The organism is Patescibacteria group bacterium, assembly GCA_041660565.1.
Taxonomy (GTDB): domain Bacteria; phylum Patescibacteriota; class UBA1384; order CAJBMM01; family CAJBMM01; genus JBAZWC01.
In genome coordinates, this window is sequence record JBAZWC010000001.1 from 173,015 (window position 1) to 230,685 (window position 57,671).

Consider the following 57,671-nt stretch of genomic DNA (forward strand, 5'->3'; position numbering starts at 1 on the left):
CCGTAGGTCTACGAGCCGGAGGCCGGCTTCCAGCCACCCTCTCCTCACCGAGGAGAGGGAACAAAGAACAGTTGACCAATCTCTTGCACAGTTGTGGGCTGTTACCGTGTATCTAGATATGTCATTTGATGATTTATGCTACAATTAATATGATATGTTAATATACCTACTTTTGTTTTCAATATTAGGCATCGCCATATTATCTTTGATATGGCTTTATTCATATGAGTCAATGCAAAAAACAGAAAAAAGTAATCGTCATACTCAGTGGAAGTCGGTTCGCCAACATGTAGTATTAACCATTGATGTGCCAAAGTTGAATGATAAAACGCCGCTGGCCGCCGAGCAGATGTTTGCCGCGTTACATGGCATTTATCAAAATAAAGCAGAATTTCAGGATCATCTCAGCTTCGAGATCATGGCAAAGGGGACTAGCATCCGATTTTTCGTCTATACCCCACAGCACTTGGTAGATTTTATTGAAAGCCAAATTTATGCTCAATATCCAACCGTTGAAATTTCTCAGGTAGAGGATTACACCGGGTCTTTTGACAATCAAAATCAGCATTTCGTTAGTTGCGAATTGGAAATGACAAAACCGGACGTATATCCAATAAAGACATTTCTAAATTTTAACGTAGATCCGTTAGCGGGAATTACCTCGGCATTGTCTAATTTGTCTGACTCGGAACAAATTTGGACACAGTTGGTCATTAAACCGGTGGGGGATAGTTGGCAGGCTAGGGGAGATGCTTTAATCGAATCGATCAAAAAAGGGATACCAAAAATCTCGATTCGAAAAAGTTTGACCACGTCTTTGGCGAGCATTGCTACCTCAACAGTTAAAGAGGTGCAATCACCCGGATCGTCATTACCAAAAGAGAAAAAGGATGACAAAGGCGATTCGGTAAAATTAAACGGTTCAACCGAAAGCGCACTCAAAGGCGTGGCGGAAAAAATCACCAAATTAGGATTTTCGACACAAATAAGAATGATTGCAATATCCGACGATTTATACAACGCTCAAGCCAAGGTAAATGGGGTAGTGGGTGCATTCAAGCAGTTTAACACTACTAATCTAAATGGGTTTGTGCCCGGGCAGTTAATGGCAGATGATCACGAGATGTTGACCAAATACTGTGAACGAGAACTGTCTACAAAAGCGCCAGTGTTAAACATTGAAGAAATTGCGTCTCTTTATCACTTTCCCAGCATTACGGTAGAAACGCCGCATATTGTGTGGACTACCGCTAAAAAAGGTGAGCCCCCGGCAAATCTACCGCTGGTAGGTGTGGTCCCGGCAGATCAAATTACCAAATTAGGCAAAACTAATTTTCGCAATGTGGAAAATGAATTTGGCATTAAAATTGGGGACCGGCGCCGCCATGCCTATGTTATCGGTAAATCCGGCACCGGCAAAAGTACATTGCTTGAAAATATGATTGTAGATGATATTCGCGAGGGCAGGGGAGTGATATTGGTTGATCCTCACGGTGAGGCGGTGGAGCATATTATGGCTAGCATTCCAGAGGAGCGTATTGATGATGTGGTGCTATTTGATCCTTCAGACCGCGCGCATCCGATAGGCTTTAACCTATTAGAAGCGGTTGACGAAGACTTAAAGGGCATTGTGGCGTCCGGATTTGTTGGCATCTTTAAAAAGATTTTCGGTAATTCATGGGGGCCGCGTTTGGAGCACATTTTGCGTAACTCGGTTTTGGCGCTGCTCGATTATCCGGAATCAACCATGCTTGGCATCGTAAAAATGCTAACCGACAAAAAGTATCGAGAAAAAGTAGTGGCCGAAGTAAAAGACCCTGTAATCAAAGATTTCTGGGAGAACGAATTTGCAGGATGGGATCAAAAGTTTGCGTCCGAGGCAGCGTCTCCAATCCTAAACAAGGTAGGACAGTTTATTGCTACTTCGACAATCCGCAATATCGTTGGGCAGCCTAAATCTACCTTTGACGTACGTAAGATTATGGATGAAGGTAAAATCCTATTGATCAATCTATCACGAGGTAAGATAGGTGAGGATAACTCGTCGCTGTTGGGAGCTATGATGATCACTAAGATTCAGCTAGCTGCAATGAGCCGAGCTGATGTACCCGAAGACCAGCGCACCGACTGTTATTTGTATGTGGATGAGTTTCAAAACTTTGCTACCGAATCTTTTGCCACTATTTTGTCCGAAGCGCGTAAGTATCACCTAGATTTAATAATGGCCAACCAGTATATCGCTCAAATGCAAGAAGAGGTAAGAGATGCGGTGTTTGGTAATGTTGGGACCATTATTGCGTTCAGAGTGGGGGCGTCTGACGCCAAAGATCTGGCCCAAGAGTTTACCCCGGCGTTTATAGAGACCGATTTGGTAAACCAAGACATTCATAAAATTTACATTAAGTTGTCAATTGATGGCATTACCGGTCAGGCATTTTCGGCTAACGCCTTGCCGCCATACCGCCCAACGCAGAGTTTTGCCGAGGAAATTGTTAAACGATCACGCGAAAAATATACCATTCCGCGCTCAGAAGCAGAGGGAGTAACAGACCACGAAGGAAATCCGGTGCCAACTAAAGAAGAAGTGGCGGAAAGCCGTCTGCTACACGAGGGTGCGATTGAGCTGCCTCCAATTAAAATTAAATCTGAAAATATTATTGACGGGTTGTACTACAAGCAGATGGACGCAAAAGGGGGAGTGACGTGGTGGGAAGGGTACTCGTTAGATGAGGTGATGTCTGAAGAAGAGAAGAAGCGCCAAAAGTTTCTAACCAAAAAGATAGAGAAGATAAAGTCAGCTACAACATTGTCCGACACAAAAGAATAGAATGTTCCTATATTTTCGAATTTAGTGCTTAGTGCTTCGAATTTCCATTCCCAGCAGGGGAATGGCTTGGGGGAGAGGGTGCAAATTTGAAATACCACTACGATTGGCTATCAAAGTCGGACGAATGTGACCAAAAGCCGGATTAGCGGATTAATAGAAAATGTCATAAAAATGACTAATAATTGTCATTTTGGTGAGCATAAATAACGACTGCAATTTAAGATCAATTTACGCTCGTTTAGAGTTTAGTACTCCCCTGGAGCATAATTTGTACAGGGAAGTGGTCTAATTTAAGCTCAAATGGCCCCTTAAAGCCCTACATTAGCTTATTATATGTAAGTGAACTATTTGATCATCTAAGGTATAAAATGAGCGTAAACTGGGGTCAGATATGCTATGAATGGTGAATCTTAGGGCGACGTATTGAGTATTTGTACGAGTAATAATGACGATCAATGACTGCCAGGCATGATCAAGCGTGCATAAGTGTCGCATAAGAATCATTGTACGACACAACGTGACTTGAAGCACGATGTACGAAATTATAAATTCAAAACAAAATCAAATTAAATAAGTTCGAAATTTTTTAAAAAAATCAATTTTCTTATTACGCCCCGCCCTATCTCTGGGTAGTCTTTGTATCCTATTTTAAAATTAAAAATTTATAATTTAAAATTTATTTTTACCTCTCCCCCGTTACCACTCCCCCACTCGTATTTAAGATAAAGAAATTGCCGGCCAAGAGCATGCGCTCGAGGCCGGCGAGAGGGCTAGTCTGGCATCGTCAGTTGCCGAACGATGAATCCTGCAGCAAAGACGATGATCAGCGACAAAACCAGTGTCAGATCACTGATGTAGTGACCGATCACCGCTCCCACGGTAAAGGCAACTAGTACTATCACGAACAGGGCGGTAGGAGACATCGCTAAGGCAATTCCCCCATCCCCCTGATCCTCGCCACGATCTTGGTCCACACATCACCTCCCCCGTGATTAAATAGAACATCAGATTCGGTTCATCACTTCGGCGTCGTATGCACCGGATTGTCCTCATCGCGCGCCGTCATGCCGAGCCACCCGGCAACCGCCCCTACAACAAACAGTAACGTCGCCGGTCCGTACTTACTATGGCAAACGCACATGGCGCAGTTGATCCACGCCCCAACGCAGCCGATGCCAAACAACAGTCGCCAGTCACGAGCACGTATCGCGTCAACCTCACGCTTCAGTGGGTTCATATCACCTCCCTGTGATCGAGGTGAACAGTAGGAACGCGCCAGCGAGAAGGAATGCCGCTATGACGACGCAGATGGCGATCGTCGCCACGATCCATTTGGACAGGTCGCCAACGATTGCAAGGCCGGGGTCACTGCTCGAGCTTTGCATTGCGATCACCTTTCCACGTCCACATCGGTTCGTGGAGAACTGCTTGCTCCGGGTTAACCGGCACCCGGAATGGCGACTCCCCTGCCCGTACAATCGGGGCGGGGAGAAACATCACGATCATTACAGACATGACGCATAGCATCCGACAATCCCCTTTCGCACGTCAGGTTGTTGGACAATAGCTATATTATACGCCAAAAGATGGACAATGTCCATCTTCGAAAGAAAATCGGCGGTTACGCTTCTGCGCTCCGCCGACTTTATGGAATGAGGTGTGTCATGCTCCTGGATTCATGGTAACTACAACGAAGTCCCCTCTACTCGCGTTTGGAATGTCGTCCATCAATCGCGTACTTCGATAGGCAGCTACGGACTTGACGTGAAATGACGAAAGCCCGACGCTAGAGGTGTAACTGGTGTCACGAGTCCCGTCGTCGCGGATTAAGCTAATTTTGCTGGTGATCTGCCCATCTACTATGCAAGCCACTACCCACGTGTCAGATGGATTGCGTTTTGGGTGTATGACGAAGTATATCTCACCCGCGACTTGGCCAGGGCTCATCGCACCGTTAATCGGCATCAACGGAGTACAACTCCCGTCCATCACATCTTGAGGTAAAAGCTCCCCAGCAGTCAAGCTCTCGCGGAAGCTTTTGTAAAACGCTGCAGTGCCGACGAATTTCCCGCCAACATCTGGTCCGACGTGATCTGACCGGGTATCAATGTGGTATCCGAGCTTGTCGTCGGTGCTATAACTCAGTTCAGCCGGACTCCAACCACCCATGGTAGGGCCCTTAACCACTAGACCGTCGCCCGGTACGCCGAGCTTTATCTCCTGATCGGGCAATGATTCCCCGAGCAAGATGGGAAGCGTACGGTCTGGCTGATTTTGCACCGGTTCGGCCTGCTGGGGTTGGGCTACCTGAGTTGTTGGTTCGGCCTGAGACGGGGTTGGTGCTGTTGCCATGCTACTTGCCCCGCTGTACGAGCCTTCATTGCGTCGCACAACGGTAGTAATAATACCTAGCACTACAATGATCCCGACGACCACGCAGATCAGATTCACTGTGGTCTTCACTTCGTCTTGCATGGCTTGATCCCTCCATTGAGTTTGTGCGATCATCGGTCAAGCGACGTGTTAAAGTGCAACAGTACGCCAGTGGTTGATGGATTTATTATACACAAAAAAATGGACAATGTCCTTCTTCGAAATTACAAATTTCGCGCTATCCCCTATTCGTATGGTTACTCAAGATGAGTAAGATCGTTTAGGGTGATAATTTTCCAGCTACCGTCTGTTCTATTTTCTACAACGGTAATACCGGTATTGCCTAGTACAATTCCCATAGCAAAACAACGATAAATATCTGTAGATAATATTTCTCCAAAGACCATCTCAGCTAGAAGAGTACGTAAGAAATTAGCGTGAGTAACTACAATAATTGTATCGTCTGACATATCAGAAAGCTGATGGATAAATTTTTTAGCGCGGGTTCGGCTGTCAGCTAGATTTTCTTCATCGCTATGATGCCATGTCTCATCTTTAAAATTTTGCCAGCGCAGTTCGTCAAGCGCAATTACTTCTGGGTCATCATTTGATCTGCCTAAATATACACTCGGACTCTTTATTTCATGAATATCGTCGTGGATGTGTAATTCAGAAGTGATAGTTTTTTGTATAATCTCCGCGGTCTGTGAGGCGCGCGGGTAAGGGCTTGTTAGTATCCGATCCACTTGGATTAATTTTAGCCGGTTTGCCACTAGTTGTGCTTGCTCACGTCCTGTTTGAGTAAGTGATGCACTAGGGCCGAGTCGTATTTTCTGCTGGTTACTTTCTGATTCACCATGACGCACAAAATACACTTTCATAAAAGTCCTTAGTGTTTTTGAGATCGGTTTTGCCAAACTACCAACAATGGCGTGGCGTTAAAGATTGACGAATATGTTCCCACGGTAATACCAATTAGTAGTGCTAGTACAAATCCCTTTGTACTTTCGCCACCAAGCAAGAATAGCGCCAATAACACAATTAGCACGGTTAACGAGGTGTTTAATGATCGAGCTAGGGTTTGAGAAATTGAAACGTTAGCAACATGCTCAAAGTTACCACCCGGAGTTAACCGCAAATTCTCTCTAATTCGATCAAATACCACAATGGTATCGTGAACAGAGAAGCCCATAATGGTTAGCAAAGCGGTGACGGTTAGACTATCCAACTCAACAAAGTCATAATATCGTCCTAGAATTGCAAACATTCCTATTACAAATATTAAATCATGAAGCAAAGCCACCACGGCACAGATGCCAAATCGCCAAGAGTTTGCCGGCTTTGGTACTTTACGAAACGCCCAGGCAATGTAAAGAATGATAGCCAACGAGGCGATAATCACCCGCCATACCGCTTTGTTGGTTTGATCTTTGCCGATAGTTGGTCCGACCGAGGTATAAGACTTCTCAACGGTGTCTGGAATTGATTTGTTGATGGCGTCGGTAATTTGAGAATGCTGTTCGTCTGATAGCGCGTCGGTCTTAAGGATAAACCCGTTGTTGCCGGTGGTGGTGACAGATAAATTCTTCAAGTCAATTTTTGATACCGCTTGCTTTACTGCGTCTGCCGTAACCGCAGATTTGGCGGTGTATTCGATGCTGGTGCCGCTTTTGAAATCAATTCCTACTTTTACGCCATATACCGACATAAAGATAATGCCGGGAATTATGAGCACAGCCGACAGGCCAAACCATAGCCATTTATATTTCAGTACTTGAATAGTTTTAGACATGGATTAACCTTTTGAAGCGTGATATGGCTAATAATTTTAAGATTACTTGGGTTATGGTGATGGCGGTGAACAAGCTGACCAATACGCCAATCGCCAGGGTTAGGGCAAATCCTCTAATTAGCCCGGCTGTTCCCACATACAACACCAATGCGGTGATCAAAGTGGAGCTGTTGCTGTCTCTAATGCTGGTCCAGGCGCGCTTAAAACCATCGTCAATTGCTTGTAGCAGCTCTTTACCCGATCGAATTTCTTCACGCATACGTTCAAATATCAGAATATTTGCATCCACCGCCATACCGATCGACAAAATAAATCCAGCTACACCCGAAAGCGTTACCGTAACCGGCAGTAGCTTATAGATGGCAATGTTGATGAGAGTGTAAATAACCAACGCAACAATGGCAATAACGCCCGGGGTTTTATAGTAAATGACCATAAATAACATAATTAATATCATTCCTATTAACCCGGCAAGCAAACTATCTTTAAGTGATTCGGCACCCAAGGTGGCACTGATGGTTTGTTGGTTGATGATTTTAATTGGCACCGGCAAAGCACCTTGGTTTAGCTGGTTTGTTAGTTCCTTGGCAGTTTGAACGGTAAAGCTGCCCGATATAATGGCCACGCCGTCGGTGATGGCGTCATTTACGGTTGGGGTGGAAATTACCTGATCGTCTAAAACTATCGCAATCGCCTCTTTAGGATTTGCTGCTGCGGCCTTGGTGGTTGCATCAGCGAATTTTTGCTTCCCAGCGTCTTTTAACTGTAGTCGTACCTGTGGTTCGCCGGAGATGTTATTTGAACCGCTGGAAGTGCCAAAAGTAACGCTAGCACTATCTACATCCGAGCCGGTGATAACCGTGTTGCCTTGCTGATCTAAAAATTTAAGGTCGGGAAATTGGCCAATCTGCTTGATGGCGCCGGCAACGTCGGTTACGCCTGGTAATTCCACAATCAGGGTGGTGTCGTTGCCACTTTTGCCTACTTGAATAGTTGGCTCGGTGACGCCGAATTTGTTAATACGATCATTGACCCGAGATTTAAGTGTGGTTAACGCCGCATCTTGTTGACTGGCGGGGATTTTGGATAGATCGGCAAGATATGTAATCTCTACTCCACCGCGTAAATCTAAGCCCTGGTGAATAAATAATGATCGTTTAAAAGAACCTAAGCTAATGTCTGGCCCGCTGGGGAGTGCAATTACCAAAGCAAACGCCGTAATAACGGCGATAAACGCAAGCCTAATGTAGAGTTTTCTTTTAATCATTTATGTCTGAATAATATCGTAAAATATGAGGTAAAGTCAATGCTTACATGGCTGTCATCCCGGACTCGATCCGGGATCCAGACTATAAACGATTATTTTACATAGATTCCGGGTCAAGCCCGGAATGACAATGAAGGTCAAGGCAAATAAATAATATCGGTTTCCGAAGTTAACTTTGGCAAGATATCATCTTCAATAATTGAAAATTGATTGGCAATTTGATCGACAAAAGTTTTATTCACAATAGCTACACCACGATAATGCCCCGAGATTTGCATAGTTACCGCAGCGGCATATTTTTGGTGATATTTTTGCAGGTTATCCCAGTTAAGGTCGATTTTTTCTTGAATATTAACCAGCACAAACTGATTTGGAAGCTGGTCATATATTTGCTTCAACCCTCCCCCACTACCCAAATCGGTGAATGAAAATTGTAATTTATCTTCAAACTGATGTTGCGCCTCTAAAATGCTTTTAATTGATTGACCGTAATGGCCGTAAATTATCATAAACTGATCAATGCCTTCGACCAACAGGCATTTCATCACTTTTATAATATAACCAGACGATTTTTCGACTCCCCTGCCCCCAACACACACCACGGCAAAATTTAGTTCAGTTTGCGGCAAAGCAGATTTTACAAAATAATTAATGGCATTAGATCGGTTTCGCAGGCCGTTTTTCTTAACTAAGATATCAATCTGTCCTAATAGGTGTTTATCCATGGTGATTGTGATGCGCTCATGAGCCATTTTTTACCTCTTTCAATACAGATAGTATCATACTTTGTATGAAGTTTGGAAGATAGAGGGTAGATGGTAGAATATAGAGTGTTTAGGAAATAATTCGGATAATTTCGTTGACGACTTTTTCAAGTTCGCCGTCGTGATTGAATAACTGATAATCAAACTGGTTGGCATAGACGCGTTCTTTTTGTCCTTGCTCGATCCGCTTTTCAATATCATCGGTACTATTTTTGCGTATCGATTCAGATAATCGCTGTCGTAGCTCGATGTCATCTGCGTCGATAAAGATGGTAATACAATCTGTGCTAAAATATTTTTTTAATTCCAGTGCGCCTACCGGCATCTTATTGCAAACAACATCTGATTTTTGTAATTGATTTTCGAGTGCGTTTTTTAGTGTGCCGTAGAACTGACCGGTGGCAGACATTACTTCGTATTCGAGTAAATCGCGATTTTCGATCATTTTTTGAAATTGCTCTTTTGAAACAAAATGATAATTTTCGCCGTCAATCTCCCCTTCTCTTTTGGGGCGCGAGGTTGCATTGACTAATTTTGACAATTTTAAATTGCGCTCTTTTAGCAGACGTTCGATGATGGTGTCTTTGCCGCAGCCGCCCGGACCAGATAGAATGATTAATTTATGCATATTTACTCTCCATGGTTATTCAAATTGATGCAAGGCTTTTTCCAAATCTGCCGGAAGTGGGGCGGTAAAAGTTGATCGTGTATCAGATTCGGGCAGACGAATTTCTAAAGTAGACGCATGAAGAAATTGGCGATGCAAGCCAACCCTGGCTGATAGGTCGGAAGCTTCTTTAAAGGTATAAACTTTATCCCCCATTACCGGGTGGCCTAAATAAGCGCAGTGAACTCGAATTTGATGGGTTCTGCCGGTAATCGGTCTGGCTTCAATTAAAGTTACCTTATCCCCCTTTTTACTCCGAAGCTGTGACACAATTTTAATTTCAGTGATGGCTTCTCGACCCTTCTCTGCGGAGACTAAGGCCATTTTGCGGCGGTCATTTTGATCTCGCCCTAGAAAATTGGTTACGGTAATCTCGTCTTGCTCTAACCATCCGTAAATTAGTGCCAGATAGGTTTTTTGGGCCAAATGTTTTTGAATTTGATTTGCCAAAAAAGTCATAGCCGATTTATTTTTGGCGATTATCATTGCCCCAGATGTGTCTTTATCTAACCTGTGTACAATGCCCGGGCGCATTAAACTAATTTTACTTTCCGGATCGTAAACCGCATTCTTAATTGTAGGATCGTAAAATATGATGCGCTGTGCTACCGAATCCTCAGTATGGCTATGTGCCGGATGAGTAATTAATCCAAATGGTTTGTTTATCACCACAACATCGCGATTTTCAAAAATTATATCCAGGTCGGCAGATTTGGTCACGGCTATTTCGGGTTCCGAATGTTTCTGAATAGTGACGACGTCGTTGACTTGGGTTAAATAACGCGATTTGATCGGATGGTCATTAACCATCACGGCGTTGTTTTCAATAAGACCTTGCCATGTTGAGCGCGAGTTCTTAGGAAATCGCGTTGCTAGAATCTTATCCAACCTAACACCACTTTCAGCGGGTGTGACGTGAAAATTTTTCATATATCTTCTTACCTAATTCGAACGCAATTAATCCAAAAAATAAGAAACCGGCCGCAATAGAAATGATAATATGTGTCTCCGGGTAATTTTGCCAAATTACTAACAGATATTTAGTGATAGTAAGCGAGATAAAACTAAAAATAAACGATCCAATAATAGTCCAAATTAGGAACGGCCAAAATGGCATTTGGGCGAATCCGGCAATTAGTGACGACCATGGCCTTACGTAGCCAAAGTTGCGAGTAAACAAAATGGTAATTATCCCCCACTTGTCGTACCATTCTTTAATTCGAATTTTGGCATTTTGTAGTTTTTCGTTCCGCTCAAAGAATCTGCGGGTCTTTTTATCTCCCCATCGGCCGATAGCGTACCCAAGTATTGCTCCAACAACGTGCCCGAAGGTAATCACTAATACGGCGTAAATATATGTAATCTCACCTTTTGCAACCTGATTTTGAGCAATGATAAAACCAATTTCGGTAGGCAGCGGAATGCCCAGATTTTCCACTACCATCACCAAAAAAGCTCCAAACATTCCCCAACCGGAAACTAAAATTTGAATTGAATGTAGCCAATGCATATTTTTATTTCTGAATAAATAATTCGTTTTGGCGGATAAATGACATTAATAAACTATGTAAAAACGGGGTGCGAAGCTGAGATTTGTATTGCAAAACCGCTTCGTTTTTCTGATCAATTTGACCTGTGGATAAATTATATTTTAACCACTTATGATCGGCGTCAATCAAACTTATTGGAGGTAATAAGGCATTGTTGATATTATAATCTTGCGGGCGAGGAAACGCTTTATAATGTATTAAGTACGAATAAATTTTGACATTAGAAAGTGAACTTGCTTGATTAATAACGGCCGTGCCGAGTTGGCTATGGTCGGGGTGATCATCAAACGGATCGGTTACAAAGATAATCGTTGGTTTGGTCTGAGCTAATGTTTCATTGATTGATTTCTCAAGTTGAGCAGAGTATTTTGACAGTTTGGAATCTGGATAGTTGTAAAAAGAGATGTCCGGGCTTAATACTCCTAATATGCTTCCAGCTTTGGTGGCTTCGCTACTGCGAGTCTGTTTTAGCCCGCGCTTATTGCCATCAGTGGCAAAAATGATATTTACTTTTGCTCCTGATTCGGTGGCAGACGCAATATAACCACCAACGCCCAGGGTTTCGTCGTCCTGATGTGGGGCAAAGACATCAATAACGTCGGTTTGGGTAGGAGGTGGCATATTTGAAAATAGTTCGATAGTGGCTTGGGGTAAACTGCCAAAATAGCGAAAGTAGATTAAATAGCTAAAACCAAGAATTAGGCATATTGCAGCAACAGATCTGACTTTACGGCTTTTAGCAAATGATGTGGCTTTGGTATGGACGGAACTCATTTATTAGTCACCTTATTATATATTGATTCAAAATTGTCATATGATTTTTCAATTTCGTGCTCCTCTACCATTTCTAAACTTCGCACGCCCATTTCTTTTGCTATTTTCTTATTAGCTAAAATTTGTTCGATTTTCTCTGCCATATCGTCAACATCACCGGGTTTAAAAATATACCCATTAACTCCATTTTGCACTAATTCCGGCAATGCGCCAGCGTTGGGGACAACTAGTGGCAGCTCGGAGGCCATTGCCTCAAGCGCTACAATTCCTTGGGTTTCGATATTTGATCCGGTAACGAATACGCTAGACATCTGGTAAAACTGAGGCAATTCGGTTTGATGGTTAATAAAACCAATAAATGCGATATTTTTTGACTCCCCTGCCTCTTGGATGCGTTTTATCAGCTCGTCTTTTCGATTTCCCTCACCACAAACAACCATAAATATGTCATGCTTTTGGCGCAACTTTATGAATGTTTCAATTACCATCTCGGAGCTTTTATCTTGGTCTAATCTGCCAACGTGAAGGACAATTTGCTTGTCCGGGATGTGGTATTGTTTCTTAATTTCAGCAAAGTTAAAGCTAGGGAAAAATTGTTCCAAATTTACCCCATTAGAAATCACAATTGCCGGGGTGGTTAATTTGGGATGATTAAATTTATTTCGAATGGTTGCAGATGGGAATGTGATGTAGTCGCACCGATTGTAAATATTGACCAAATATTTTTCGATGATCTTAGCCACTTGAGGGTGCACCGGTTTAAGCAACGGTAAATATGACAAAATGTAGTCAAATGCAAAATGGTTTGTCATTACCACAGGGATATCCAGCTTTTTGGCCATGCGCAAGGTGGCAACACAGGTTCCCAGCGGATCTTGCAAATGTATTACGTCGGGATGAATTTCTCGCAGCAATTTTCGGATGATGCGATAGCTAAAAATGGTGTTGCGGTGGTTGGATCGAAATGGATTTTTACGAGATCGGATGCGATGTACTGTTACGTCCCCGTCCATTTCAATTAAGGACTTCATCTTGGTTGAGGGACAAATTACATGTACTTCGTGACCGCGCTTTTGCATACCGAGGGCTAAATATCGTGCAAATACAGATACACCGGAGATGGTGGGTAAATAACTTTCGCTGGCGATTACAATTTTCATTATCTTTTTCCGATCATTTTATCAATAAATGCTGTTAAACTGTCTGTGCCGCTAATGCGTATGCGTGGCAGCTCGTAAAGCGGAGATTTGTCGCTAGCAAAACCATAAAGCGTGGTAACGGCGCAAATATCACCCGCTTTTTTGACCTCCGAAATTGTGGTTGAGTTATATTTGCCAGCCGGATATGCAAACACTTTGGTGCTCCCGGCGCTCTGACTAATCTCATCGAATTGTTTAGTCGCCGAAATTGAAGCTAAATCTAAGTGATGAACGGTGTGTGCACCAATTTCCATACCATTGGTTTGCATGGTTTGAATTTGAGTACTGGTTAGATATCGGGGGTGGTTGGTAAATCCGGAAACAATAAAAAACGTACCAGTCATCTGATATTTTTGTAACGCGGGCAGCGCGGCCGAATAAGCATCGTCATATCCGTCATCAAAAGTAATCACTACTGGTTTTGTGTCTGTCGAAAAATTGGCGGTGCAAAAGTTGGTAAGCGATATGGTGTGATAACCATTTTGGTTTAGCCAGCTTAGTTGCTGGTCAAAATTGGATGGCGTAACAGACAGGTTGAATCCGAGCTTGTCTTTTGGATCGGTGACAGTGCGAATGTAGTGATACATTAAAATTGGCACCGAGTATTTGGTGGCAGTAACCGTTGGGGCAGTGGCTTGGGGTGCTTCGTCTCCGGTGGTGTAGTGAACAGGTTGTGTGCTAGTAGCAGCGTGATTTTTTTGGTGGTGATAATAACGCGTTGTCCAAAACCCAACCCCAAAAGTAATAACAAATATTAATATTGCTACAATAATCAATAAATTAGGTCGTTCATCGCGACCGTGTTTGTTCTTGCTCACTATAAGTATTTTAACAGAATTTGCGTATTTTAGCCAAAAATGACCTTCATTTACTCATTGACTGGGGGCAGAATTGGGCAAATGGGCAGTATTGGCAAGTAAATTTGCTTGGAGTAGCATCTAACTGCTCTTTTTCAATCAGGCCGACTATTTTATCTATACGCTCTAGCTGGCGATCAATTTGCTTTTGGGTAACGGTTTTGATGCCAAATAAATTGCTAGAGGGAAAGTACAGTGCGGTTTGCGGAATAACGTTGTGCGAATTTTGCCAAGCCAACGCGTACAACGTCAGTTGATCGCTGTCTTTGGTCTTGGTGTCTGCATCAGACTGATTCGTAACCGAACTCGACGTTTTAAAGTCGATAATCAAGGGCAATTTATTGTTCGAGATTGAGCCTAGTCCATTATGATATACTGCATCTATTCGACCGACCAATTTGGTGGTGGTCATTTTTACTTCAAATTTATGTTCTATTGAATCAGGAGCCGGTAATTTTGCGAACATTTGATAAAAATTATTAATCTGATTTTGACATTCAATTTTCATTTCGGCTTGGTGTTGTGCGTCTAAAAATCCTCGATTATTCCAGTTCAGTTGTAGCCGGTTTTGAAGATCGTCTAATGAGGGTAAGCGATTTTGCTGACGCTCGGTAAAAAACCAGGCAAATAATGAGTGCATTAATGAACCCACGTTAGCCGAAAAATCGCTTGGGGCGGCCAGTTTATCTACGCTGATAAATTTATATTTTAATGGACAATCATCATAATTTTGTAAAGTGTGCGGGTTGATTGATTTAACTTCAACCGACTTTTTTTGAGGTACAAGGCTTTCCGGGCTGGTTTCGATCAATTTTGCACTGGTTTCTTCAACTCGCGAAATGTTTGATAGCTCAGAGATAAATCGAGACTCTTTGCGCTCGCGAGTGCCTGATCCGTAAACCCTTGCTGCGCTCAAGCTAACCTCGTGTTTTGCTCGAGTGATGGCGGTATAAAACAATCGGCGCTCTTCTTTAATAAATTCTTCTGCTTCGTCGATTGGATATTTTAGTAAGTCAGATGGAATTATATACCCTCGCTGAATGTTTATTGATGGAAATCTTCCCTCTGCCAAATTGGTGATGTACACGTATGGATATTCGGTGCCTTTAGCGGTGTGCACAGTCAGCAGTCTTACTCCCCCACCGGCAATAATTTCTTCCGTTGCGTTGTCGGACAAAATAGTAGATAAATTTTCTATAAAATGGAGCAGCTTATTATCAGATGAAAGCGATTCAAAGCGCTGTACGGCCGAAGTTAGGCTAAATAATCCGGTAACAATTTGGCTTGGGTCTTGATACATATCAGACGAGTTAAAAAACTCGGCGCGTTTTTTATACCAATTTAATATCAAATCCGAAGTTTTTAAGTGGTGAAGCTGTTTACGCGCCCACGCAATATCATCCAGTAAGTTTTGACAACTTTGCGTTAGTTTTTCATCACGGGCCACAATTTCTTCGATCGGCGTGTGAGTAGATTTGGTTTCGGATAAGGCGTAGATTAATTTCTCGGGATTGATTTTATAAATCGGTGATGTTGCCAAGAAGAAAAACGGCAAAAACTGATGCGGGTCAGCTACCACTTGGCAGTAATAAACAATCAGCTTGACTATAGGGTCGTCCATTAGACCAGCTTCGGTTTTGGTGATGAATGGGATTTGTGCCGAGGTCAGTTTTTCAGCAAAGATGCGGGATTGATTGTTGGTGCGAACCAAAACACAGCAGTCTTCCGGCTCAGCTCCGGCTTTAATCTTGGCGGTAATATCTGAGACAACCCACCTAGCCTCTTCATTTTCAGTTAGAAATGATCGAAGTGGAATGGCGGATGAGGAGCCATGTCGAGATGACACTTGCGAGCGAAGTCGCTTATCGATTTTGGCCGAAACTTCTAGCCGATCCGGGTTGTTGTGTTGAATCAGGGCGTAAGCGTTGTCTAAAATAAATTGAGGCGAGCGAAAATTATCAATTAAGGTTACAATTTTGCAATTTTGATAATGAGTACGAAATTGTTCCATTTGCCCGGTTGTGGCGCCACGAAATCGATAAATCGATTGGTCGTCATCCCCCACTACCGTGATGTTGTGCTTTGCCGGGGCAAGCAATTTGACTATCTCGGTTTGGGCCACATTGGTGTCTTGGTATTCATCCACTAAAATATATTGATATGTTTGACGAAGCTGTGTGGTTACATTTGGGTGGTCTGACAACAGTTCGTAAGTTTTCATTAGTAAATCGCCATAATCCAAAAAATTATTGCTAAGCAGTAAGTCTTGATAAATCTGATACGCTTGGGCGAGTTCTTGTAGTTCGATGTTCTCGGGCGACTCATTGGCAAAGTCCAGTAACTTATTAGGGGAAATCAGCTCGTCTTTGCAACGCGAGAAAAAGTTTAACATTGGTTCAATCTTAACTGTTGGGTTAGACAGCGGTCTTAAATCGCCTGCCGGAAATTTTGTAATATGACTTTTGACAAATAGTTTTTGTTCAAGATCGGTTAAAAGCCTGGTAGATTCTGAGATGTTAGTGTATTGGCTAAACTGGCGCAAAATCTGCTGGCTAAAGCCATGAAAGGTGCTAATGGTGACACCAAAAACTCCAAGCGGTAATAAAATATCGACGCGCTCAGACATCTCCTTGGCCGCTTTTTCGGTAAACGTTAAGGCCAAGATGTTTTCCGGTTTGACGCCACTATCCACCAAGTAGGCAATTTTGGTGGTGATAACGGTGGTTTTACCTGTTCCGGCACCGGCAATGATCATCATTGGTCCCTGTTGGTGCTTCACCGCCGCAATTTGGTCTGGTGTTAGTTTGGAAAGATAATCATTATTCATACTACTAAGTTAGTCCAAATACCAACATTCCACAATCTAGAATTGGACTAATTGGATTGATTGGCTTAATTGGAGGCCCGGATGAATTATTTTAATTAGATTAGTTTGTCAAAATGTTCTTGAATGACGGTTTTGGGGAGGGCGCCTACGGTAGTATCTACCACTTCCCCATCTTTAAAGAATAGTACGGTTGGAATACTCATTACGCCAAATTTTTCGGCCATTTTATTATTATCATCTACGTCTAATTTACAAACTTTAATTTTACCGGCGTATTCTGCCGCTAACGCATCGATAATTGGCGATAATACTCGACAAGGTTGGCACCAGGTGGCCCAGCAGTCAACTACTACGGGGAATTTACTTTTGAGAACAATTTGGTCAAAAGTGTCGTCGGTGACTACGACTACGTGCTGGGTTGCTTCGGGCATATTCTCTCCTTGTTATTTTTTTCGTACGTTGTAATGATACCTTATTTTGTTAGGTTGATGCAATTACTTCGTCTGATTTGCTTAAGGAGTCGATTTTAGTTGATTTGGATTTATCAAACTTGGCTGTTAGATAGTTTAGAACATAATTAGTTAGATTTTGGGGGTCGCGATCGTCAATGGTCATTGATGTACTTGGCAGTAATGTGATGTTATTTTGCAATAGTTCAGATACGGTTTGACACCACAAATTAATAAATCGAATTTCGACAAAATTAGCAGAATCAAGATCAATAAATATCATATATGGTATGATATTTTCTGATAATCCGACAATTAATTTTCCTTGCCACCCTGAAATATCAAAAGTATGAATAATCGCTTTTTGGTCAGTTTCGGCAACGTCAATCGGTTTTTTTATCTCATCGTCAACAAATAAGCGCTCGTTATCACTATCGGCTTCAGTGATAGTCGATTTTAAAGCTTCTGGTTGAGTTAAGATATTGATCGGACTGGCCATTATTATTTGAGTTTTCGACGGATGAATGCAGGTACGTCTAGCTGGTCATTGTCTTGGTCGTTAGTAGAATCGGTTGGGGTTTCGGTGGGCGTTTCCGATGCGCCTTGGTGTAATCCGAAACGATCCATGGCCTCGGTTAACGGGGTTGGTTCTCTTTGGGCTTGAGGCTGTTGGTTATAATTGCCTAAAGTTGATCGGTTTGGTTGCATTGGGATTTGAGAGGTGCCGCCCAAGCCTGGTTTTTTCACCGGACGCGGAAGTTCGCCTTCAAAACCGGTGGCAATAACGGTGATTTTAACTTCACCGGACATGGCGTCATCAATTATTGCGCCAAAGATAATATTTGCGTCTGGGTCGGCGGCTTCGGTAATGGCCTTAGCGGCTTCATCTATTTCATACATTCCGAGGTCAGGGCCGCCGGTAATGTTAAACAGAATACCTTTGGCGCCATCAATAGATAGCTCCAAAAGTGGGCTTTCGATTGCGGCTCGAGCAGCCTCGATAGCACGATTATCACCCGATCCACGCCCAATACCCATCAAAGCAGACCCGGCATCGGACATAATGGCGCGAACATCGGCAAAGTCAACGTTAATAATGCCATGAAGCGTAATTAAATCGGAAATACCCTGCACACCTTGGCGTAGCACATCATCTACAATGCCAAATGCGTCTGACAGTGAGGTCTTTTTGTCGATGACTTGTAGCAAACGGTCATTTGGGATGGTGATAAGCGTGTCCACATTGCCTTTTAGCTCGTCGATGCCCGCTTCGGCGATTTTACGGCGGCGTTGGCCTTCAAAGCTAAATGGCTTGGTTACAACACCAACGGTTAACGCGCCTAACTCTCTAGCGATGCTGGCAACGATTGGCGCGGCTCCCGTTCCGGTTCCGCCACCGGCGCCGTAGGTAACAAATACCATATCGGCCCCTTTTAGGGCTTCATAAATCTCGTCTTTGTTTTCTTCGATCGCTCGGCGACCAACCTCTGGGTCTGCACCGGAGCCAAGACCTCGTGTAGAGTCTTTGCCAATTTGAATTTTAATACTGGCGTCACTGTGCCCAAGGGCTTGCGCGTCTGTATTAATACAAACAAACTCAATACTACGAAGTTTTGAGTTTATCATTCGATTTATGGCCGACCCCCCTGATCCACCAACACCCACTACCTTTATGACCGCGAAATTATCTGACTCTCGTTTTTCCATTGCGTCTCCTTTGTGGCCGATTCGGCAAATCTAGGAAAACGCCCCACCGTATCCTTGCGCCTTAATGCCAGCTTAAGCTAGATCACCCGAATCTAGCAAAATTAAGCCTTATATTTAGGGTATAAATTGTTTGAAAAACCCTCGGGCTTTATCTACCACGGCTCCAACCTTAGTAAAATCTGCCCGATTGTTGGGTTTGAGTGAAGTATGGTTATCCACATTCCACATCATTAGTCCAACACTGGTAGAATAGAGAGGATCATTCAATTTGTCAACCATCCCCGATAATGGAAGCTGTGGCCGACCAATACTGGCAGGCAAACGGAGCGTTTCTTTAACCAAATCAGTCAGTCCGCTAATCTGACAACCGCCACCGGTTAGCACTACCCCGGCGGGTAATAAACCGTCACGTCCGACGTTTCTTAATTCATCGCGCACCATTAGCAATATCTCGTTTAGTCTGGCTTCGATAATTTCGGAAACGTATTTTAGGCTAACAGTCTCGTTGTCATAATCGCTCAGTGTACTTAGATCTAGCTGATCTTTGTCGTTGTATTGATCTGCTTTCGCCGCGCCGTGACTAATTTTGATTTTCTCTGCGGTATCAATTGATGTGCGTAAACCGATTGCGATGTCGTTAGTAATGTTATTCGAGCCCAATGGAATGGCGGCGGTGTGCAGCACATCCCCTTCTTCAAAAATGGTCAAGGTGGTGGTTTGGGCGCCGATGTCGAGTAAAACCACTCCAAGTTCGGACTGTTTTTTAGTGATCAATGCTTTGGCAGTAGCAAGCGGCGAATAAACAATCTCTTGAATATCGATGCCAGATTGAAAAACGCATTTGGTCAAATTCTTAATTGCCATTGTGGCGCAAGAAATGATCACCGCTTCGGTTTCCAATCTAATTCCACTCATCCCTACCGGATCACTAACGCCATCTGCGCTATCAACAGTGAACTGTCTGGGGATAATATGCAAAATGTCGCGATTCGGGGTGTTTGGCAGTACTTTGGCGGCTTGAATCACCCGATCCACATCGTGCTCAGAAATTTCGCCGTCTGCCCTAGAAATAGCAATGACGCCTTTTGAAATTGTGGATTGAATATGAGGGCCGGTGATGCCAATTACGGCGGTGGTTATTGGCGCGCCGCACATCTGCTCGGCTTCTTCCAGCGCTTGTGAAATGGAGCTGACTGTTTCTTCGATATCAACTACCATCCCTTTGCGAGTGCCGGATGAAGGCGAATAACCTAAACCAATAATATCAACGATACCGTCTTGGAATTGTCCGACGCACGTTGCAATTTTGGTGCTTCCAACATCTAAACCAGCAATAATAGTACGCTTGGCTGTAGCGATACTGTCCTCCATCAATTATATATTCATTATAATAGAAAAGATGACCAAATGCCAAATATCATGATGCGCCAAACATTAATATAATTCGAAATTAGAAACACGAAACAAATCCTAAATTCAAAATCTAAAAAATAAAAATTGTGATTTAAGATTTCGGTGCTTATTTCGTGCTTCGATATTCGTGCTTAGTGCTTTTGGTGTTAGTACATCAATGTTTCAAACAGCTCTTTAACGTATGGGTAAAAGATGAGCACGGCCACCACAGCGGCAATAAAGGCAGCAATTAGTACGGCCCCGGCAAGCGCGTCTTTAACCTCACCGATAACGGAATGGCTATCCGGATGCAAAAAATCGAGAATTTTCTCGATTGCGGTATTAATAATTTCTAAAGCAAAAACCATAGTCACAGCGATAAAAATAATCATCGCCTCAACCCTGGTGATGTGAAAAGCCACGGATAAGAAGAATGCCAAAACTGCTGCTGTTAAATGAATACGAGCGTTTTGTTCAGTGCGTAAAAGATGTTTAACCCCTTTGATGGCGTAGCCAAAACTCTTTAACAATGTCTTGCCATCTATCCCATTCACCGGTTCTTTCATGGTCATATCCTATCAAATGAATTAATCCGTGTAGCGTCATATCTATCATACTCTCATTTTTAGCGAAACAAAAGCTAGGGCAAATAGAAATCGAGCCGATTATGTATGGCGATGTTTGGCGTTTTATCTCTGCCAAATTTGAAAATATGGGAAAACTGAGCACGTCGGTTACTTTATCCACATGGCGATGCTTCTTGTTTAGAGTACGCATACGCATTGTGCCGACAAAATTGATTTCAACGATAACGTTTCCAGAAATCGATAGATCATTAAGAAAATCAAAAATCAACTGCTTAATTTCTAGCTCATTGGGCGTGTAATGGGTGGAATTAGATATTTCTACACTAATTGATAAATCATTACGCATATACTAAGACAAGAGCTGGTTAACAATAGCGCTAACCATTCCCCCATCCGCTTTTCCTTTTAATTGTGGCATCACCGCGCCCATCACTTTTGACATATCTTGTTTGCCCACCGCGCCGGTTGATGCAATGGCTTTGGCGACAATTGCCTTTACTTCGTCTTCAGACATTTGGGCAGGCAAAAATTGCATCAAAAAATCAATTTCCTTTTGCTCTTTTTCGGCCAATTCCGGGCGATTGCCTTGGTGATACATCTCAATAGATTGTTTGCGTTTTTTAACTTCGGTTTGTACCACTGCAATCTCGGCAGCAGCATCTAACTGATGGTTTGTCCCCACTAGCGACGCGTTCATTAGTGCACTTTTAAGCATGCGTAAAGTATTCAACTCAAAAGCATTCTGAGACTTCATAGCTTCAGTTAATTTTGTATTAATTTGATCGGTTAGAGTGGCCATTTTAGTATCCTCTCTTGATCGCTTTGCGTTCCGCCTTGCGGATAGCCGACATACGGCGTTGACCGCGGCTAGGCTCTTCGGCAAAGTAACGTTTCTTTTTTACGATCGATAAAAGACCGCTTTGCTGGATATCGCGATTAAAGCGGCGTAGGAGCACATCAAATCTTTCGTGTTCTTTTTTACGAACTTCGGTCATGAATTAAAATTCACCTCACCTTCGAATTTATAATGTAATAATAACAGATCCGCAGGACTATGTCCAGCGTATCAGATGATGGAGAATTGAGGATGGATGATGGATTATTTTCTTGTTCGAGGAGTGAAACGACGAGAACTATCTTTGTTTCCATCCTCTATCCTCCACCCTCCGATATAAAAATGAGGCGCCCCGCGATTACTCGCGAGACGCCCAGTGCGATCAGGTACGCCTTGCCCACGCGACCATGCAGTCGCAGGTGCAGAAGTTGGCGATAGGTCGGACTCGAGTGTCGTCAGGGTAGTACGCGACAACGGAAACGTGTGCAGCGGTAAAACTGATACGACCATCGCACTCAAGACACTTGACGAATCCGTTGGGGTAGCCATTGGGGTGTGGGTTTTCGTAAATCCCAAACCACACCGTCTGTGCAATGGTTGTTGTGTCACCCGGTCTTACGAGAAGATACCCGCGTATTGAATCGAGTGTCGTCAAGGTTCCTTTGGCTTCACCGGTAACGAGCCGTCGGAGCCTAGTGAGGCAGAATTCCTTCTCAGCCGGGCCCAACTCGCTGTCTGGGATGGCCGTGGGTCGGACACGATCTCTTCGCTTCACAGTTGCTTCACCTCTTTTCGTTGATGGTTGCCGCGAGCTCGCGAAACGCCCGTTGTCACAAACTCTCCTCGAGCATGTCTGGGATGGTGGCGGCAATCATCCTGTCCGCATCACGTTCCAGGTCACTCAGCTCATCCAGAATATACTCTACCACCTGATGTGACAGAGACGCGTTCCGCGGATGGTCGTTTGCATATCTGGTGAGTAACCCTATCCTGGTCGCAAGTGACTGTGCGGCCAATAGCAGAGCCGCCACATCTGCAGCGCATCGATTGAACCGGCGCGGATGGGCTTGCCTTGACTCCCTGAGGCTGGTAGATAGGAACTCAGGCAGAGTAACCTGGCACTGAGTTGCACTCCCATCTATGGCCATCCACGATCTGACCACAAGCTGTCCCGTGGTTTCGTCGTAACCGAATCCGTATGACGATCGTACGTTTTCTGGCACCTGTTTCCTCTTTCTACTGGGTGCTAATATGCTTCCCTAGCTCCCACTCCCCCTCATTCTCATATTCAGGTATTCTTGCCCTTCAACTCGAGTCATGAGAATGTGGCGGACGTAGCTGGAGAACGACGGCGTCAAGGCGCCCGCATCCAACGCCTCTTCTGATGGCCAGAAAGCGAACTGGAAACCAGTAAACCTATCCCAAAGCTCATCGCCTCTGGCAGGTTCGGCAGTTAGAAACACTGCCACATCTTCGATTCCGAGCTCGTCGATGGTTTTGGCCAATTCTGTGGCGAGCAGCGTGTTTCCTTCCGACACCGCGGTCACATCAATCTGAGATACTGGCACTTAACTCACCTCTTTTCCGCCACGGAATGTTAGTCGTAGCTTTCAATCCACCTAAATGAACTAAAAGCCACGACCAAAAAATGTTAAGATACGAAAACGATAGTATTATATCATACTATCGTTTCGTGGTCAAGGTATTTTCATATAGATTCTTAGGTCTTGCCTGGAATGACAAGGGAGGTTCATCCAAACTGGCTAATTGGGTTTGGTTTGGCCGAGGTCATTGGCCCTAACTCTGTTCCAGCCAATAAATGCAAATGTAGATGTTCCACTTTTTGTCCCCCATTGTGACCGTTATTGATCACAATTCGATATCCTTCTTCATCTAAATTGCTACGGTGGGCAATTTCTTTAGCGGTAATTACTAATTTGCCCAGTATCTCTTGATCTGTTGATTGCACCTGGTCAATAGAACCGATATGTTTTTTTGGTACTACCAATAGATGAAATGGTGCGGCGGGCTCGATATCCGTAAAGGCAATAATAGCTGTGTCTTGATATTCAATTTGGGCAGGATTCTTCCCGCTAATGATATTACAAAAAACACAGTTTTCAGTTTGATCAGGCATATTTACTCCTTGTAAATTGATTATATCAACAAATCATAAAAGCACTAAATTTTCATTTTCCTAATGGTCAAATTGGTCCAACCGGAATAATTGGTAGCTTGACATATATCTGAGTCGAGGCTATGATACTTACTGTCTCTAGAAAAAGAGATTTTTTTAGAGCAGGAAGAGAGCGGTCATGCACTTTTGCCCCCTAAGGAGGGGCTCGCTGGCGAAGTATCGCCTTCATTTTCAAAAATTATATAATTATGAATTATTTAGGCTCAAATCTACCACAAAGGTAATGGGTCTGGTTTTGGTATTGGTCACGTTGCCCTACTCTGGCGTATTAGCAAATGGCTCCATCATTAAACCGTCAACACCGGAATTAGTAATAACCAAATCGCCTACCGTATTGCAAATTGTGCCAGCGAAGCCACTAATTATGCCTGGGTTGAGTTTGTATCAGCAAAATCTGAACAACGAAAAATCAAATATGGCTAATGTGTGGAAGCAATATGATGAAAAATCAGGATTAGATATTGAATCGCTTAATTACGATCAGATGTTTGGCCGGATCAGCAATTATTTAGACCATCAGGGTTCGCCGATGTCATCAATTGAAGATTTGCTGCAAATTGCATCAAAATATCAGATCGATCCGCGCTTAATAATTGGCGTAGCAGGTGCCGAGTCAACGTATGGAATACATATGCCAAGTGGTTCGCATAATCCGTTTGGGCTTGGCCCGACAAATCGCTACCTTACTTGGTCGGATGGATATATGGCCGAAGCTCAGTTTTTGTATGATCATTTCATACAGTTTGGTGTGTTTTCGCCTTTTCAGATTGGCCCAAGCTATACCGGCACCGGTAGTCAAACTTGGGGTCAGTCTGTTTATTCCGTGATGATAAATATATAGGAACGCACCCGAGATGAATCTTCCGGGTGCGGTTAGCGTGTTGTTCTTCTGAACAGCTATTGATCTTGGGCAAGTTCTTCCACCATTCCGACATCGAATGTCGGGTTGGTATCCGCGTTGAACCAGACATAGAATCCGTAGCGGTCGAACCCTCCAACCGCAACGTGCTTATCCTTGGAAACCCCATGCCAACCCCAGTGATACCACTCGCCGAGTAGCCGCTCGTCATTGTGCACAATGCAGTTGGCGAAACAAACTGCTGTGACAACAGCTTCGTTTGCTCGCACAACACCCTTGGCGCAACGTTCAGGTTGATCTCCCCACCTATTCCTGGTGTGATTCCGGGCAAAGTTGAGCAAGTGATATCGCGGACTTCGCGATGAACATGCCCATTCATTCCCCGGCTTCAGCCACCATCTGTTTCGGTAGAAGTGTGGCTCTCGCTTTGCCCCATTAGTTCCGAAGAGCTGTCGCATGGCTGCAAGGGAAATGCCTGGATCGAACATCAACCGCCAATCCGCTTCGTTCTGCTGGTTTTGTCCGGCGCATTGCCGCAGTGTGTCAGCAGAGAAAAGAAGAAGGTCGATAGAACGCCCGAAATCCTCCTCCCCTAAAGCTTGCCGTGCTTGTTGCGCGGTTACAACCATTTCGCCACTAAGGATCTCGATGGCCTCGTCGATATCAGTAACGTGAGTCATTCGCGTCACCCCCCTGTCGTTGATCTGGCGAGTATTTTGTTTGGTGCTGAGGATATTGTAGCAGAATTTACATAAATAGATACTATCCTATCCGACTTTTAACTAATAACCCCATCAGATGAAATATCAGAAAAATCCTTCAATTTGGGTTGACAAATTCGAAAATATATGCTACAATGGTGTGTTCTCGATGTGAGAGCATTTTTTTGTATCTTTTAGGCATAGATTCCGGGTCGAGCCCGGAATGACAAAGAAATGTACATTGTAGAACAGAAAGCGAGTTTAACCAAATGACTTTAACCCATATTTGGGGGAGAGTGAAAGCGGTTTCTACTCACAAATCAATTCGAAAATTATCTCGGATTACCAAGAGAATTAAAAAACGTAACGCTAAGAAATTAGCTGTCTTAGGTATGGTAGTACAGATGTCATTTATGACCTCAGCTATCTCTATTGTGCCGGTTTCGGCTCACAATAATGATACTTCAGTAGCGTCAAGTGAACTATCACTTTCGAAAAAAGCGATGGTGTTTGATGGCGCCAATTCAATTAAAATTGTATCTGGAAACAGTAACGATTATGTTCAGAAGAGACAGATTGTGGCTCAAGTTGCAGTATCAAAAACTGTATCTACTCCTGCTCCCTCTTTAACTGAATTACGTTTAATGTACCAAGAAGTTGAGAGTCGTCATGGTATTGCCGGTTTGGCCAAAGCTCTTGAAGCTGTTCACCAAGTTGAATCTGGTAAGTCTTGGGATACTTCAAAACGATCTTATGCTGGGGCTACCGGTCCGATGCAGTTCATGCCGTCGACTTTTAGATATTATTGCAAAAACAGTGGTGCCGGAAGCGATATTACTTCGGGGCGAGACTCAATTTTTGCCGCCGGTAATTTATTGGCTGCCAGTTACATCAATACCGGTAGTTGGAATGGTGCTTTTTACAATTACAACCACTCTACTTCATACGTGAACAAAGTGCTTGGAGTAATGAATAGTATTTAACCTAGCCCTGCGTACCTTGCCATTGGGCCCAGGTCTTCTTCAATGCGTAGTAATTGATTGTATTTCGCCGTTCTCTCGCCTCTGACAGGTGATCCGGTTTTAATCTGCCCCGTTCCCATTGCCACCGCTAAATCGGCAATAAAGGTATCGGTGGTTTCGCCGGATCTGTGTGAGACGATGGCGGCCATTCCGTTTTGTTTGGCAAAATTGATACAATCTACGGTTTCAGAAACCGTTCCTATTTGATTAAGTTTGATTAAGATAGCGTTGGTGCATTTTTCGCTAGCCCCTTTTTTGAGCCTGTCCAAATTGGTGGCGTACAAATCGTCGCCAACAATCTGCACTTTTTCACCAATCTGAGATGATAGCGCGGTGTATCCGGTCCAATCATCTTCTGAAAGCGGATCTTCAACTGAGAAAATAGGATGATTATTTACCAAATCAACCACTTTCGCTTGCATTCCGGCTGAATCCAATTCAACTTTATCGTTTTTTAACACATATTTTCCATCTTTAAAGAATTCGTCCGAGGCAATATCTAAGGCAATTTTGATATCTTCGCCGGGACGATATCTGGATTTTTCAATTGCTTCAACTAATATCGCCAGTGCCTCATCGTTGGTTGAGTTAGAGATGGCAAAGCCGCCTTCGTCCCCCACATTGGTGGGTACGCCTTTAGCCTTTAACAGATCCTTTAAGGTGTAGTAAACTTCTAGCCCCATTTGCAGTGCCACTTTAAACGACTCAGCGCCAATGGGGGCGATCATAAATTCTTGAAAATCGGTGGAATTGTTGGCGTGCAGCCCCCCGTTTATTACATTCATTAACGGTACCGGAAGCTGATTCACCCCTGAACCACCTAGGTAGCGATAGAGCGGTTGATGCTGAGACACAGCGGCCGATTTAACCAAACTCATCGAAACCGCTAGTATGGCATTTGCGCCAAGCTTAGCCTTATTTGGTGTGCCGTCAAGCGCAATCATTCGTTGATCTAGGGCGCGCTGATCTTCTACATCTAGCCCGATTAAATCTGGTTTGATGATGGTGTTGATATTCTCAACTGCTTTGAGTACGCCCAAGCCGTTATAGACAGATTTATCTCCGTCTCTAAGTTCGAGCGCTTCGTGTGCACCGGTTGACGCCCCGGATGGCACGGCGGCGCGCCCGAATGATCCGTCCTCTAAAATAACGTCTGCTTCAACAGTTGGGTTGCCGCGTGAATCCAAAATTTGTCTTCCAACGATTTCTTTAATTTTCATAAATGTTTTCCTTTACACGTGTTTGATTCGAAATTGGTTAAATTGGATTGATCTATCCGCTCGTTACGGTACTGCCGGGGTTTACCACTTCAATCCAAGTTTCGCCGGCGTAAAGTGTGATTAATTTACCATCAGCACCAAAAAATTGGGTGCGGTCGTATTTGCTACTTTTCGACCATGTGCCGTCAATTTTTACCCCACCTTGATAGATTGTAGCGCTTCCCGAACCAACCGTGGGCATGGACCAGCCATTTTCGTTGATGGCCGTAGCCACAGAGCTTCGAGAAATATTTTGAATGATCACGTTTTTGGCCGAAATTTGGCGGTTGTTGTTGGCGTCAACGTCCGGAGCTGCTGCAAGGTTGCGTAAGTAGGTGTTGTCGGTTTTATTATAATCCCATCGTACGTCATATTGCGGGAAAGAAAAATTAATTTTAATAAACGTGGTAGCGGTAACCGGTGGCGATGGCGCCGCGCTAAAAAATGAATAGATGTCGTATGTTTCTCTTAGTGGTGTAAACCATGTTTTTAAACTAGCCAGTTTGTAAAGTTTGTCGGTTGATGAATACATTGTGTGCTCCGTGGCCTCACTACCTCGCCGTGCACGATAGTACGATCCGGAATTCGCAAACTGATCCAGATCTTTAACTTTGTCGGCAGGGATTTTTTCTTTTAACGCGTCGTAGTTTCCGCCAACGTGAGCGTAATAACAATCATATTCATTACACCAATCAACGTAGTAGGTTCGGGCGCTCCTAATGGGGCCAACTTTTGGCGCGTCATTTGGACCGTATATGGCTAAATATCGGGTAATTCCGCCCTCTGCGATCGCCTCGTACACGAAACTGGCGGTGCTGAGGCCAAATTGAGGGCGCGCCTCTGTGTGGTTTTCAATCATCACTCCCAGCGGATGCCGATCCGAAAGCTCTTGGGTAACCATTGTGCCATCTAATTTTGAAGCGGTTAATGGAACCGGGGTTGGTGTGGCGGTGATCTTGGGTCTGAATAAATAAAATGTTTTGTTTGACGATTTTAAGAGATTGGTATGATTGACCATATATAAATATAACGTGCCAACCGATAAAACAATAATGATCGTTATTATAATAGCGATAAACGGGCTACGCTTAAGTTGCATCTTTCCCCTCAGAAAATTGTAAAGTTAATATAATATTTGTGATAACTAGCAAAACTGAGTCCTAATTGGATAATTGGACTGATTGGCGGAGAGGATTATTTTTTTCCAATAACCACTACTAGTTCGGTGTCAGATGTGGCCATAGTGGCATCTACTTTGGCGGTGACAGAATAACCGGTTAACGCGGCAGCTAATTCGGTAGCGAGGTCTTTTTCGTTTGCGTTTTTGTAATAAACGTAAGAAGTGGTGTATGAATACGATTTCGCATTCGCAGTGCTTGAAACGGTGAAACCGGCGGCTGTAATGACCGTGGATGCCTTTGTGGCAGCCCCAGTGACTCCCCCACCGTTAAGCACCTTAACTGTAACAGATGCTTTGGTTAACGCAGTGGACGAGGGCGTGGCGGTAGTGGTGGTGCTTGGCGAGATAGACGGGGTTGCTGTTCCCGTTGCGGTTGGAGTTGCGCTGGTAGTGGTTGAAGGTGAGGCGGTGGTAGTAGTTTGGCTGTTGTTATAAAAAATGACAGCTTGAGAAACTAATAACGCTAAAAGCGAAATCAAGATAATTGACAAAAATGCGGTAATCCATTTCTGTTTCTTTGATGATTTTATTACCGGCGGCATAATTGATTGAGCTGGTGGAATTTTTTGTGCCGGAGCCATTTCGGCGGTAGCCCGTGGGATAGTTGGTGCCTTGGGCTCATCTTCATCAATTTCAGGTTTAACAGCAACTGATTGGCTGTGTTCCGGTTTGTCTTCCTTGGGTTCTGCCTTATCGTTTTCAGGTTCAGACGGAGCATCTGTAAACGCTGCGCCGTGTTCAATGGCAACGTTCTCCACTTTTTCTGATTCTGTGTCTATATGTTTTTCAGAAGAGTCGACAGTCTTGGCAGTCTTCTCGTCTGCACTATCCGGTTCGTTCTTTTTGTTTAAGTCAAAAAATTTGGCCATATTTTAATCCCCTTCTCTATTTATATTGTCATAGATTATCAGTATTAATGCAAGGGGATAAGATCAGGTATCAAGTTCTGTCATTTTAGATTTGACGTAAGACGTTTTGTCCTTGTCATTCCGGACTTGATCCGGAATCTATATAAAAAAATGTATAATTAATGCTGTATGAGCAAGTATTATTATGTTTATATTCTAGCTAGTTGCAAAAATGGTACTTTATATACTGGAGTAACAAACGACCTGATAAAAAGAGTATATGTACATAAAAACAAATACAGCCAAAAAGGCTTTACGACAAAATATGGAATTTGCCTTCTTGTTTATTATGAAATGACCGAGGATGTGAATAGCGCTATTGCCAGAGAGAAACAAATCAAAAACTGGCATAGATCATGGAAAATCCAACTTATTAAAAGTAAAAACCCAGACTGGAAAGATCTGTATGAGGAAATTTGTATATAGTCTGTCCCGAAGTGCGCTCGGGGTTGTTTGTTTTATATAGATTCCGGATCAAGTCCGGAATGACAGATTAGAATTTCCGGATTACGCCTTTAACTTTTCCTTGCACGGTGACGTTTTTGGTTAGAATTGGTTTCATGGTTTTGTTGGCTGGCTGCAGGCGGATGTGCGTTTTCTCTTGATAAAATCGTTTAAGCGTAACGTTTTCGCGATCAATTAACGCCACCACAATATCGCCATTTTTAGCCACTGTGGTTTGCTCAATAATGACATAATCACCATCAAAAATGCCGTCTTCGATCATTGAATTACCTTTAACTCGTAGTGCGAACACTTTTGGCCCCATCATATCGCGTGGGATATCAATAGTCTCATGGGTTCGAACGGCTTGGATGGGTGCACCGGCGGCAATGATGCCCATTAAAGGAGCCGAAAAGCTTTGTTCGTCCCAAGTTGGGGTTAGCTGTAGTGAGCGTGCTTCGTTGGCTTCGCGGTTTAGATATCCTTTATTAGTTAAACTGTCGATGTGCTCGGCCACGGTGGCAACGCTAGACAACTTAAAATAATCGGCGATTTCGCGGTAGCTAGGCGCGTAGCCGTTCTCTCCGATGAATTGCTCAATATAGTCCAAGGTTTGTTTTTGTCGTTTGGTTAATGGATCCATTTGTCCTCCCGATTCTACATCCAGCATAACCGAACATAATCCGTAGTGTCAATAGCCGGAAGATAGATGATGGTCTCCGGCTCTACGAGCCGATAGACTCAGAGAGAGAATGGAGTACAATTTGACTATTCTTTTTGAATCCCTTGTTCGTGATCAACGTTTTCAAAATCACTCAATTTTACTAATTGTTCGCTGGATAAAAGCGCCTCAACCTGATCTCGGATAACGACTAGTTGGTTCTCTAAGTCAGAAAAATATTCTAATCTAGTTTTCATTTCAAACAGATGCGCACCTAATGATGATAGTTCATCTTTCAATGCTGTCGTATAGGCAGATTCCCCGTGATCAATTTGAGGGTTATCACTGCCTGGTGCTTGCAATTCGGCCTCGATTGCTTTAATTTTCTCGACAATTTCTTGGCTTACAAGCTTTACCGATGGTGCTTGCATTTTCCAGAGTTCAACCTGTTGGTTTATTGATTGCCATTTTGCGTTAAGATCGGTCCATAGCTCGGAAACCGGGGCATCTTCGTGATGCATTAGTTCTTGTTCGCTCATCTATTATCCTTTTTTATTTATTATACACCAAACCGCAATTGCGCAAGCGGTGGAGACGTTAAGTGAGTTCACATCGCGGTGCATTGGAATAAAAATATGCTTGGTCGATTCGGCTAGTGCAAAGCGATCAACCCCATCGACTTCGTGGCCAACAATTAGGGCGGTTTTTGGTCCTGGGGAAAAGTCGGCTAATGGGATCGCGTCAGACGTTATCTCTAGCGACACGATTTCGTATCCATTATCCTGGCATTGCTTGATGGCGTTAGACGTATTGTCAAAATATGTCCACTTAACTTTGGTTTCACCGCCCAGAGCAGTTTTGTGTATTTCGGCGCGTGGAGGAGTTGCAGTCATGCCGCATAGGTACAACTCGTCGACGTTTAATCCAGCGGCCAGTCTAAAAATCGCCCCGACGTTATACATCGACCGCACGTTGTCTAAAATAATAATCAATTTCTGTTTTGGTGTCATTATGGCAATACTAGCATAAAATTTATGCAAAATCATTTTTAATTAAATAAAATTATGGTATAGTTTTGCCATCCTCGGCTAGTTTAGCCAACCGTTGCTGAAGCCGCGTTTTCGCGCGGTGGAAGAGTTGGCGCCTACCAGTTTCTGGTGGGTAGTGTCATGGCATCAACTGAGTTCAAGCATGCCGTTGAGTCTTGAATCCTAAGTAGTCGGGGGTGATCGAAGGGGCGAGGACGTTCTCTCGCCCCTTGTACCTTACATCGAAAGGTGGTGATCTGGAGTTGAGCTATGGCTTACGACCAACCGAAGCGGCTGATTGGCTGATTCGCCGCTGTGAATTACCGCGGGAGTGGCGAGGTTACTTGGCCAGTGTAGTTGTTAAGCCGAGTAGCCAGTTTTACCACCAGTGGCAAATGCCGAAGAAAAACGGTGGATATCGGGTGATCCTGTCGCCGCTTGAACCACTGAAATCCGTTCAACGCCAGATTCTTCGCCACGTGCTGTGTGACCTAAGGATTTCGAGTGCGGCACACGGATTCGTAGGTGGTAGAGACATCATTACTAATGCTCTACCCCATCTTCAGTCTCACTCCATGCTTGGTCTAGACTTGGCGGACGCATTTGGTAACGTCTGGCTTGGTTGGATGGCGTATCGTGAATCGCCTAGGAAGACCACAGGACTAAAACTGGGTTTGCATCTGGACACTTGGCAGGCACTGTTGCCGTTTATCAGTTATGTGGACGATGATGACGGGATTCTGCCACAAGGCGCACCAACGTCGCCGGCGATTTTCAATGCAATGTGTTGTCGAATGGACACAATGCTGCTGAAACTTGCCAAAAACGTGGGCGGAGTGTACACACGCTACGCCGACAACCTGACCTTTTCGATGCCAGGACCTTCAGTGGGGCAAAAGTTGATCAACGCAATCTTGCGTATTGTTGATGACGATGGTTTCCCACTGAATGATGACAAAACGCAACTACTACGCAGTGCCAACAACTTTAACCGGCCACTGCGCCTGCCAGGGCTGAACATCATTAATGGCCAACTAGTTCTGCCCGCCGACACACTAAAGCGCTTTCGTAGCGCTATGTACCGCGCTGGTCAGGACAGTTGCAGTGATGATGACGAAGTGCGCGATCATGCACGTCGATCGCGTAGAGGCATCAAGGGATACGTCATTCGCATCTACGGCGAGTTGCCGCCACAACTACGTGGCATGTACGAAAAAGGACGCATACACGCGTCCGAAGAGACCTGATCCCCTACTGTCCGGACTGGGTGGTGGGGGTTCTTTTTATATAGATTCCGGACTCGAGTCCAAATCTAGCGGGCGGACACATGGGTCCGCCCCTACGGAGGTCGTGGCACGTGTCATAATCAAGCAGATAGGCGTTCTTGCAGTACCGGTAAGAGCTCGTCGATGTAGATATTATCTTGCAAGCCCGAAACCATATCTCGCATAATAATGTGGCCGTTGATTGCCTCTTTCTGCCCAATGATTAAAGTAATGCGGGCACGCAGTCTTTCAGCAATTTGCAGTTGCTGTGAAATGCTATCGCTTTCGGTGGCGGTAGTGGCCGAAAAACCGGCATTGTACAATTGTTGTAACAGGGGGATTGATCTTGATTTGGCTTGCTCGCCAAGCTGGGCAATAAACACCTGAATACCCTCGGTATCAGGTAAACTAGCGTGGGCATTTTCCAAAAACTGGCTGAATTGTTGCAGATTAAAACTAAGCCCAATGGCCGTTAGCGGTTGTTCGGCAAGTTGCGAGGCAAAGTTATCATAGTGAAATCCGATTACCGACGGCACCGCTTCATCCCCTACTTTTAAGCCAAAAATGGTTTGCTCCGCCTCTTCATCGGCAGTGTAAAGGTTCGGATTGACATCATAATTGATGCCCAGAATATCGCAGGTTTCCAGTACGCCGGTAAGCTGATTGTGGCAACTTAAGCACAAATTATCCAGTAATTGTGGCATTTTGACTAGCCATTCCGCTTTGCTGTCTAACTCGCAATTTGAGATATTTTGAACGGTTGGATTTTCTTTGCATCTTGGGCACAGATCGCTGATGTGTGGGTGGACTTGCGATTTGAATAACAGATCAAAATTGGGCCGGCATTTGGCGCATCCGTTGCTGTGCAGCATAATTACCGGTTTTTTGAGCTTTAGATCGCACGCCAGCTTTTGTAATAACATTAGGAGCGTGGCGTTGGTGGTAGCATCTTTGGCGCCGATGACATCAAAACAGTAATAATAATTTTCGACAAATGCGTCGTCTAGCTTTCGCATCGTATTTACTTGATAAGCCAGGTGGACCGGCGGCGGCCAGTGTAAAAAGCCGTTTTCTTTGTAGCTGCGCATTAAACTGACGCGTGGATGAGCGCGCAAAACATAATGTTCGTCGTTGCTGATCATCTGAGCATCAATAAGTTGATTTTGCCAGTCTTTGGAGAACGCTAGGTCGTACAATGATTTTGATTCGATTGGTGGGGTGATGACGCGGTGATAGCCAAACGACTGAGATAAATGATCAAGAATGGAGATACTTAGTTGCCAATAGCGCTGTGAATCCGGTAAAATATCGCTTAATCCTTTTGGATTACGGTACTTGAACGGTGGTTCGACTATTTCATTACTATTTATACGCATTGCCCCTCGATGTATTCAGTTACTAACTGAGCCAAAGTGTAGCAGTTAGCATTTTTTTGTCAAGAGGAGGGGGTGTTGCGCGCAAAATTGTATCGTCAGCGCCCTTTGCGCGAAACGTTTTTGCGGCTTATAAAAAAATATTGACATAAATATATTATCGGGGTAGAATGTTCTTGCGTTATCACACGCTGGGGGGAGGATATAACGGAAATGAGGTTTCAGGAAACGGTCAAAATGCCGGTTCCAGAAGCGGTGACTATCCCACCGGTTTCCGGGTGGGCTGACATCGTACAGCACAGTGATAAGAGCATATGTCGCTTGTACCTGGCGGTGACTAGTGCTTCTGATGAGCCGGCAATGTGCGGCAAGGACGTTCTGTACAGGATGAGTCTCAATTGTAAGACGAGCCACTGTGCGGGCTCGGCGCATGCCGCCTGGCTTCTGGAATGCCCAGAGTCCCGGATTCCGGTTGAATGGCAGCAGGCTAAGCATCTCTTCTTCCTGAGGGAGGTGTGGGGAGATGAGCAGGGTTACTTGCATGTGTTGGTTGCCCAGCCTGAAGAAGCCGGGAAGTGGACCTTCGGCTATCTAGCCGACTTCGGCGCCGCCTTGATGGGTCCGCGCGATTGGGTGGTGATGATCGATTGACGCCGCCCCTATCCCCCGTTCCGAGGACAACTTGGATCGGGGGAAACTATTTTTCAATGAATGAATATAAATATTATATGACCATTTCTAGTTCGTCTGAAGTGCGACGAATTAGGACGGTTTTGTTTGGGTTAATTTTTCCCATCAACACACCATCGGCAATTTTATCTTCAATTAAAGTTTGAATAGCGCGGCGAATTGGGCGCGCCCCGTTTTTGGGCTCAAAACCTTTTTCGGCCAGATATTTTCGGGCGGTTAGGTCAATTTGTAGCTTAATCCCCTTCTCATTCAATCTGGTTAAAAGTTGATTAACTTGGATATCTACAATTTGGCGGATATTTTCCGGCGTTAAGGGCTTAAAAACAATTGCTTGATCTATTCGGTTTAATAGTTCGGGTTTCATTAGTACCTTAAGTTCTTTGAGCAATTTATCCTTAAGTTGATCATAAGATTGGCTGGAGTTTGCGGAATTAAAACCAATTTCGGCATGATGCGTTAGTTCGTCTAGTCCGATGTTGCTGGTCATAATAATAATCGCATGACGAAAATCAATCTTGCGCCCCTTGGTATCGGTGATAAACCCATCCTCTAAAATTTGTAATAGAATGTTAAAGGTATCTGGGTGGGCTTTTTCAATTTCATCCAGTAAAACCACGCTATATGGATGTCGTCGAATAATTTCGGTTAGTTTGCCGCCTTCTTCGTAACCAATATATCCGGCGGGTGCCCCAATCAACCTAGAAACATTATGCTTTTCCATAAATTCGGACATATCAATTTTAACTAACGCGTCATCTTTGCCATAAACGCGTCTAGCAATCACCCGCGCCAGCTCTGTCTTGCCCACCCCGCTTGGCCCAAGAAAGATAAACGAACCAACCGGCCGGTTTGTCTGGCTAATGCCGGTACGCGAGCGCTTGATGGCATTTGAGACGGCAGAAATGGCTTCGGTTTGCCCGATTATCTCTTTGGCAATAATGGTCTCAATATTTTTGATTTGATTTAATTCGGTTTTGGCTAAAGTTGAGGTGGGGGTGTCGGTGATTTGCGCCACAGTTTTTTCGATGTCAGAAACGCTTACTAGCGGTTGTCTTGCACTGCTAACTCGATTGTAATTTTTTATCTGATTGTCTATTTTGACAATCTGTTTTTGTAACTGGTCTGCCACATCGTATCGCTCTTCAAATACGGCGCGATCTTTCTCTTCGGACAACTGATCTTTTTGTTTAATTAAGTTGATCACGCTGGTTTTTTGGCGCTGATGCATCCGCACGTCGGCTGCGCTTTCATCTAACAAGTCGATCGCCTTGTCTGGCAAAAATCGCCCCGTAATGTACCGAGTGGACAGATTAACCGCTGCTTCAATGGCTTCGTCGGTAATAGTGACTTGATGATGTTTTTCGTAATTTGCTTTAAGCCCGTGCAAAATTTTGATAGTATCTTTGGGCGTTGGCTCGGCCACGATAATCGTTTGAAACCGACGCGTTAGTGCCGCATCTTTTTCGATGTGTTTTTGAAATTCATCCAATGTGGTGGCGCCAATCAACCGAATTTGACCTTTGGCCAGTGCCGGTTTCAATATCTGTGAAGCGTCTAGCGAGCCTTCGGCGCTACCGGCGCCAATAATGGTGTGTAGCTCGTCGATAAAAATGATGCAGTCATTTAATTTGGTAATAGAGTTGATGAATTTTTTGATTCGTTCTTCAAATTGGCCGCGATACATCGTACCCGCCACCATTAGCGATAAATCTAAATTAAGTACTCTAAAGCCATTGAGGGCGGACGGCACATCGCCATTCGCGATTCGCTGTGCCAATCCCTCTACAATAGCGGTTTTCCCCACCCCGGGTTCGCCAATAAGCACCGGATTGTTTTTGGTGCGGCGGGATAATATTTTAATTACTCGGTCAATTTCAATTTCGCGGCCGATAACCGGGTCTAGCTCGCCTTTTCTAGCTTGATCTGTAAGGTCGGTGGCGTAAAGTGCGGCCGGGCTGTTAGCAGATTTCCGGGTTTTGGCGCTAACCGGATCGTCGGGCTGGTTTTGATTAAATTCAAAATCGTTATCCATATCAAAATTGATGCGGTTTACTCGATCTAATTCCTCAAACAGATTATTGATGTTGGTGGTAATGTTGTCTGGGTTGCCAGCGCACTCTGAGACTAGCTTATATGCCGAGTTTTCCTTAAACGATAACGTTGCTAACAACAGATGCTCGGTGTCTAGGCCAACATGCCCAAGGGTGGCGGTTAACTGCATCGCTTTTTCCAAAACGTTAATCAGATCTTTGGTGACCATCGACTTTGGGTCGCTTTGCTCCGCTAAATCATTTTTATGCGCGTTTAGGTACTCATCGGCCTTGGTTAGGGTTAAGCCGTTATTGATTAAGACACCGTGTGCCAATGAATCCGGCAATATAAGCAGCGCAAGAATAATATGATATGTGGCTAAAGGCACATTATTTGCCATAGCGATTTCTTGCGCTTTGATTAACACATCGCGGGTGCTGGGGCTAAATTTTGAAAATTGATCTTCTTGCATATTTGCCAATTTTAAATTTTAAATTATTAATTTTAAGTGAATAAGACCAAATTTTAAATGGTTAACTATCAGATACTGTCATTTCGACTCCTCGACATTCCAGTCGAGGGTGGAGAAATCTCTAAATAAAACCGGAAGGAATTCTTTCTCAGATTTCTCTCTCCGAGCCGTAGGTCTACGAGCCGGAGGCCAACATATTCGAATTGACATTCTCATTGGGTCGAAATGACAGCTAGAACGAATCTATTTAGACTTAGGTTTAGTTTTCGACGCTGGCTTTTTAACCTTAGCTTCTTTAGCAGGTTTTTCTGCTTTGGTTGTTTTTTTGGCAGATTTCTTAGGTGCTTCCTCAGCCACGGCTTCAACAACCGGCTCATCACCTTCTTTGTTAATGTCTAAATTCCATCCGGTCAGTTTACTGGCCAAACGAACGTTCTGACCATTGCGACCAATGGCCAACGATAACTGATCCTCGGGCACAGTGACAATGGCACTGCGCTCATTCTCGTTCAGGGTTACTTTAATGACTTTGGCTGGTGACAATGCATTGGTAATAAATTGTATTGGATTTTCATCCCATAAAATAATATCGATTTTTTCTTCGCCAAGTTCCTCTAAAATTGCTTTGACGCGAATGCCGTGTTGGCCAACGCACGAACCAACCGGATCTAACCCCTCTTGCAAGGCGGTTACCGCCACTTTTGAGCGGGTTCCGGCTTCACGTGAGATAGATCGAATTTCTACCGTACCGGCGGCAATTTCGGGTACTTCTAATTCAAATAACTTGGCTACAATAGCGGCGTCGGCGCGAGAAACTGAAACCTGAGGCCCGCGCATTGTTTCTACCACTTCTTTTACAAAAACTTTCAAACGGTTGCCCACTTGATATCGCTCACCGCGAATTTGCTCAACCGGAAACATAATTCCGTTGATTTTGCCTAAGTTGATTACTACATTTTCACCCTCAATTTGCTGAACCGAACCGTTAAGTAGCATATGCTCTTTTTCTTTGAACTCTTGATACAGCAACTCGCGCTCTGCTTCGCGGATGCGCTGAATGATTACTTGTTTGGCGGTTTGAGCGGCAATACGACCAAAATCACTTTCGGTTGGTAGCGGGATGATTACCTCTTCGCCGACAACCGGTTTTTTGGTAAACAATTTTGCTTGTTCTACCGTCATTTCGGCTTCAAGCTCTTTGATTTCGTCATCTGCAACAATGTTATAAACACGCTCGACTTTCATTTGGTCGGTTTCCGGGTCTAAATGAACACGAATAATTTGATCCGGGCGTCCAAAATCTTTACGATAAGCGGCAGCTAAGGCGGCTTCGACAGTTTCTAGAATGATCTCTTTAGATAGCCCTTTTTCTTCGGCTATCTGGGCAATGGCGGAAACAATTGGATTTGTGGCCATATTTTTCTCCTCTTATATATGTATTATATCGCATATTAGCGTTTAAAAAAGCGGGCGATTGTCATCGTCCACTAACAGAAGTATATCAAAAGTATCGACTCTTGTCAAACACTATCAGTTAAAGATGATGATATCTATGGCAAATATTTGTAAATAGTGGTATAATCATAATGTTCAGCTTAGCTGAAAGTACACTTCACAGAAGGGGGAGCGAAAATCGTGGCGATTGATGTTGAGCTCAATCCGTTGCTTTCCGACCCGTGTTATCGCGGGCGCGCAATGCGAATGGCGCGTCGGATTACGGGTAATCCAGACGACGCTGAGGATGTTGCTCAATGCGTGATGCTCAGGGCGTGGCGGGCAAATCCGCAGAATCTAAGGAGTCCAGAAGCGTGGATGACGTGTATCACTCGTCGTGTGGCACTCGATCGTATTCGCGCCAACAACAATCGGCGCAAGTATCTAGGCATTGCGGTCAGCTTGGATGAGGTGTGGGAAGGTAACGACACCCTCGTACGCCAGTTAGCGGACTTCACTCAAGATCCGGCGCAGATAATCGAAGACCGCGTAATCGACGATCGCCTACACAATGCCTTATTGGTGGTGCCGCAGATGTTTCGCGCGCCATTCACTATGCACGTTGTCGGCGGAATGTCATACGACGACATCGCCCAAAAGCTGGGTATCCCGATTGGAACGGTCAAGTCTCGTATCAATCGGGCGCGGACGATCTTGCGCGGACAGCTCAGCGCTTAGTAGCCCTTTGCCGGAACATCGGCAAGGGGCTTCATTTTTGCAAATTTTCAACCTCGCAGAACTATTTTTGATTTGTCAGGCGCATCCACAGAATCAAAATAAACATTTTTGGCAAAGCCAGTTGACGCTTAAAACGCTTTGGTTCGTGAACTAACCGCCACAACCACTCAAAACCGGCATTGCGCCAAGCTAGCGGCGGACGCTTTTTTACCCCGGCTAAATAATCAAACGTACCACCAACACCCATCATTACCGGTACATTAAGCTCATTTTTATGTTGATGAATCCAGATGTCTTGTTTTGGGGCGCCCCAGGCAATCAGTAAAATGGACGGTTGATGACGGAGGATGGTGGGGATAACCTCGGGATCGTCTGGTGAGCCTTCGTAAACCCCGGCAATTTTTAAGGTTGGATGTTCGGTGGTCCATAGATCGGCTACTTTTTGTGCAACGCCGTTTCGGCCGCCCAGTAAAAAGATGGAAAATCCTTGCTCCGCTGCCATTTTAGCGATGAACTGGGTTAAATCGACACCAGTAATGCGAGATGGAATCGGCTGATGTAGTAGTTTTGCCGCTAACACAATTCCCGCACCATCGGCTACGCTAATATCGGCCGAATTTAGAGTTGCCTTAAATAATGGGTTGTGGCGCGCCTCCATCACAAATTCGGTGTTAACGGTGCAGATTTGATGTGGGGTTTTTGAGTCCACAAATCGGTGCACCTGCGCCAATATCTGGTCAAGCGTTAATAGGTCTATTTTAATGTCCAAAATGGAACATTTTATCATATCTGACTCGACGACTTGTCATCTCGACTCCTCGAGCATTGTCGAGAGGGTGGAGAGATCTCAAAAAAACTGGATGGAATTCTTTCTCAGATTTCTCCGACGCGGTCGATCTGCGGATCTCCCCGGGTCGAAATGACAGTTATATTATTTTTCTTCCACAATTCTTCGAATATTATTATTAAACTCGTCCAAAGAGAATTTTTCGGCGTGACTTTTGATTGCCTTGGGGTTTAGTTTAGATTCGATTTTATCCAACTGTTTAATGCCATCAATCATTCCCGCTGTACTTTGATCTTGGAATAAGATGCCAGTTTGGTTGTGTACTACGGTTTCGGTGGCTCCGCCTTTATCAAATGCTACTACCGGACGGCCGGCGGCCATGCCTTCCACCGGCACCAAGCCAAAATCATCAATTCCCGGCCACAGTATGGCACGGCAGTGTTCAACTTGATTTATCACTTCCTCGTCAGTCATGAATCCCATAAATTTAATTGTTGGTCCAGCCATCTGTTGCAAGCGTTCCTTGTCTTCGCCGCTGCCGATAATATGTAGCGGGCGTTTTAGCTCGTTGCAGGCTTGAATTGCCAGCTCTACCCGTTTTGGCGGGGTTAGGCGACAAATTGTCAGATAATAATCATCAACTTTTTCGGCAATTTTGTATTTATCAACTTCCACTCCGGGATAAATTACCTTACTGTCTCGTCGATAAAATTTGGTTACGCGATCTTTGACCGTGCCACTGTTGGCGTAAAGCTCATCTCCACGCTGCGCCGCCAAAAAATCCCATTGACGCAAATTGTGCAAAAATCGCTGAGCTACTGCGCCTTTTACCCCTTTGTCCCATCCTTTTTCTTTTAGGTATTGGTAATGGTAATCCCACAAAAAGCGCGTTGGAGTATGGTAATAGCTAATATGGCGGGTTCCCGGCTGAGTGATAACGCCGTGAGCAAAGGCACTGGAAAATGATAAAACCGTATCGAACTCAGATAAGTCAAACGATTCGATGGCCATGGGGTAAAGTGGCATTGCCATGGTGTGTCCGCGACGATTAAGCATGGAGTGCTTATCGATGAATGAAGATCGCACATCGCAATCATCAAAACGATGCCCGATTTTTTCGGGGTCGTATCTTAACGTAAAAATTGGGGCATCTGGAAATAGATCGTGTACCTGGTGCGTTACTTTTTCAGCTCCGCCATAGGTCATCAAAAAATCGTGAATAATTGCTAGTTTCATAGTTTTATCTTAGCACAACTGTCTTAATAGATCGAGATACACTTTTTATATGTCGTCCTCGTTGTCATTCCCGCGAAGGCGGGAATCCAGTCTATAAAAAAATGTATAATTATGGTATGGATAAATATTATTACGTATATATTCTCGCAAGTGATCGGAATGGCACTCTGTATATTGGAGTTACATCAGATTTAGTTGGCAGGATTTATCAACATAAAAAAGACTGCGACGAAAAAGGATTCACCGCACAATATCAGGTTCACCGTTTGGTATATTATGAAATGACTAAGGACGTAAACAGCGCCATCACTAGAGAGAAACAGATTAAAAAATGGAACAGATCATGGAAAAAACGTTTAATTGAAACTAAAAATCCGGAGTGGAAAGACCTATACGAGGAAATTCATTCATAGACTGGATTCCCGCCTTCGCGGGAATGACACCCGATTATGTTTATTTATAACTCCATAACACAGATCGCTTAAACGCGTCTAGGTTATCTACCGCAATTAAGGTGCCTTTGGCAACGCAGAACAGCGGGTCTTCGGCAATTTGGCATGGTACACCGGTTACTTTGCTCATTAAGCTATCAAACTGACGCAATTGAGAAGTGCCACCGGTCATCACAATCCCCTTGTCCATTACGTCGGCTGCCAGCTCGGGCGGAGTTTTTTGCAAAACCGATTTTACCGCGTTCAAAATCTCGGCAATTTCTTCTTTGATGCTGGTCATTACATCGGTTGAAGTAACAATAACGCTTTCGGGTAGGCCGGAAATGGTGTTACATCCCGAAACTTCCATCGAGAGCTCTTTAGCTAATGGCATCACCGTGCCAATACGAATTTTAATTTCTTCGGCTGTCTGTTCGCCAATTACTAGATTGTATTTTTTTCGCATGTAGGCTGCAATGGCAGTGTCAATCTTGTTGCCGCCCACTCGTACCGATGTAGCCGCCACAATATCGCCAAGCGCGATCACCGCTACCTCGGTGGTACCGCCGCCGATGTCAATAATCATGCTTCCGGATGGGGTGTTGATTGGGATGCCCGCTCCTAAAGCCGCAGCAATGGGTTCTTTAACTAAGTACGCATGTTTTGCGCCGGCTTGGGTGATGGCGTCGATAACCGCGCGCCGTTCAGTAGAAGTTATGCCCGCTGGAATAGAAACCATTACATCTGGTTTGATGATGCGGATTGATCCCGAAACCTTATTGATGCAATGTCTAAGCATAGCTTCGGTAATGCGATAGTTGGCAATCACCCCGTCTTTTAATGGATGATTTGCCACAATTGACTCTGGAGTACGGCCGAGCATTTTCTTGGCTTCCTCGCCAATGGCCATAATTTTATTGTTAGATGCTTCCAGCGCCACAACCGTAGGCTCATTTAATACCACGCCTCTTTTGGGGAGACTGACGATGGTGTTAGTTGTTCCTAGATCGATTGCAATTCGCGCCATATTATTCCTTGTAAGCGATGTTAGTATAAAAGAAAATGTCCGAATATACAACTTGTGATTAAAACTATAACAAGAATTTAAAATTTAAAATTTAAAATTGTCCTAGGTGTGGTATAATTGCAGTATGATAATTGGCATAAACGCCTCTGCGCTTACTCTGGAGCACAAAACTGGTGTCGAAAAATACACCGAGCACATTATTCGTGCGCTAATTAAGCGTGCGGACAAAAAGCATCAATTTAAGTTGTACTCCCCTATCCCGCTGAGTGGTGATTTTGCCGCACATCAAGTGGTACTTAAATCTCATGGTTTGCCGTGGACACAAGTTAGATTGTCGGTTGAACTAATGCGGCATCGCCCCGATGTATTTTTTCAACCTAGCTACATGCTGCCTCCTGTTTGTCCATGTCCAAGTGTAACAACTGTACACGACATCGCTTGGAAGCACTTTCCCCAAGGGTACAGCCAAGATCAAACTAAAAAACTACATCTGGCGATAGACCGGATAATCAAACTCAAAAGCACCATTATTGTACCAAGCATTGATACCAAAAAAGATCTGATGCATTTTTTCAAAATCAATCAAAACAACATCAACGTTATCCCCGAGGCGTTGGTGGAGCTGCCGGTTGGAGATATCAATTTACATCCAAATATTGCCAAAATGGCGGACCGCGATATCGTTTTGTCCGTTGGGCGGCTTGAAGCGCGAAAAAATACTTTGACGCTGGTTAAAGCGTTTCGAGTTTTGGTTAAAGATCACCTCAAAAATTCCCCCACCAAACCAGTGTTGGTACTAATTGGGCAGGCGGGGTTTGGGGCGGATGAGATTTTTGCCGAGGTAAACAAAGCCAAAAACGATGGCATTGAAATATTGGTGCTAAATAATGTGGATGATTCCGCGTTAAGCTGTTGGATGTCTGTGGCAAAAATGCTAGTTTATCCATCGCTGTTTGAAGGGTTCGGATTGCCAATTTTGCAGGCGTTTGCTGCCAAGATTCCGGTTATCACCAGTAAGACATCCGCTATGCCAGAAGTTGGTGGAGGTGCGGTTGCGTATTTGAATAATCCGAAAGACGAAGACGAGCTGGCGATACTAATCAACAATTTACTGTTTAGTAATGCCAAACGAGAAATTTTGATAGACAAAGGGCAAACTAGACTAAATGATTTTTCGTGGGAAAAAGCGGCCGATCAAACGTTGGCAGTTCTGCTGGCGGCTGGAACAAAAAATTCATAAGAGTATAATTAGAGTTAAATGCTAAATATTAAACCAACACATCACAAAATATCCGATACCGTTAGGCGCATTATTCTAGTGCTGGTATTTGTGATTGTTGCGTCAGTGGTGATCGGATATGCCGGCGGGTATCGGCTTAATTTCAATAACTTTTCCATTGAAGCCACCGGAGCAATCTCTCTGTCTGGATCTGATACTGCATTAACCGTTAAATTAAACGACCGCACCGTTGGTGCTTCATTACCGGTTTATCTTAATGATCTAAAGCCAAATCAATCATACTCAATTTCGGTACAAAAAGATGGCTATACAAAATGGTCACGTACAGTGACGGTTTTGCCTAATATGGTAGCAAATTTTGGGCCAATTCTCTTGTTTAGGCTTGAACAAGCTCCAATTGCCTCCACCACCGCAGACGTAACTAGCTGGTGTAAAAGCAACACGCCATTCGGTAAGCAACTGGTAATTGACAACAGTGACATTAGGATTCAAAAGGACTTTGTCACCCGCGTCAGCGCACCGGTGGTCAATGCTTGCTGGTTTAATGATGGTTTTCATATTGCGTACGCCACCGCCGATGAAATACACGTGATTGATAATGATGGGTACAATGATGTAACTGTGGTGACCGCCACAACTCCAATTCAGCAAATGGGCGTAAATACCAAAGACAGCGAAATTGATTATTTTGACGGTACAAATTGGTACAAATTAAATATCTAAAAAACGAGCCCCTGCTCGTTTTTTATCTTGTGGAGCGATTAGTACGCTCAGCGAACCAACTTACGTTTATAGATTTTGAATTTGCTCTTTGGCGTTTTTGATGAATTTTCCAAAACGATGGTCTTTTTGTTTTTTCTCTAACTCGGACAATTCATAATATTCCGACTCTTTTTTGAGACTGATAAAATTATGATATTTGCTCTCTTCCAGACTACCCAATTTTACGGCGTCTAATACATTACACCCGGGTTCTTGAGTGTGCGTACAATCCGCATACTTGCATTGTTTAGATAATGAAATAATCTGATCAAAAACATTATCTACGCTGACACTTGAATTTGTCAGCCCTACCTCTCTCATTCCGGGATTGTCTATTACAATCGCGCCGCTATCAAGAAAATACATATCTCTGCCCGTGGTTGTGTGCCTACCCCGGCCAGTGCGAGTATCAATACCCTGGGTGTCAATGACTTCTTTACCAATTAACTTGTTGATTAAAGACGATTTCCCGACTCCCGATGATCCGAGAAAACAATACGTTCTACCTTTGATTAAATAATTTTTTAGCTCGTCTAGCCCGTTGCCGAGATAATTGCTGGTTTGAATCAAATCAATATCGTTAAATCGATCTTTAATTTGATTTATCTTGAGTTCCAATTCAGATTCCGGAGCTAAATCAATCTTATTGATGATAATCGCCGGCTTTGCGCCACCATCACTGACTATTGCTAAGTATCGTTCAATGCGATTAAGGCTAAAATCTTGATCAATAGAGGTGACTAAGAACGCCACATCAATGTTGGTTGCGATTATTTGTATATCATTATTCCCGCTGGCTTTTCTCTTAATCATGGAGATTCTGGGAAGCACTTGGTTGATCACTGCTTTTGAGTCGCCTGCATCCGAAAAACTGACCCAATCGCCTACAGCCGGGTAGTCTTCTCTGGACTGAGCGTTAAATATCCGCTTTCCGGTAATTTTCGCGAAATATTCCCCTGTAGTATTTATGATTTGATAGGCACCTTTGTGTTCCGCAACTACTCGCGCAACCTGAAGGTTATTTTTGGTTTGAGCACTGTGTTCAAGCTGGGAATAATGTTGATAACCAAAATCAATGCTTCGGTTGATATTATGATTAATTTTCGTCATGTTATTAACGCGATCAGTATTTTAAAGTCATATTTACCACGTTTATCGTGGTGGAACGCTGAGCGTTCCTATTACCACGCTTAGCGTGGTGGGCGAGGAGGGAGTTGAACCCACACACCTTACGGTACACGATTTTGAGTCGTGCGCGTCTGCCAGTTCCGCCACTCGCCCATTGTTATTATTATACTAGAAAATTTGTAAAAAGTATAGATTGAATCAAAAATATAAGAGGTAGGCGACAAGATGTCGCCTACCCTTGTGGCATGACAGTGATCAGCTCCGAATTCGGCATCGATACCTCTTGGTTCGATCGATCTCCGTTGACTTCACCAGGCCATGCATCTCCGCGCACGATTTGGCCTGAAGGAATACCGGAAGATCCTCGAACTCAACGACACGAAGATTCATGACCGGCATGCTGCCCCTGCAGTACATATCCTCTACTTCAGGGCCGTAATCGACGATTTCCTGTGGAACTATCACTAGCTCAACGATAGCGCCCTCGGGAATCCAATTCCCGCAATCTGCGTATGGCATGGTCGTTCTCCTTTGCGAACAAACGACAGAGTAGTGTTAGCGCAATAATATTCTACCACATTGCGCCGAATATGTACATATTGACACATGGCAACGATATCAGTATAATTGTGGGGATGGTTTCCAATCTCATTTCGACGGAGGGGGCGATGGGAGTAACATGCGATCGGGTTGACGAGGAAGGTGCAATCGCAATCCTCGGCGAGGATAACGTTGTACTTCCTCGAATGTGTGGGGTTTCTGCAGACGCTGTGGTGGATATCCCGTTTACGGCTGACGCACTGCGCCGGTGCCAACAGGATAACCTGGGAGGATTATCTGACTGGCGGTTGGTGTGTGTGAGAGGCTACTCACTGCTTGAGATGGTCAAGGTATTCCGGGTTAGCACGACGGGGCGCGACTGCTTCGAAGGCTCCGAGGGGTACGACTGGTGGTTTCGGAAGTCGTGGGCAACGCGGTTGGGAGAGCCGGGCTACCATCTGATCGATTTCACCCTGCGATTCGGTGGGATGTGCCTGGACTCTCGGTGCAAGCGTATTTCGGAAATGAGCGGTGTTCATGTACCTGACACCGCCGAGCTATCCGAAGCGATGCTGAGAGCGGCTCGCTGTTCAAACCCCAGGCAGCTACCTCACGACCGAGAGCATGGTGAGTTTCACGTCGGCAGCTTTACCGTGCCGTTTGGCCCGAGTAGCGCGTTCAGGCGGGTGTGGAGCGGACTCAACATTAACGCTCGGTACGTCGTTACGGAAGAGGTTGGCATGGGGGTGTTCACAAACGTCGGGGTATACCTGGCGAAGGACCGCAACTGCTGAGACTGCAAGCGATAGGGCGACGGCTAACAAGCTGCCGCCCTAACATATATTCCAGATTGTCATGGTCATACCTTGACAAAGTATGATCGATTATGCTATAATATAGTTGTCAGTGAGGAACGTAATTTGAACACACAGACAATTTCAACTAAAGATCTAATTTTAACCGAAGATGATGTTCGTCGGCTGATTTTTGGTGCCAAGACTGGTCATCAACGTAAACCGTTGAAAATTAATAAATATATCAAAAATGTGGCTCTGCTATTCATTTTGTTTGCCGCTGTCTTTATCGCCTTAAATTCCCCTGCTTATTATATGAAAGCCAAATTTATTTACCAAAACAACTTTGTTTCGCAAAAACAAACCCAAAATACCAGCATCAATGCACCGGTAATTACCTCTGGTACCGGTTCGGCCAGCACATCAACTACAAATGCTGCGGGCATTACTAACGTACTAGCCGACAACTATTTATACATTGATCGTATTAGCCTTGCTGCGCCGATTATTTGGGATGTTGCAGACGATAACGCCAGCCAGCTTAAAAATCTGCAAAATGGGGTGATAGATTTGGCCGGGCAAGCTAAACCGGGTCAAAACGGCAATATCTTTATTGTTGGTCATAGTTCGTACTCAATTTTTGCCAAAGGACATTACAAAACCGTATTTGCTTTGCTACCAGAGTTGGTTGTGGGCGATAAAATTACTATCACATATCAAAATCAAACATATAAATATGTTGTTACAGCTACAAAAGTGGTTAACCCCAACGATGTCAGTATTCGTGAGAATACCGCAGATCAAACTTTAACTCTAATGACATGTGTTCCGGTGGGCACAAACCTAAACCGTTTGGCAGTAATTGCCAAACCGGTAAACGCCAGTGTTTCATCCAATTTGTTACCATTGGTTAAGTAACTTAGGCCTCCTAGGTTGCTTATGGGTATGGGCAATAACACCAAATAGGTGTTTTTTGTTGCTTATTTGCGTAAAATTTTGTATAATAGCGAAAGCGTATCATCTTGCTCATGGGGAGGTGAGAACAAAGTGTCAGATGAAGTGCGAATGGGTGTGCATCCTGATCCAGAGGTGCAGGCGGCAATTGTTGCACTGGAAGAGGCACTGGATGCAACTCGCCATATCTCGCGAGGGCATATTCTTACTGTCAATTGGGGCGATCGTGGTGGATTCGTCCTTGCGGCCGGAGGTCTGTGTCTTACGAGATATCAGCGAGTAACGTCACAATCGCTCGGAAACAGGCTGCACATTGCCGTCACTAGCCTAAACAACGCCATACTGGCCGATAGGAGTGCCACCGGGCGCGGTGCTGAGGTTGTTATCAAGCTGTCGAGTGGACAGGAGTACCGTTCGAGCAACGGTGTGACTTGCACCGGCTAGTTGTTGATGGCAGGTTGGACTCGTGGCCGTCGGAAAGTTCGACGGCCATTCATTTTACATATTTTTAGTTAGTTCAGGTAATAAACTATTTCCGGTCATATCCGGTCATAATATTCGGGGTCTAATTTGGTTTAGCCGTGGCGCATCTTGACATATCTCAAAATATATGCTACAATACAGTATAACAATTAGGCTAGGCTCAAACTTAATCTAATCGTGACTGGACATTAACAACTATATATACCGCCTCAAGAGAGGATAAATCGTGCACAAGCATCGTGTAACGCTTTGTTCTCTCTCGAGGCGGTAACTCCCGCCCGAACGGCCGTGGCAGGTTGAATAAGTTTCATTCTGACGCCGAATGCTACGGGGAATGCCCTTTAAGGGCCACTAGGACGGGAGCATGTGGCGCTCCCAAATCCGATTTCATCCAGAATCTCTGGGAAAGCGGAATCACACGCCACAATCAGTTTTTCAGCCCCTGGGAGGGGGCAAAATAGTGGAAACGAAAACCCTGGCGAACGCAGTTGACGAGTTCGCCGAAATGGCGGCACGAGCAAGCGCGCCGCCTGTAGTGAAACCCGAGCCGATCTGGCTTGTGTGCCTCGAGTCCATGTTCGGCAGCGCCGCAATCGGCACCGCCGAGATCGTCGAGCGACTCCGGGCGGAGTTCTCTGTCCGGGAGCTGGACTTCAGAGGCACGTGCCGTGGGTGTACCCCCGACGTGTCGTTTAGCGAGGGATACTACTCCACTGTGCACGGTGAGATGGAGTACTACCGGTGGAGTACCCTTCGAATCGGCGACGAAGTCGATTACGACGGCCGCACATGGGTCGTCGTTCACAATGTGGGGAAGAGTGGCAACATGTGCTGCCCCGCCACTCACAAGCTAGTTCTTGTCCCTGTCGATGAACTCCATGGCAGGGCCTAGGCACCCCGAGGGAGGACGGCAGTACGCCGTCCCCCTCCTATCCCAGAATTCACTAGTTCTCTAATGAATTGTGGTGGTGGGAATAGATTAAAAACAAACAACCCTGTCTAATTTGACAGGGTTGTTTGTTTATCTGAGCCCAATATTCTTGTTAGATGAGATGAACGGGACGATAACTGTATCCTAACGGTTCATGCTAACGGGAGGACATCCTCCTTCGCGCAAGGCTACGGGAGGACATGTGAGTCCTCCCCTACGTAGGTCGTAAAACCCAATTTAACTTTTTGTGAGTTCGGGTAATAAACTATTTCCGGTCATATCGGCCGGTTTGGGTAGGCCTAGAAGCTCCAGAACCGTTGGAGCAACGTCTGCCAGCGTGTGCTCGGATTGCATAATATCAGCTAAAATATTTTGTTGATCCGGGGTTGTAGCGGGAGCAGATAAAGTGTGATCTCGGCTAATCATAATAAACGGCACCGGATTAACTGTGTGCATAGTTTCAGTTTTTTGATCTCGATGGAGACCGATCATTTGTTCTGCATGACCATGATCAGCGGTAATTAACACTACATTATTTTGATTTAAGGCCAGCTCAATTACCCGTTTTACCTGTTTATCAATCACTTGAACGGCAACCGAGGTGGCGGTGATGTCACCGGTATGGCCGACCATATCTACATTGGCGTAATTTGCCACAATAAATTGATACTTTTGCTCTTTCATATTTGCCAGTAACTTGTTGGTCATTGGCTCCGCCGACATTTCCGGCGCCTGATTATAAGTAACCACATCTGGCGATGGCACAATAATGCGGTCTTCACCCGGATACGGTTCTTCGCGGCCACCGTTAAAAAAGAAGGTAACGTGAGCATATTTCTCACTTTCGGCAATGTGGAATTGCTTGAATCCGGCCTCAGAAATAAGTTTACCAAGGGTGTTTTGAATTTGGATTGGCTCAAAAAGTACCGGCATTGGAACTGGCAAACGATAGCTGGTAATTCCGGCGTAAAAGATATTTTTGGGTGGTTTAAAAAATAATCCCAATTTTTGTTCACCCAGAAATACCTTGGCCAATTGTCTAGACCTGTCGGCGCGGAAGTTAAAACAAACAACAGCATCGTTATCGTGGACCGTGTAAATCTGGTTATTATCAGTAATTACGCATGATGGGAAAAATTCATCCTCAAACCCTTTGCGATACATAGTTGATATCGCTTGCTCAGCTGTTGGAAATCTTTCACCAATTCCATCTACCATCGCTTTATACGCTACGGCTGTTCTGGACCAATGGTTGTCTCTGTCTAGCGAATAAAACCGACCGACAATCGAGGCAATTTTACCCAGATTATTAGTCTTTAATTTGTTCTCTAATTGGCTAATAAAATTAAATGCCGAGGTGGTGCCGCTGTCACGACCATCAAGAGTGATATGAAAATAAGTTTTAGTGATGTTATTCTTTTTGGCGAAATCGGCTAACGCAAGAGCGTGATCGATGTGTGAGTGCACGCCACCATCTGATAGCAAGCCGTAGATATGTAGCGCTGAATCATATTTTTTGATTTGCTCATTAATTTTTAACAACGTTGGATTGTTCATAAACGATCCGTCATTGATAGAATTTCCAATGCGAGTCATATCTTGAAACACCACTCTACCGGTGCCGATACTAGAGTGCCCGATCTCGGAGTTCCCTACTTTTCCACTTGGTCCGACCACCTTTTTGAATGCTTGCAAAATTGTATGAGGATATGTGCGCCAATACAAATTCATAATGTCGGGGTTGTTCATAGTGATGGCGTTGCCGCCCCAACTAGGACTAATCCCCCATCCATCTAAAATTAGCAATACAACTGATTGGGCTGTTTTTGGATTGTTTGGCATATAATTATTATATATCAAACCAATGAAAATGACTAAACCGACTAACTTTCGGAACTTTGCGAAATTAAACTATTAAGTACCATTGTTTTTGGTTTAATGATTCCGATAATTTGTAACACAGTTGGGGCTACATTACCCAAACATCCACCTTCAACAAGCTGTATTTTGGCCAATTCGTGATCCTTTGTGGCAACAATAAGCGGTACCGGATTGTTGGTATGCTCGGTATCTGGCAGACCAGATTCTGGATTCACCATCTCCTCTGCGTTTCCATGATCAGCGGTTACTACCATCGTTCCATTCACTTTTTGTACCGCTTTCCAAATTTGGTCTATGCATTTGTCTATGGTTTCTACTGCAGTAATGGTGGCACGAATATCGCCCGTGTGGCCTACCATATCGGCATTGGCAAAGTTAATAACATAAAAATTGTATTTATTGGCGTTTAATTGCTCAAGAATTGCTTTAGTGATAGGTTTAGCAGACATTTCTGGCGACTTGTTGTAGGTTGCAACCTTAGGTGACGGGATTAATAATCGATTTTCCGAAGCGACCGGCGACTCCGCGCCACCGTTAAAGAAATAAGTCACGTGAGCGTACTTTTCGGTTTCTGCAACGTGAAACTGATGTAATCCAGCCTCTGCAACACATTCAGCCAGTGATTTATCCACTGGTTCGGGATTAAACGCAACAGATACCGGTAAGCCGGTTTGATATGAGGTAAAAGTGATGATATTTAGTTTGGGAATGCTCGATTCTTTTTTAAACGCGGCATCTTTCTGGCAAAACGCTTTAACTATTTGTCTCATTCGGTCTGAGCGAAAGTTATAGCAAATCACTAAATCTCCGTCAGACATTTTGGTCAGATTTTCTTTTTTATCTCGTACCACCATTGGTTCGATAAATTCGTCGATGATACCTTCTTTGTAGCTTTTCGAAATGGCGTCCACCGGATCATCAACCATCTTGCCTTGCCCAAACACCATGGCTTGATACGCTTTCTCGGTACGTTCCCATCTATTGTCTCGGTCCATGGCGTAATATCGCCCACTTATGGTGGCTAAATGGGCATTACTGTGGTTACTTTTAAGAAATTGCTCCAAATGTCTAACAAACTGAATTGCGCTAGTTGGCTCGGTGTCACGCCCGTCTGTTAGCGCATGAATTGCTACTTTTTCCGCTTTTAATATCTTACATAGCTCGATTAGGGCAAATAAATGATTGATGTGACCGTGTACTCCTCCATCAGATAAAATTCCCACCAGATGGATGGTTTTCTTTGCTTTAATGGCTTTTACGATGCCATCAACTAAAACTGGGTTAGAAAAAAAGTGACGATTTTTAATTTCATCATCAATTAGCGGTAAAAATTGTTTCACTACCTTTCCGGCGCCGATATTTAAGTGGCCGACTTCGGAATTTCCCATTACCCCACGAGGCAAACCAACGGCCTGCTCGGACGCTTTGAGCTGAGTGTGAGGCATAGTACGCCACAGATCGTTCATCACCGGAGTTTTGGCCATGGCAATCGCATTTCCACCCCAAGACGGCGCGATTCCCCATCCGTCTAAAATGATTAGTAATAGCGGCAAATGTTGAAATTGCTCTTTAACCGGTTCTGCCAAATTCCCCTCCTAAAAACCTTATATCAATTTTTTCTTTAAATTCTCGATTCGGTCCATTTCCACCGGATCTTCGCCGTTTAATAACGCCAAATAATAGCTTACATAATCACCAAAAATAATCTGCGCCAACATTAGCCCTAATTTTGAATTGATTTGATCGAATGTCGGGTTTAACACCAAAGCACCGGCGGCGCTAAACTCATCGCCGACCAATTTAACGCGCTTGCGATTTTGGGGATGATCAAAATGGGAATCTAAAAAGATGACAGCCGAAGATTTGACAATATCCAATGGCAATTTATATCCCAAATACATGTTGTGGCACATCTCTGGCATTGGTTCAATAAATGCCACAATTTTGGCATTTTCGTTAAGCTGGCCTTTCCAACGCGTGCCAACGGCAAACGAAAATCCGCTACCAACCACAAAAACCATTTTATCAACTAGCTTTTGGGCAAATTCTGCTGTTTCGGCTTTCATTTTTTCTACCGGCCAATGGGCTAGCACCTCGGTTACGGCGCCATCAATTAATGTCTTTGGATTATCTGAATCAGGCAAAAAATGCGCCTTGAGCATTACCCCATACGCGATACCAAGCGTGTATGGCAGACCTACTCGGGGAGCTACCGGATACGTAAATTGCAACAGTGAAATATGGTATTGTTTTGCCCATTCTGCCAGTTTGCCACCGGTGGTAATGCAAACCATTGGGCAACCAAGTGCGCGCGCTTCCTCTGCCGCCGACAGCGTTTCTTCGGTATTACCGGAGAAGCTGGTCACACACACCGCATCGGTTGCGTTAACGTATGGAGGTAAATGATAGTCAGATACTACCTCAACCGGCACCTTGCCATCGGTTTTGGCTAAAGTCGAAAGAATTGTATATCCCATTCCAGACCCGCCCATACCTAGGCCAATCACCCTTTTGGCGTTCATAAATTCTTTAGTTGGCTCAAAACCATAACCAATTTGTGCCGCTTTTTTAAACTCCGGTAGAAATTCATCGATTCGCGCCAGCATATTGCTGGAATCGTGTTTTTGGGCAAGAGAGTCGTAGTCCATAATTCATCTCCTAATTATAGGATAAGCATAGCACAATAATTACCCCGATTCCAATTGGATTAATTGGAGTGATTTTGGTAAATTGGTTAGAAATTATTGTAAAATTGCCGTTTTCTGGTATAATTTGGACTAGTCATAGCACCACCACAACTTAACTCCCGGGAGGAGATGATGGAAACGGTTAGGCCGCATCGCGAAATCTGCGTCACCGGTACAAAAACGATCGATCAGCTTTTCAAGGTCGCCGCTGAGTTTGTAAAGGCTCGGGCGGTTCGCGCATGTGCTACATCGAGCTTGATCGATCAAAGACTCGTAATTGGCGTGTTAGCCAGCTCAAAGACATTGCGGGGTCTGGCAAACCACTGGCCAATGCGGTATCCACGATGCGACACACTGAAGAGGTTGTTTGCCCTGGGCTGTCATGCTGCTGAAATGCGGTTGCATCTGAACATCTCTGACACGGATCGGCTGGTAGAGGAAGTCGAGTTGGCACATTGGATGTGCGGCGAAAGGCTGTCCGGTATCCAGCTGAATATGTGCTGGCCGCCGGAGTACTTGCTCACGGAGCTGCACCGGAGGCGGCCGGAAACGGATCTGCTGTTGCAGATTGGCGCGAACGCGTTACTCGAGTTCGAGGCGACGCATGGTGGCGCCATCCCGTTCTATGACGTTAAATGCATTGTTGCCCGTGTTGGGCAGTACGGCTCCAGCATTAATCGGGTATTGCTTGACCCGAGTGGTGGTTGCGGCGTCCCGATGAATGTGGACCGCCTGCGACCGGTTGTCGAGGGGTTGAACCACGCATTCCCCAACCTAGGCATCGGAGTTGCCGGTGGGCTGTGCGCCGAGACACTGCTGTCCATCGCGCCGCTGATCGAAGCCTGTCCAACGCTGAGCATCGATGCCGAGGGGCGTCTGCGCAATCCGGACACCGACGAGCTGGATATGGGCCGTGTCGAAGGCTATCTGACCGCAGCTTTCGACCTGTTCTACCCTCAAGCGTGATCAACACACTGCCGCCTTGCCCGGTTCGGGTAAGGCGGCTTAAATTTATCTATTGCATAAGAAAATCTTATCCTTTACCATAAAGTAAAGGAGAAAAATATGTTTTATCGACACCCACGGGAAAAGAACTTTTTGGATGTGGCCATGGCGTTTATCGTCGTTGGTGCGTTCATTTTAACCTACGGAATTATCCAATGGGGAGTAAACGTTGGCAATTCCGAGGTTGTGTACAATTTGCCATCGGAGAAAATCATTGGTGGCTTGGTGGTAATGGGTTTGGGCTACATTCAATTGCAATTAGAACTGATCCGATCTCGCAATAACAAGTAAAGTGTGCTAAAATACACTCAAATTGTTAAATATATATTATGAGACTAAATCGATACATCGCCTCATCTGGTTTATGTTCGCGACGCAAGGCAGACGAGCTTATTCAATCTGGCAAAGTTCGAGTTAACGGTGTAATATCCGAAGATTTTGTGGATGTTAATGTTGGTAGCGATAAGATTGAGTATTTGACTGCGCCAAATGTTTGGGCTGAGCTAAAATTAGATCAAGAATTGGTGGTTTATGCCTTAAATAAACCGCTGGATTACGTTTGTAGCGCATTAGATGCTCACAACGCCAAATTAGTGATAGATTTGGTGCCAAAAACCGCACGCGTCTTTCCGGTTGGCCGGCTAGATAAAGATAGCACCGGCCTGCTATTACTGACCAATGATGGAGATTTGACCAACAAACTGACTAGTCCGGCACAGCATATTCAGAAAACGTATTTGGTTAAATGTCATATTCCGCCAAACTATAATCGGTCGCAACTCAAGCTAAACTTAAAGAAGCTATCTACCGGCATTGTTTTAGATGGATATCCTACCCTGCCGGCAAAAATTAAGCTAAGAGAAGAGCTGAATGATGACCACATCTTGTTTGAGATGACGTTATTTGAGGGGAAAAACCGACAAATTCGCCGAATGTGTCAAAAAATCGGATTGAATGTGGTTGAGCTTTCGCGCGTATCGATTGGCGGGCTTCAGTTATCCGACCTTAAAATTGACGTGGGGCATTATATTAAGTTAAACAATAATCAAATTAAACTATTATTGAAATGATGCACAAACTCTTGCTTGTAATATCCGTATTCATAACCGCCTTTATTAGCCCGGCGGTTTCATCGCATTTTGATCAACGTATGATTATCAAAACGCCGGTTATTCATATTAATCCCCCTATAATCTCTACACCGGCAATTATTCCGACTCTGGGTAAACTAGATACCTTATCAATTTTAGCCCAGAGTTATTTGGTGTATGAGCCGTCAACTGCCACCGTGCTGGTTGAAAAAAACGGGTACACTAAAAGACCAACCGCCAGTACTATCAAAATTATGACCGCGGTTTTGACCATCGAAAACAAGAAAATGGAGGAAGTAATAACGGTTTCGCCTCTTGCCGCGTCTCAACCGGGGTCAACTGCCGGGCTTAAAGCGGGTGAAAAAATTACGGTTGAAAACGCGCTTTATGGGTTATTATTAAATTCGGGCAACGATTGCGCCTGGGCGTTGGCTGAATACGTTGGGGGTACCGAAGAGCGTTTTGTCGAGATGATGAATGTGCGGGGCAAAAGTCTTGGCCTAACCACGTTTCATGCTAACGACCCGGCCGGATTAGATGAGTCAGCCACAACCGGCACCTACGC

The 57,671-nt window shown here is 44.5% G+C and carries 58 protein-coding genes and 1 tRNA gene (1 of these 59 cut by a window edge); 18 read left to right on the plus strand and 41 right to left on the minus strand.

The window, feature by feature from the left end; translation table 11 throughout:
- Window positions 1-232: 232 nt before the first annotated feature.
- Window positions 233-2,827, plus strand: a complete 2,595-nt coding sequence (locus tag WC773_00825; protein ID MFA6081945.1) for a type IV secretion system DNA-binding domain-containing protein — start codon at window positions 233-235, stop codon at window positions 2,825-2,827.
- A 770-nt stretch (window positions 2,828-3,597) separates the two neighbouring features.
- On the opposite strand, the gene WC773_00830 is transcribed toward WC773_00825, so the two are convergent.
- The 23 genes from WC773_00830 to WC773_00940 form a co-directional block, all read right to left on the minus strand.
- Window positions 3,598-3,801, minus strand: coding sequence for a hypothetical protein (locus tag WC773_00830; protein ID MFA6081946.1), 204 nt, complete (start codon window positions 3,799-3,801; stop codon window positions 3,598-3,600).
- A gap of 44 nt (window positions 3,802-3,845) precedes the next feature.
- A complete protein-coding gene (locus tag WC773_00835) occupies window positions 3,846-4,064 on the minus strand; it encodes a hypothetical protein (protein MFA6081947.1) in 219 nt (72 codons plus the stop codon).
- A gap of 425 nt (window positions 4,065-4,489) precedes the next feature.
- Window positions 4,490-5,302, minus strand: coding sequence for a hypothetical protein (locus WC773_00840; GenBank protein ID MFA6081948.1), 813 nt, complete (start codon window positions 5,300-5,302; stop codon window positions 4,490-4,492).
- Between the two features lie 155 nt (window positions 5,303-5,457).
- Window positions 5,458-6,117, minus strand: a complete 660-nt coding sequence (locus WC773_00845; protein ID MFA6081949.1) for a histidine phosphatase family protein — start codon at window positions 6,115-6,117, stop codon at window positions 5,458-5,460.
- Complete coding sequence (secF, locus tag WC773_00850; GenBank protein MFA6081950.1) at window positions 6,090-6,992, minus strand: protein translocase subunit SecF; 903 nt, start codon at window positions 6,990-6,992, stop codon at window positions 6,090-6,092. Before secF ends, WC773_00845 begins: the two co-directional genes overlap by 28 nt.
- On the minus strand, window positions 6,985-8,259 hold the full coding sequence (gene secD, locus WC773_00855) for a protein translocase subunit SecD (protein MFA6081951.1): 1,275 nt from the start codon (window positions 8,257-8,259) through the stop codon (window positions 6,985-6,987). Before secD ends, secF begins: the two co-directional genes overlap by 8 nt.
- A 137-nt stretch (window positions 8,260-8,396) precedes the next feature.
- Entirely contained in the window at window positions 8,397-9,011 is a 615-nt protein-coding gene (locus WC773_00860) for a hypothetical protein (protein ID MFA6081952.1), read from the minus strand.
- A gap of 82 nt (window positions 9,012-9,093) precedes the next feature.
- The gene (locus WC773_00865) at window positions 9,094-9,651 is read right to left on the minus strand and encodes a guanylate kinase (GenBank protein MFA6081953.1); all 558 of its coding nucleotides are present in this window, start codon (window positions 9,649-9,651) and stop codon (window positions 9,094-9,096) included.
- A gap of 15 nt (window positions 9,652-9,666) precedes the next feature.
- Window positions 9,667-10,620 (minus strand): RluA family pseudouridine synthase, encoded by a 954-nt coding sequence (locus WC773_00870; protein MFA6081954.1) that lies wholly within the window; start codon window positions 10,618-10,620, stop codon window positions 9,667-9,669.
- Window positions 10,592-11,200 carry a DedA family protein gene (locus tag WC773_00875; GenBank protein ID MFA6081955.1) on the minus strand — a complete coding sequence of 203 codons (609 nt, stop codon included), beginning with the start codon at window positions 11,198-11,200 and terminating at the stop codon, window positions 10,592-10,594. Before WC773_00875 ends, WC773_00870 begins: the two co-directional genes overlap by 29 nt.
- A 4-nt stretch (window positions 11,201-11,204) precedes the next feature.
- Window positions 11,205-12,014: a PIG-L family deacetylase gene (locus tag WC773_00880; GenBank protein MFA6081956.1), complete on the minus strand. Its 810-nt coding sequence runs from the start codon at window positions 12,012-12,014 to the stop codon at window positions 11,205-11,207.
- Window positions 12,011-13,174, minus strand: coding sequence for a glycosyltransferase (locus tag WC773_00885; GenBank protein MFA6081957.1), 1,164 nt, complete (start codon window positions 13,172-13,174; stop codon window positions 12,011-12,013). Before WC773_00885 ends, WC773_00880 begins: the two co-directional genes overlap by 4 nt.
- On the minus strand, window positions 13,174-14,031 hold the full coding sequence (locus WC773_00890; GenBank protein MFA6081958.1) for a polysaccharide deacetylase family protein: 858 nt from the start codon (window positions 14,029-14,031) through the stop codon (window positions 13,174-13,176). Before WC773_00890 ends, WC773_00885 begins: the two co-directional genes overlap by 1 nt.
- A 46-nt stretch (window positions 14,032-14,077) precedes the next feature.
- A complete protein-coding gene (locus WC773_00895; protein ID MFA6081959.1) occupies window positions 14,078-16,897 on the minus strand; it encodes an ATP-dependent DNA helicase in 2,820 nt (939 codons plus the stop codon).
- A 95-nt stretch (window positions 16,898-16,992) separates the two neighbouring features.
- Window positions 16,993-17,328 carry a thioredoxin gene (trxA, locus tag WC773_00900; GenBank protein ID MFA6081960.1) on the minus strand — a complete coding sequence of 112 codons (336 nt, stop codon included), beginning with the start codon at window positions 17,326-17,328 and terminating at the stop codon, window positions 16,993-16,995.
- Between the two features lie 49 nt (window positions 17,329-17,377).
- Window positions 17,378-17,845 (minus strand): hypothetical protein, encoded by a 468-nt coding sequence (locus WC773_00905; protein ID MFA6081961.1) that lies wholly within the window; start codon window positions 17,843-17,845, stop codon window positions 17,378-17,380.
- A 2-nt stretch (window positions 17,846-17,847) separates the two neighbouring features.
- Window positions 17,848-19,053, minus strand: a complete 1,206-nt coding sequence (ftsZ, locus tag WC773_00910; GenBank protein ID MFA6081962.1) for a cell division protein FtsZ — start codon at window positions 19,051-19,053, stop codon at window positions 17,848-17,850.
- 114 nt (window positions 19,054-19,167) lie between these two features.
- A complete protein-coding gene (gene ftsA / locus WC773_00915; protein ID MFA6081963.1) occupies window positions 19,168-20,424 on the minus strand; it encodes a cell division protein FtsA in 1,257 nt (418 codons plus the stop codon).
- Window positions 20,425-20,612: 188 nt separating this feature from the next.
- Window positions 20,613-21,011: a diacylglycerol kinase family protein gene (locus WC773_00920; protein MFA6081964.1), complete on the minus strand. Its 399-nt coding sequence runs from the start codon at window positions 21,009-21,011 to the stop codon at window positions 20,613-20,615.
- 370 nt (window positions 21,012-21,381) lie between these two features.
- On the minus strand, window positions 21,382-21,831 hold the full coding sequence (locus WC773_00925) for a GatB/YqeY domain-containing protein (GenBank protein ID MFA6081965.1): 450 nt from the start codon (window positions 21,829-21,831) through the stop codon (window positions 21,382-21,384).
- A gap of 1 nt (window position 21,832) precedes the next feature.
- Complete coding sequence (gene rpsU, locus WC773_00930; GenBank protein ID MFA6081966.1) at window positions 21,833-22,027, minus strand: 30S ribosomal protein S21; 195 nt, start codon at window positions 22,025-22,027, stop codon at window positions 21,833-21,835.
- A gap of 1,099 nt (window positions 22,028-23,126) precedes the next feature.
- Window positions 23,127-23,435, minus strand: a complete 309-nt coding sequence (locus tag WC773_00935) for a hypothetical protein (GenBank protein MFA6081967.1) — start codon at window positions 23,433-23,435, stop codon at window positions 23,127-23,129.
- 182 nt (window positions 23,436-23,617) lie between these two features.
- Window positions 23,618-24,004 (minus strand): histidine triad nucleotide-binding protein, encoded by a 387-nt coding sequence (locus tag WC773_00940; GenBank protein ID MFA6081968.1) that lies wholly within the window; start codon window positions 24,002-24,004, stop codon window positions 23,618-23,620.
- Window positions 24,005-24,287: 283 nt separating this feature from the next.
- On the opposite strand from WC773_00940, the gene WC773_00945 reads away from it, so the two are divergent.
- Window positions 24,288-24,905 carry a hypothetical protein gene (locus tag WC773_00945; protein ID MFA6081969.1) on the plus strand — a complete coding sequence of 206 codons (618 nt, stop codon included), beginning with the start codon at window positions 24,288-24,290 and terminating at the stop codon, window positions 24,903-24,905.
- A 56-nt stretch (window positions 24,906-24,961) separates the two neighbouring features.
- Here the strand turns inward: WC773_00945 and WC773_00950 are convergent, their stop codons facing one another.
- Window positions 24,962-25,603, minus strand: a complete 642-nt coding sequence (locus WC773_00950) for a hypothetical protein (protein ID MFA6081970.1) — start codon at window positions 25,601-25,603, stop codon at window positions 24,962-24,964.
- Between the two features lie 317 nt (window positions 25,604-25,920).
- Between WC773_00950 and WC773_00955 the strand changes: the two genes are divergently transcribed.
- Window positions 25,921-26,607, plus strand: a complete 687-nt coding sequence (locus WC773_00955; GenBank protein ID MFA6081971.1) for a lytic transglycosylase domain-containing protein — start codon at window positions 25,921-25,923, stop codon at window positions 26,605-26,607.
- Here the strand turns inward: WC773_00955 and eno are convergent.
- The 3 genes from eno to WC773_00970 all read right to left on the minus strand — a co-directional run bounded on the left by eno (window position 26,604) and on the right by WC773_00970 (window position 29,954).
- Window positions 26,604-27,866, minus strand: coding sequence for a phosphopyruvate hydratase (gene eno / locus WC773_00960; protein MFA6081972.1), 1,263 nt, complete (start codon window positions 27,864-27,866; stop codon window positions 26,604-26,606). The two genes, WC773_00955 and eno, sit on opposite strands and share 4 nt — an antisense overlap.
- Before the next feature lie 52 nt (window positions 27,867-27,918).
- The gene (locus tag WC773_00965) at window positions 27,919-29,004 is read right to left on the minus strand and encodes a DUF3048 domain-containing protein (GenBank protein ID MFA6081973.1); all 1,086 of its coding nucleotides are present in this window, start codon (window positions 29,002-29,004) and stop codon (window positions 27,919-27,921) included.
- A gap of 95 nt (window positions 29,005-29,099) precedes the next feature.
- The gene (locus tag WC773_00970) at window positions 29,100-29,954 is read right to left on the minus strand and encodes a LytR C-terminal domain-containing protein (protein ID MFA6081974.1); all 855 of its coding nucleotides are present in this window, start codon (window positions 29,952-29,954) and stop codon (window positions 29,100-29,102) included.
- Window positions 29,955-30,122: 168 nt separating this feature from the next.
- Between WC773_00970 and WC773_00975 the strand changes: the two genes are divergently transcribed.
- Window positions 30,123-30,419, plus strand: a complete 297-nt coding sequence (locus tag WC773_00975; protein ID MFA6081975.1) for a GIY-YIG nuclease family protein — start codon at window positions 30,123-30,125, stop codon at window positions 30,417-30,419.
- A gap of 67 nt (window positions 30,420-30,486) precedes the next feature.
- Here the strand turns inward: WC773_00975 and lexA are convergent, their stop codons facing one another.
- The 3 genes from lexA to WC773_00990 form a co-directional block, all read right to left on the minus strand.
- Window positions 30,487-31,080 carry a transcriptional repressor LexA gene (gene lexA, locus WC773_00980; GenBank protein ID MFA6081976.1) on the minus strand — a complete coding sequence of 198 codons (594 nt, stop codon included), beginning with the start codon at window positions 31,078-31,080 and terminating at the stop codon, window positions 30,487-30,489.
- Window positions 31,081-31,205: 125 nt separating this feature from the next.
- Entirely contained in the window at window positions 31,206-31,637 is a 432-nt protein-coding gene (locus tag WC773_00985) for a hypothetical protein (GenBank protein MFA6081977.1), read from the minus strand.
- Between the two features lie 3 nt (window positions 31,638-31,640).
- Entirely contained in the window at window positions 31,641-32,108 is a 468-nt protein-coding gene (locus tag WC773_00990; protein MFA6081978.1) for a TrmH family RNA methyltransferase, read from the minus strand.
- 413 nt (window positions 32,109-32,521) lie between these two features.
- Here WC773_00990 and WC773_00995 point away from each other — a divergent pair, with 413 nt between their 5' ends.
- Entirely contained in the window at window positions 32,522-33,373 is an 852-nt protein-coding gene (locus WC773_00995; GenBank protein MFA6081979.1) for a reverse transcriptase family protein, read from the plus strand.
- Window positions 33,374-33,492: 119 nt separating this feature from the next.
- Here the strand turns inward: WC773_00995 and WC773_01000 are convergent, their stop codons facing one another.
- Window positions 33,493-34,767 carry a His/Gly/Thr/Pro-type tRNA ligase C-terminal domain-containing protein gene (locus WC773_01000; protein MFA6081980.1) on the minus strand — a complete coding sequence of 425 codons (1,275 nt, stop codon included), beginning with the start codon at window positions 34,765-34,767 and terminating at the stop codon, window positions 33,493-33,495.
- A 210-nt stretch (window positions 34,768-34,977) separates the two neighbouring features.
- Between WC773_01000 and WC773_01005 the strand changes: the two genes are divergently transcribed.
- Window positions 34,978-35,415, plus strand: a complete 438-nt coding sequence (locus WC773_01005; GenBank protein MFA6081981.1) for a hypothetical protein — start codon at window positions 34,978-34,980, stop codon at window positions 35,413-35,415.
- A gap of 73 nt (window positions 35,416-35,488) precedes the next feature.
- Here WC773_01005 and WC773_01010 read toward each other — a convergent pair whose 3' ends face one another.
- Both WC773_01010 and nusA read right to left on the minus strand, forming a co-directional pair.
- Entirely contained in the window at window positions 35,489-37,957 is a 2,469-nt protein-coding gene (locus WC773_01010; protein MFA6081982.1) for an ATP-dependent Clp protease ATP-binding subunit, read from the minus strand.
- Window positions 37,958-38,200: 243 nt separating this feature from the next.
- Window positions 38,201-39,373, minus strand: a complete 1,173-nt coding sequence (gene nusA, locus WC773_01015; protein MFA6081983.1) for a transcription termination factor NusA — start codon at window positions 39,371-39,373, stop codon at window positions 38,201-38,203.
- A 219-nt stretch (window positions 39,374-39,592) separates the two neighbouring features.
- On the opposite strand from nusA, the gene WC773_01020 reads away from it, so the two are divergent.
- Window positions 39,593-40,129, plus strand: coding sequence for a sigma-70 family RNA polymerase sigma factor (locus tag WC773_01020; protein MFA6081984.1), 537 nt, complete (start codon window positions 39,593-39,595; stop codon window positions 40,127-40,129).
- A 61-nt stretch (window positions 40,130-40,190) separates the two neighbouring features.
- On the opposite strand, the gene WC773_01025 is transcribed toward WC773_01020, so the two are convergent.
- Complete coding sequence (locus WC773_01025; GenBank protein ID MFA6081985.1) at window positions 40,191-40,898, minus strand: WecB/TagA/CpsF family glycosyltransferase; 708 nt, start codon at window positions 40,896-40,898, stop codon at window positions 40,191-40,193.
- 162 nt (window positions 40,899-41,060) lie between these two features.
- Window positions 41,061-42,152, minus strand: coding sequence for a glycosyltransferase (locus tag WC773_01030; protein ID MFA6081986.1), 1,092 nt, complete (start codon window positions 42,150-42,152; stop codon window positions 41,061-41,063).
- Between the two features lie 116 nt (window positions 42,153-42,268).
- On the opposite strand from WC773_01030, the gene WC773_01035 reads away from it, so the two are divergent.
- Complete coding sequence (locus WC773_01035; GenBank protein MFA6081987.1) at window positions 42,269-42,565, plus strand: GIY-YIG nuclease family protein; 297 nt, start codon at window positions 42,269-42,271, stop codon at window positions 42,563-42,565.
- Window positions 42,566-42,605: 40 nt separating this feature from the next.
- On the opposite strand, the gene WC773_01040 is transcribed toward WC773_01035, so the two are convergent.
- Window positions 42,606-43,610, minus strand: coding sequence for a rod shape-determining protein (locus WC773_01040; GenBank protein ID MFA6081988.1), 1,005 nt, complete (start codon window positions 43,608-43,610; stop codon window positions 42,606-42,608).
- Between the two features lie 124 nt (window positions 43,611-43,734).
- Here WC773_01040 and WC773_01045 point away from each other — a divergent pair, with 124 nt between their 5' ends.
- Together WC773_01045 and WC773_01050 are read left to right on the plus strand one after the other, a co-directional pair.
- A complete protein-coding gene (locus WC773_01045) occupies window positions 43,735-44,850 on the plus strand; it encodes a glycosyltransferase family 1 protein (GenBank protein ID MFA6081989.1) in 1,116 nt (371 codons plus the stop codon).
- 18 nt (window positions 44,851-44,868) lie between these two features.
- Window positions 44,869-45,573 carry a PEGA domain-containing protein gene (locus WC773_01050; GenBank protein ID MFA6081990.1) on the plus strand — a complete coding sequence of 235 codons (705 nt, stop codon included), beginning with the start codon at window positions 44,869-44,871 and terminating at the stop codon, window positions 45,571-45,573.
- 66 nt (window positions 45,574-45,639) lie between these two features.
- Here WC773_01050 and rsgA read toward each other — a convergent pair whose 3' ends face one another.
- Window positions 45,640-46,722, minus strand: a complete 1,083-nt coding sequence (gene rsgA, locus WC773_01055) for a ribosome small subunit-dependent GTPase A (GenBank protein ID MFA6081991.1) — start codon at window positions 46,720-46,722, stop codon at window positions 45,640-45,642.
- An 86-nt stretch (window positions 46,723-46,808) separates the two neighbouring features.
- Window positions 46,809-46,893 (minus strand) — tRNA-Leu (locus WC773_01060).
- A gap of 875 nt (window positions 46,894-47,768) precedes the next feature.
- On the opposite strand from WC773_01060, the gene WC773_01065 reads away from it, so the two are divergent.
- The 4 genes from WC773_01065 to WC773_01080 all read left to right on the plus strand — a co-directional run bounded on the left by WC773_01065 (window position 47,769) and on the right by WC773_01080 (window position 50,403).
- Window positions 47,769-48,074 carry a hypothetical protein gene (locus WC773_01065; protein ID MFA6081992.1) on the plus strand — a complete coding sequence of 102 codons (306 nt, stop codon included), beginning with the start codon at window positions 47,769-47,771 and terminating at the stop codon, window positions 48,072-48,074.
- 126 nt (window positions 48,075-48,200) lie between these two features.
- The gene (locus WC773_01070; protein MFA6081993.1) at window positions 48,201-48,992 is read left to right on the plus strand and encodes a sortase; all 792 of its coding nucleotides are present in this window, start codon (window positions 48,201-48,203) and stop codon (window positions 48,990-48,992) included.
- A 129-nt stretch (window positions 48,993-49,121) separates the two neighbouring features.
- A complete protein-coding gene (locus WC773_01075; protein ID MFA6081994.1) occupies window positions 49,122-49,472 on the plus strand; it encodes a hypothetical protein in 351 nt (116 codons plus the stop codon).
- Between the two features lie 499 nt (window positions 49,473-49,971).
- On the plus strand, window positions 49,972-50,403 hold the full coding sequence (locus WC773_01080; protein MFA6081995.1) for a hypothetical protein: 432 nt from the start codon (window positions 49,972-49,974) through the stop codon (window positions 50,401-50,403).
- 276 nt (window positions 50,404-50,679) lie between these two features.
- Here the strand turns inward: WC773_01080 and gpmI (WC773_01085) are convergent, their stop codons facing one another.
- The 3 genes from gpmI (WC773_01085) to WC773_01095 are packed head-to-tail and all read right to left on the minus strand — an operon-like array spanning window position 50,680 to window position 54,971.
- On the minus strand, window positions 50,680-52,284 hold the full coding sequence (gene gpmI / locus WC773_01085; GenBank protein ID MFA6081996.1) for a 2,3-bisphosphoglycerate-independent phosphoglycerate mutase: 1,605 nt from the start codon (window positions 52,282-52,284) through the stop codon (window positions 50,680-50,682).
- Window positions 52,285-52,325: 41 nt separating this feature from the next.
- A complete protein-coding gene (gene gpmI, locus WC773_01090) occupies window positions 52,326-53,909 on the minus strand; it encodes a 2,3-bisphosphoglycerate-independent phosphoglycerate mutase (protein ID MFA6081997.1) in 1,584 nt (527 codons plus the stop codon).
- An 18-nt stretch (window positions 53,910-53,927) separates the two neighbouring features.
- Window positions 53,928-54,971, minus strand: coding sequence for an SIS domain-containing protein (locus tag WC773_01095; protein ID MFA6081998.1), 1,044 nt, complete (start codon window positions 54,969-54,971; stop codon window positions 53,928-53,930).
- Between the two features lie 168 nt (window positions 54,972-55,139).
- Here WC773_01095 and WC773_01100 point away from each other — a divergent pair, with 168 nt between their 5' ends.
- The 4 genes from WC773_01100 to WC773_01115 form a co-directional block, all read left to right on the plus strand.
- A complete protein-coding gene (locus WC773_01100; protein ID MFA6081999.1) occupies window positions 55,140-55,976 on the plus strand; it encodes a hypothetical protein in 837 nt (278 codons plus the stop codon).
- A gap of 99 nt (window positions 55,977-56,075) precedes the next feature.
- A complete protein-coding gene (locus tag WC773_01105; GenBank protein ID MFA6082000.1) occupies window positions 56,076-56,306 on the plus strand; it encodes a hypothetical protein in 231 nt (76 codons plus the stop codon).
- A 38-nt stretch (window positions 56,307-56,344) separates the two neighbouring features.
- Entirely contained in the window at window positions 56,345-57,085 is a 741-nt protein-coding gene (locus WC773_01110; GenBank protein MFA6082001.1) for a pseudouridine synthase, read from the plus strand.
- Window positions 57,082-57,671 carry the 5' portion of a serine hydrolase gene (locus WC773_01115; GenBank protein ID MFA6082002.1) on the plus strand. Its footprint extends 370 nt past the window's final position, so only the first 590 of its 960 coding nucleotides appear in the window; the start codon lies at window positions 57,082-57,084; its stop codon lies beyond the right edge, outside the window. Before WC773_01110 ends, WC773_01115 begins: the two co-directional genes overlap by 4 nt.

Coding starts and splice junctions, on each gene's coding strand:
- WC773_00925 (MFA6081965.1), bottom strand. CDS start 21,831: ATGGCCACTCTAACCGATCAAATTAATACAAAATTAACTGAAGCTATG.
- WC773_00920 (MFA6081964.1), bottom strand. CDS start 21,011: ATGAAAGAACCGGTGAATGGGATAGATGGCAAGACATTGTTAAAGAGT.
- WC773_01045 (MFA6081989.1), top strand. CDS start 43,735: ATGATAATTGGCATAAACGCCTCTGCGCTTACTCTGGAGCACAAAACT.
- secD (MFA6081951.1), bottom strand. CDS start 8,259: ATGATTAAAAGAAAACTCTACATTAGGCTTGCGTTTATCGCCGTTATT.
- trxA (MFA6081960.1), bottom strand. CDS start 17,328: ATGCCCGAAGCAACCCAGCACGTAGTCGTAGTCACCGACGACACTTTT.
- gpmI (MFA6081996.1), bottom strand. CDS start 52,284: ATGCCAAACAATCCAAAAACAGCCCAATCAGTTGTATTGCTAATTTTA.
- WC773_00835 (MFA6081947.1), bottom strand. CDS start 4,064: ATGAACCCACTGAAGCGTGAGGTTGACGCGATACGTGCTCGTGACTGG.
- WC773_00990 (MFA6081978.1), bottom strand. CDS start 32,108: ATGACACCAAAACAGAAATTGATTATTATTTTAGACAACGTGCGGTCG.
- WC773_01000 (MFA6081980.1), bottom strand. CDS start 34,767: ATGCGTATAAATAGTAATGAAATAGTCGAACCACCGTTCAAGTACCGT.
- WC773_01100 (MFA6081999.1), top strand. CDS start 55,140: ATGATGGAAACGGTTAGGCCGCATCGCGAAATCTGCGTCACCGGTACA.
- WC773_01050 (MFA6081990.1), top strand. CDS start 44,869: ATGCTAAATATTAAACCAACACATCACAAAATATCCGATACCGTTAGG.
- WC773_00905 (MFA6081961.1), bottom strand. CDS start 17,845: ATGGCCAGTCCGATCAATATCTTAACTCAACCAGAAGCTTTAAAATCG.
- WC773_00975 (MFA6081975.1), top strand. CDS start 30,123: ATGAGCAAGTATTATTATGTTTATATTCTAGCTAGTTGCAAAAATGGT.
- WC773_01095 (MFA6081998.1), bottom strand. CDS start 54,971: ATGGACTACGACTCTCTTGCCCAAAAACACGATTCCAGCAATATGCTG.
- WC773_00995 (MFA6081979.1), top strand. CDS start 32,522: ATGCCGAAGAAAAACGGTGGATATCGGGTGATCCTGTCGCCGCTTGAA.
- WC773_01005 (MFA6081981.1), top strand. CDS start 34,978: ATGAGGTTTCAGGAAACGGTCAAAATGCCGGTTCCAGAAGCGGTGACT.
- WC773_00985 (MFA6081977.1), bottom strand. CDS start 31,637: ATGAGCGAACAAGAACTAATGCATCACGAAGATGCCCCGGTTTCCGAG.
- WC773_01040 (MFA6081988.1), bottom strand. CDS start 43,610: ATGGCGCGAATTGCAATCGATCTAGGAACAACTAACACCATCGTCAGT.
- ftsA (MFA6081963.1), bottom strand. CDS start 20,424: ATGGAGGACAGTATCGCTACAGCCAAGCGTACTATTATTGCTGGTTTA.
- WC773_00885 (MFA6081957.1), bottom strand. CDS start 13,174: ATGAAAATTGTAATCGCCAGCGAAAGTTATTTACCCACCATCTCCGGT.
- WC773_00825 (MFA6081945.1), top strand. CDS start 233: ATGCAAAAAACAGAAAAAAGTAATCGTCATACTCAGTGGAAGTCGGTT.
- WC773_00875 (MFA6081955.1), bottom strand. CDS start 11,200: ATGCATTGGCTACATTCAATTCAAATTTTAGTTTCCGGTTGGGGAATG.
- WC773_01065 (MFA6081992.1), top strand. CDS start 47,769: ATGTGCCTGGACTCTCGGTGCAAGCGTATTTCGGAAATGAGCGGTGTT.
- WC773_00870 (MFA6081954.1), bottom strand. CDS start 10,620: ATGAAAAATTTTCACGTCACACCCGCTGAAAGTGGTGTTAGGTTGGAT.
- WC773_01110 (MFA6082001.1), top strand. CDS start 56,345: ATGAGACTAAATCGATACATCGCCTCATCTGGTTTATGTTCGCGACGC.
- WC773_00880 (MFA6081956.1), bottom strand. CDS start 12,014: ATGAGTTCCGTCCATACCAAAGCCACATCATTTGCTAAAAGCCGTAAA.
- nusA (MFA6081983.1), bottom strand. CDS start 39,373: ATGGCCACAAATCCAATTGTTTCCGCCATTGCCCAGATAGCCGAAGAA.
- WC773_00950 (MFA6081970.1), bottom strand. CDS start 25,603: ATGACTCACGTTACTGATATCGACGAGGCCATCGAGATCCTTAGTGGC.
- WC773_00860 (MFA6081952.1), bottom strand. CDS start 9,011: ATGGCTCATGAGCGCATCACAATCACCATGGATAAACACCTATTAGGA.
- rpsU (MFA6081966.1), bottom strand. CDS start 22,027: ATGACCGAAGTTCGTAAAAAAGAACACGAAAGATTTGATGTGCTCCTA.
- WC773_01105 (MFA6082000.1), top strand. CDS start 56,076: ATGTTTTATCGACACCCACGGGAAAAGAACTTTTTGGATGTGGCCATG.
- WC773_00945 (MFA6081969.1), top strand. CDS start 24,288: ATGGGTCTGGTTTTGGTATTGGTCACGTTGCCCTACTCTGGCGTATTA.
- ftsZ (MFA6081962.1), bottom strand. CDS start 19,053: ATGGAAAAACGAGAGTCAGATAATTTCGCGGTCATAAAGGTAGTGGGT.
- WC773_00895 (MFA6081959.1), bottom strand. CDS start 16,897: ATGAATAATGATTATCTTTCCAAACTAACACCAGACCAAATTGCGGCG.
- lexA (MFA6081976.1), bottom strand. CDS start 31,080: ATGGATCCATTAACCAAACGACAAAAACAAACCTTGGACTATATTGAG.
- rsgA (MFA6081991.1), bottom strand. CDS start 46,722: ATGACGAAAATTAATCATAATATCAACCGAAGCATTGATTTTGGTTAT.
- WC773_00970 (MFA6081974.1), bottom strand. CDS start 29,954: ATGGCCAAATTTTTTGACTTAAACAAAAAGAACGAACCGGATAGTGCA.
- WC773_00865 (MFA6081953.1), bottom strand. CDS start 9,651: ATGCATAAATTAATCATTCTATCTGGTCCGGGCGGCTGCGGCAAAGAC.
- WC773_01035 (MFA6081987.1), top strand. CDS start 42,269: ATGGATAAATATTATTACGTATATATTCTCGCAAGTGATCGGAATGGC.
- eno (MFA6081972.1), bottom strand. CDS start 27,866: ATGAAAATTAAAGAAATCGTTGGAAGACAAATTTTGGATTCACGCGGC.
- WC773_00940 (MFA6081968.1), bottom strand. CDS start 24,004: ATGCCTGATCAAACTGAAAACTGTGTTTTTTGTAATATCATTAGCGGG.
- secF (MFA6081950.1), bottom strand. CDS start 6,992: ATGTCTAAAACTATTCAAGTACTGAAATATAAATGGCTATGGTTTGGC.
- WC773_00840 (MFA6081948.1), bottom strand. CDS start 5,302: ATGCAAGACGAAGTGAAGACCACAGTGAATCTGATCTGCGTGGTCGTC.
- WC773_01010 (MFA6081982.1), bottom strand. CDS start 37,957: ATGCAAGAAGATCAATTTTCAAAATTTAGCCCCAGCACCCGCGATGTG.
- WC773_01030 (MFA6081986.1), bottom strand. CDS start 42,152: ATGAAACTAGCAATTATTCACGATTTTTTGATGACCTATGGCGGAGCT.
- WC773_00965 (MFA6081973.1), bottom strand. CDS start 29,004: ATGCAACTTAAGCGTAGCCCGTTTATCGCTATTATAATAACGATCATT.